Annotated in this window: 45 protein-coding genes, 1 other RNA gene and 2 pseudogenes (1 of these 48 running past the window's edge); 33 read left to right on the top strand and 15 right to left on the bottom strand. The window is 35.5% G+C overall.

Annotated elements, in window-relative coordinates; genetic code table 11:
* The 5 genes and pseudogenes from FFM71_RS13655 to FFM71_RS10240 all read left to right on the top strand — a co-directional run.
* Positions 1–151: pseudogene (locus FFM71_RS13655) on the top strand (IS630 family transposase); the annotation flags it as partial.
* 444 nt (positions 152–595) lie between these two features.
* Entirely contained in the window at positions 596–2,317 is a 1,722-nt protein-coding gene (locus tag FFM71_RS10225; protein WP_137612076.1) for an ABC transporter ATP-binding protein, read from the top strand.
* Positions 2,298–4,085, top strand: a complete 1,788-nt coding sequence (locus FFM71_RS10230; protein WP_171000540.1) for an ABC transporter ATP-binding protein — start codon at positions 2,298–2,300, stop codon at positions 4,083–4,085. The genes FFM71_RS10225 and FFM71_RS10230 overlap by 20 nt, the downstream gene beginning before the upstream one ends.
* A gap of 569 nt (positions 4,086–4,654) precedes the next feature.
* Positions 4,655–5,275, top strand: coding sequence for a hypothetical protein (locus tag FFM71_RS10235; protein WP_137612077.1), 621 nt, complete (start codon positions 4,655–4,657; stop codon positions 5,273–5,275).
* Between the two features lies 1 nt (position 5,276).
* Positions 5,277–5,921 carry a hypothetical protein gene (locus FFM71_RS10240; protein WP_137612078.1) on the top strand — a complete coding sequence of 215 codons (645 nt, stop codon included), beginning with the start codon at positions 5,277–5,279 and terminating at the stop codon, positions 5,919–5,921.
* A gap of 52 nt (positions 5,922–5,973) precedes the next feature.
* Here the strand turns inward: FFM71_RS10240 and FFM71_RS13445 are convergent, their stop codons facing one another.
* Positions 5,974–6,126 (bottom strand): hypothetical protein, encoded by a 153-nt coding sequence (locus FFM71_RS13445; protein ID WP_171000541.1) that lies wholly within the window; start codon positions 6,124–6,126, stop codon positions 5,974–5,976.
* Positions 6,127–6,618: 492 nt separating this feature from the next.
* Between FFM71_RS13445 and thmT the strand changes: the two genes are divergently transcribed.
* On the top strand, positions 6,619–6,804 hold the full coding sequence (thmT, locus tag FFM71_RS10245; protein ID WP_137612079.1) for a 2-hydroxymuconate tautomerase: 186 nt from the start codon (positions 6,619–6,621) through the stop codon (positions 6,802–6,804).
* Positions 6,805–6,853: 49 nt separating this feature from the next.
* Positions 6,854–8,050, top strand: coding sequence for a DUF2075 domain-containing protein (locus FFM71_RS10250; RefSeq protein WP_137612080.1), 1,197 nt, complete (start codon positions 6,854–6,856; stop codon positions 8,048–8,050).
* Between the two features lie 405 nt (positions 8,051–8,455).
* Here the strand turns inward: FFM71_RS10250 and FFM71_RS10255 are convergent, their stop codons facing one another.
* On the bottom strand, positions 8,456–8,641 hold the full coding sequence (locus FFM71_RS10255) for an LBP_cg2779 family protein (RefSeq protein WP_137612081.1): 186 nt from the start codon (positions 8,639–8,641) through the stop codon (positions 8,456–8,458).
* 36 nt (positions 8,642–8,677) lie between these two features.
* The gene (gene lepB / locus FFM71_RS10260) at positions 8,678–9,343 is read right to left on the bottom strand and encodes a signal peptidase I (RefSeq protein WP_137612082.1); all 666 of its coding nucleotides are present in this window, start codon (positions 9,341–9,343) and stop codon (positions 8,678–8,680) included.
* 535 nt (positions 9,344–9,878) lie between these two features.
* Between lepB and FFM71_RS10265 the strand changes: the two genes are divergently transcribed.
* From FFM71_RS10265 to FFM71_RS10275, 3 genes are all read left to right on the top strand, one after another.
* Positions 9,879–10,640 (top strand): hypothetical protein, encoded by a 762-nt coding sequence (locus tag FFM71_RS10265; RefSeq protein ID WP_137612083.1) that lies wholly within the window; start codon positions 9,879–9,881, stop codon positions 10,638–10,640.
* A 617-nt stretch (positions 10,641–11,257) separates the two neighbouring features.
* Entirely contained in the window at positions 11,258–12,232 is a 975-nt protein-coding gene (locus FFM71_RS10270) for a hypothetical protein (protein WP_137612084.1), read from the top strand.
* Between the two features lie 4 nt (positions 12,233–12,236).
* Entirely contained in the window at positions 12,237–13,589 is a 1,353-nt protein-coding gene (locus FFM71_RS10275; RefSeq protein WP_137612085.1) for an RsmF rRNA methyltransferase first C-terminal domain-containing protein, read from the top strand.
* Here the strand turns inward: FFM71_RS10275 and fni are convergent.
* The 4 genes from fni to mvk are packed head-to-tail and all read right to left on the bottom strand — an operon-like array spanning position 13,586 to position 17,637.
* Positions 13,586–14,632 carry a type 2 isopentenyl-diphosphate Delta-isomerase gene (fni, locus tag FFM71_RS10280; RefSeq protein ID WP_137612086.1) on the bottom strand — a complete coding sequence of 349 codons (1,047 nt, stop codon included), beginning with the start codon at positions 14,630–14,632 and terminating at the stop codon, positions 13,586–13,588. The two genes, FFM71_RS10275 and fni, sit on opposite strands and share 4 nt — an antisense overlap.
* Positions 14,625–15,704, bottom strand: coding sequence for a phosphomevalonate kinase (locus tag FFM71_RS10285; RefSeq protein WP_171000542.1), 1,080 nt, complete (start codon positions 15,702–15,704; stop codon positions 14,625–14,627). The genes fni and FFM71_RS10285 overlap by 8 nt, the downstream gene beginning before the upstream one ends.
* A gap of 24 nt (positions 15,705–15,728) precedes the next feature.
* Positions 15,729–16,694, bottom strand: a complete 966-nt coding sequence (gene mvaD, locus FFM71_RS10290) for a diphosphomevalonate decarboxylase (RefSeq protein ID WP_137612088.1) — start codon at positions 16,692–16,694, stop codon at positions 15,729–15,731.
* Complete coding sequence (gene mvk, locus FFM71_RS10295) at positions 16,687–17,637, bottom strand: mevalonate kinase (protein WP_137612089.1); 951 nt, start codon at positions 17,635–17,637, stop codon at positions 16,687–16,689. The genes mvaD and mvk overlap by 8 nt, the downstream gene beginning before the upstream one ends.
* 102 nt (positions 17,638–17,739) lie before the next feature.
* Here mvk and FFM71_RS10300 point away from each other — a divergent pair, with 102 nt between their 5' ends.
* The 6 genes from FFM71_RS10300 to FFM71_RS10325 all read left to right on the top strand — a co-directional run bounded on the left by FFM71_RS10300 (position 17,740) and on the right by FFM71_RS10325 (position 29,979).
* On the top strand, positions 17,740–21,237 hold the full coding sequence (locus tag FFM71_RS10300; protein WP_137612090.1) for a PD-(D/E)XK nuclease family protein: 3,498 nt from the start codon (positions 17,740–17,742) through the stop codon (positions 21,235–21,237).
* Positions 21,230–24,907 carry a helicase-exonuclease AddAB subunit AddA gene (addA, locus tag FFM71_RS10305; protein ID WP_137612091.1) on the top strand — a complete coding sequence of 1,226 codons (3,678 nt, stop codon included), beginning with the start codon at positions 21,230–21,232 and terminating at the stop codon, positions 24,905–24,907. The genes FFM71_RS10300 and addA overlap by 8 nt, the downstream gene beginning before the upstream one ends.
* Before the next feature lie 18 nt (positions 24,908–24,925).
* Positions 24,926–27,745: a helicase C-terminal domain-containing protein gene (locus FFM71_RS10310; RefSeq protein WP_223876525.1), complete on the top strand. Its 2,820-nt coding sequence runs from the start codon at positions 24,926–24,928 to the stop codon at positions 27,743–27,745.
* Positions 27,746–27,792: 47 nt separating this feature from the next.
* Entirely contained in the window at positions 27,793–28,272 is a 480-nt protein-coding gene (locus FFM71_RS10315) for a cell wall elongation regulator TseB-like domain-containing protein (RefSeq protein ID WP_137612093.1), read from the top strand.
* A 440-nt stretch (positions 28,273–28,712) separates the two neighbouring features.
* On the top strand, positions 28,713–29,336 hold the full coding sequence (locus tag FFM71_RS10320) for a DnaD domain protein (RefSeq protein WP_137612094.1): 624 nt from the start codon (positions 28,713–28,715) through the stop codon (positions 29,334–29,336).
* Position 29,337: 1 nt separating this feature from the next.
* Positions 29,338–29,979, top strand: a complete 642-nt coding sequence (locus FFM71_RS10325; RefSeq protein WP_137612095.1) for an endonuclease III domain-containing protein — start codon at positions 29,338–29,340, stop codon at positions 29,977–29,979.
* A 423-nt stretch (positions 29,980–30,402) separates the two neighbouring features.
* Here the strand turns inward: FFM71_RS10325 and FFM71_RS10330 are convergent, their stop codons facing one another.
* Both FFM71_RS10330 and recU read right to left on the bottom strand, forming a co-directional pair.
* Entirely contained in the window at positions 30,403–32,841 is a 2,439-nt protein-coding gene (locus FFM71_RS10330; protein ID WP_137612096.1) for a transglycosylase domain-containing protein, read from the bottom strand.
* Positions 32,834–33,472, bottom strand: coding sequence for a Holliday junction resolvase RecU (recU, locus tag FFM71_RS10335; RefSeq protein WP_137612097.1), 639 nt, complete (start codon positions 33,470–33,472; stop codon positions 32,834–32,836). Before recU ends, FFM71_RS10330 begins: the two co-directional genes overlap by 8 nt.
* Before the next feature lie 67 nt (positions 33,473–33,539).
* On the opposite strand from recU, the gene FFM71_RS10340 reads away from it, so the two are divergent.
* From FFM71_RS10340 to FFM71_RS10355, 4 genes and pseudogenes are all read left to right on the top strand, one after another.
* A complete protein-coding gene (locus tag FFM71_RS10340; protein WP_137612098.1) occupies positions 33,540–34,091 on the top strand; it encodes an SLOG family protein in 552 nt (183 codons plus the stop codon).
* A gap of 61 nt (positions 34,092–34,152) precedes the next feature.
* A pseudogene (gene gpsB / locus FFM71_RS13900) lies at positions 34,153–34,572 on the top strand (cell division regulator GpsB); the annotation flags it as partial.
* Positions 34,573–34,848: 276 nt separating this feature from the next.
* An RNA gene (gene rnpB / locus FFM71_RS10350) (RNase P RNA component class B) lies at positions 34,849–35,204 on the top strand.
* 107 nt (positions 35,205–35,311) lie between these two features.
* Positions 35,312–36,427, top strand: coding sequence for a THUMP domain-containing class I SAM-dependent RNA methyltransferase (locus FFM71_RS10355; RefSeq protein WP_137612099.1), 1,116 nt, complete (start codon positions 35,312–35,314; stop codon positions 36,425–36,427).
* On the opposite strand, the gene FFM71_RS10360 is transcribed toward FFM71_RS10355, so the two are convergent.
* The 3 genes from FFM71_RS10360 to FFM71_RS10370 form a co-directional block, all read right to left on the bottom strand.
* Positions 36,424–37,368: a magnesium transporter CorA family protein gene (locus FFM71_RS10360; protein WP_137612100.1), complete on the bottom strand. Its 945-nt coding sequence runs from the start codon at positions 37,366–37,368 to the stop codon at positions 36,424–36,426. The genes FFM71_RS10355 and FFM71_RS10360 overlap by 4 nt on opposite strands.
* 105 nt (positions 37,369–37,473) lie before the next feature.
* Complete coding sequence (gene lplA, locus FFM71_RS10365; protein ID WP_137612101.1) at positions 37,474–38,487, bottom strand: lipoate--protein ligase; 1,014 nt, start codon at positions 38,485–38,487, stop codon at positions 37,474–37,476.
* A gap of 65 nt (positions 38,488–38,552) precedes the next feature.
* Positions 38,553–38,957, bottom strand: coding sequence for a reverse transcriptase-like protein (locus FFM71_RS10370; protein WP_137612102.1), 405 nt, complete (start codon positions 38,955–38,957; stop codon positions 38,553–38,555).
* Between the two features lie 27 nt (positions 38,958–38,984).
* Between FFM71_RS10370 and FFM71_RS10375 the strand changes: the two genes are divergently transcribed.
* The 7 genes from FFM71_RS10375 (at position 38,985) to FFM71_RS10405 (ending at position 46,536) form a co-directional block, all read left to right on the top strand.
* Entirely contained in the window at positions 38,985–39,383 is a 399-nt protein-coding gene (locus FFM71_RS10375; RefSeq protein WP_137612103.1) for an EbsA family protein, read from the top strand.
* Complete coding sequence (locus FFM71_RS10380) at positions 39,367–41,049, top strand: formate--tetrahydrofolate ligase (protein WP_137612104.1); 1,683 nt, start codon at positions 39,367–39,369, stop codon at positions 41,047–41,049. The genes FFM71_RS10375 and FFM71_RS10380 overlap by 17 nt, the downstream gene beginning before the upstream one ends.
* Positions 41,049–41,510 carry a signal peptidase II gene (lspA, locus tag FFM71_RS10385; RefSeq protein ID WP_137612105.1) on the top strand — a complete coding sequence of 154 codons (462 nt, stop codon included), beginning with the start codon at positions 41,049–41,051 and terminating at the stop codon, positions 41,508–41,510. The genes FFM71_RS10380 and lspA overlap by 1 nt, the downstream gene beginning before the upstream one ends.
* Entirely contained in the window at positions 41,506–42,408 is a 903-nt protein-coding gene (locus FFM71_RS10390; protein ID WP_171000545.1) for an RluA family pseudouridine synthase, read from the top strand. Before lspA ends, FFM71_RS10390 begins: the two co-directional genes overlap by 5 nt.
* Positions 42,409–42,509: 101 nt before the next feature.
* Positions 42,510–43,031 carry a bifunctional pyr operon transcriptional regulator/uracil phosphoribosyltransferase PyrR gene (pyrR, locus tag FFM71_RS10395; protein WP_041501089.1) on the top strand — a complete coding sequence of 174 codons (522 nt, stop codon included), beginning with the start codon at positions 42,510–42,512 and terminating at the stop codon, positions 43,029–43,031.
* 23 nt (positions 43,032–43,054) lie between these two features.
* Positions 43,055–44,143, top strand: a complete 1,089-nt coding sequence (locus FFM71_RS10400) for a carbamoyl phosphate synthase small subunit (RefSeq protein WP_137612107.1) — start codon at positions 43,055–43,057, stop codon at positions 44,141–44,143.
* Complete coding sequence (locus FFM71_RS10405) at positions 44,134–46,536, top strand: ATP-binding protein (RefSeq protein WP_137612108.1); 2,403 nt, start codon at positions 44,134–44,136, stop codon at positions 46,534–46,536. Before FFM71_RS10400 ends, FFM71_RS10405 begins: the two co-directional genes overlap by 10 nt.
* Before the next feature lie 135 nt (positions 46,537–46,671).
* Here the strand turns inward: FFM71_RS10405 and FFM71_RS10410 are convergent, their stop codons facing one another.
* Positions 46,672–48,333, bottom strand: coding sequence for an Rqc2 family fibronectin-binding protein (locus tag FFM71_RS10410; protein WP_137612109.1), 1,662 nt, complete (start codon positions 48,331–48,333; stop codon positions 46,672–46,674).
* Between the two features lie 138 nt (positions 48,334–48,471).
* On the opposite strand from FFM71_RS10410, the gene fakB reads away from it, so the two are divergent.
* Positions 48,472–49,338: a DegV family protein gene (gene fakB, locus FFM71_RS10415; protein ID WP_137612110.1), complete on the top strand. Its 867-nt coding sequence runs from the start codon at positions 48,472–48,474 to the stop codon at positions 49,336–49,338.
* Between the two features lie 367 nt (positions 49,339–49,705).
* Positions 49,706–50,947, top strand: coding sequence for a CAP domain-containing protein (locus FFM71_RS10420; protein ID WP_137612111.1), 1,242 nt, complete (start codon positions 49,706–49,708; stop codon positions 50,945–50,947).
* A 248-nt stretch (positions 50,948–51,195) separates the two neighbouring features.
* On the opposite strand, the gene FFM71_RS10425 is transcribed toward FFM71_RS10420, so the two are convergent.
* Complete coding sequence (locus FFM71_RS10425; protein WP_137612112.1) at positions 51,196–51,783, bottom strand: site-specific integrase; 588 nt, start codon at positions 51,781–51,783, stop codon at positions 51,196–51,198.
* A gap of 164 nt (positions 51,784–51,947) precedes the next feature.
* On the opposite strand from FFM71_RS10425, the gene FFM71_RS13450 reads away from it, so the two are divergent.
* Positions 51,948–52,112 carry a hypothetical protein gene (locus FFM71_RS13450; protein WP_223876527.1) on the top strand — a complete coding sequence of 55 codons (165 nt, stop codon included), beginning with the start codon at positions 51,948–51,950 and terminating at the stop codon, positions 52,110–52,112.
* A gap of 153 nt (positions 52,113–52,265) precedes the next feature.
* On the opposite strand, the gene FFM71_RS10430 is transcribed toward FFM71_RS13450, so the two are convergent.
* Positions 52,266–53,075, bottom strand: coding sequence for a hypothetical protein (locus tag FFM71_RS10430; protein WP_137612113.1), 810 nt, complete (start codon positions 53,073–53,075; stop codon positions 52,266–52,268).
* A 543-nt stretch (positions 53,076–53,618) separates the two neighbouring features.
* Between FFM71_RS10430 and FFM71_RS10435 the strand changes: the two genes are divergently transcribed.
* The 3 genes from FFM71_RS10435 to FFM71_RS10445 all read left to right on the top strand — a co-directional run.
* Positions 53,619–55,709, top strand: a complete 2,091-nt coding sequence (locus FFM71_RS10435) for an LTA synthase family protein (protein ID WP_137612114.1) — start codon at positions 53,619–53,621, stop codon at positions 55,707–55,709.
* 76 nt (positions 55,710–55,785) lie between these two features.
* Positions 55,786–56,052 carry a type II toxin-antitoxin system Phd/YefM family antitoxin gene (locus tag FFM71_RS13455; RefSeq protein ID WP_171000544.1) on the top strand — a complete coding sequence of 89 codons (267 nt, stop codon included), beginning with the start codon at positions 55,786–55,788 and terminating at the stop codon, positions 56,050–56,052.
* 240 nt (positions 56,053–56,292) lie between these two features.
* Positions 56,293–57,671, top strand: partial view of a cation-translocating P-type ATPase gene (locus FFM71_RS10445; RefSeq protein ID WP_137612116.1) — the 5' portion only. Its footprint extends 1,309 nt past the window's final position; the window shows 1,379 of its 2,688 coding nt (coding positions 1–1,379); its start codon is at positions 56,293–56,295; the stop codon falls past the right edge of the window.

Below are 57,671 nucleotides of genomic sequence, written 5' to 3' on the forward strand. Positions count from 1 at the left end.
CAGGCGAATTCCAGAAATGGAACAATTAAAACAAGAAGTAGCAGCATGGTGTAGTGAACGTAATGCTAAAAATTTATCAATAGATTGGCAATTCACAACTGCAGATGCACGTATAAAATTACATTCACTTTATCCAAAACTTGAAGGTTGATTAAATATAAATATGAGAGCTACTCCCCACTAGTTTAATTTTTTGTGGTAGGAACTGTAAAATTAAAAATTTAAATTAAGACTTCTGATTTATTTAAATAAATTAACTCCAGATTTATAATCCCAATAGTTATATTAATTTTTGTCTTCCAATCTTTAGTTTGTTAATTTTATTATTTAACGATTGACATAAAAACTCTAAAAATATTTACTTAGATACTTTTATAATCAATTTAAGGAAGAGATTCTATTTGCGATTATTCGTTTCTTTTGTATTTTGAAGTTGATGATATTTTGACGTTCTGTCTCCAGTATTTCGGTTGAATAAACTTGTATCAAAAATAATCTTGTACTAAGATAAATCATATAGTTTTACCAGTGTCACGGAATCCTTAGTCCTTACTAGGTCATGGAATTCGTGACATTTTTTTTAGGAGGTGATTTTTTGTTTCGAATCGTAATGCAACATATCCATGGTAAAGCCCGATTATTCTTTTTTCTTGCGCCATTAATTATGCTGGGTGAGGTCTTCAGTGACTTGCAACAGCCAACTTTAATGTCACAAATAATTGATCAAGGCTTAGCAAAAGGTGATTCATCATTTGTAATTCATCATGCATTGTTGATGTTAATGTTTGCAGTTATTGGGGTAACTTTTGGTAGTAGCTGTGGTTTTCTTGGAAGTTATGCTTCTTTAAAAATGGGTGAATCTTTGCGGAGTCATATGTTGGAGATTGCGCTTAAAAACCGTCAGGCTAATGGACTGGCACCGGCCACACTAATTACAAGAATCACTAATGATGTAATACAGATGCAAAATTTAGTCATGATAGTTACTAGAAGCATGGTTAGAGCCCCAATGTTACTTTTGGGAGGAATAGTCATGTCAATCATCGTTTGTCCTGATTTAGCTCCCATCTTGCTTGTTATTATGCCATTTCTAGTTATCTTTATTTTACTTATCGTGCGACGCAGTATTCCGAAGTATACAAAGATGCAACAGTCAGTAGACCAGGTCAATCAAGTAATGCGTGAGAATTTACAAGGGGCTAAAACGGTTAAAGCCTATGTTTTGGAAAATCATCAATTAGAGCAATTCAGCAGACAAAATCAAGAACTTCAAAATAATTCGCAATCTGCCGCAATGGCGACTGTTATTCTGTCACCTATAATTCAGTTGATGTTAAATCTTGGAGTCGTAGTTGCCTTGGCATATGGTGGAGATTTAGCAATCAGCAAGACTATCAGTGATGGTCAAATTATTGCTTTCGTCAATTATATGATTCAGATTACAAGTGCCATGATTATGACGGTTAATATTATCACATCCTTTTCACGGGCAATTACTAGTTCTGCCAGAGTTCAGGATGTTTTGGATGAATCAGAGTCCGAGGAACTTCCAGTTGTAAATGATGAAAAGCCAGCTGACGATAGTATTAGTTTTAAAGATGTTTCATTTGGATATTCAACCAGTAAACCAATTTTAGATAAGGTCAACTTTCAAATTAAATCTGGTCAGTGGCTTGGAATAATCGGAGCAACTGGGTCAGGAAAGAGTTCATTGATCAACTTGTTAACGAGGCAATTTGACGACTATTCCGGTCAGATTAAAATAGGTGGCGTCAACATTCAGGACATGAGCTTGGACAGTGTTCATCAAGAAGTTGCGGTAGCCTTACAAGATTCATTATTGTTCTCTGGAACGGTGAAAAGTAATCTTATTTACGGAGGTGCTGCTAGTGATACAGTCCTTAAACGAGCCACACAAGTATCACAGGCGTTCGATTTTATTCAAAACCTACCTAAAAAATATTTGGCACCAGTCGAACAGGCCGGAAAGAACTTTTCTGGTGGTCAGAGACAGCGTTTAAACTTGTCCCGTGCCATTGTTCCTAATAGTAAAATCTTAGTCTTAGATGATGCGACAAGTGCTGTTGATCAATCTACAAATGCTCAGATCAAACATAACTTAAAGCAATTACGGACCAATAAGACAACGTTAATTATTTCTCAGCGAGTTACTAATGTTATGGATTGTGATGAAATTATTGTTTTAGAGGATGGAAAATTAACGGCCAGTGGAACTCACAAAGAATTGTTAAAAAAGTCGAGTTTTTATCGTAGTTTAATTCAAACACAGTTAGGGGATGTCGACTTTGATGCGTAGAAGAGTACCTCGTAATATTCACCGTGAAAAAGTTTCCCTAACCGATTGGAAAAAGACTGTTGCTCGAATAGGTGGATATTTAAATGTTTATCGGTTTAAATTATCTCTAGTTTTTGGATTTACAGTTGTTACAACATTAACGACCGTAATTGGTAATCGAGTTAACGGGATTGTTATTGATAAGTTTATTAGTAAGAATAGATTGCATGATTTGTTAGTTATTTGTGCCATGTTGGCGGTAATGTATTTGATTTCGAGCGTGTTTACTTATTTTCAGAATTCAGTAACTATTAAAGTAGCTCAAGCAGTCAGCACCAAAATTCGCCAAGACGTCTTTGGGAATTTACAGCGTTTGCCGATGAAATATTTTGATACCCATGATAACGGTGATGTTATGAGTCGATTAACCAACGATGTTGACAATATCAACACAGCTTTAATGCAGACATTTGTGCAATTATTTACCGGAATCATCAGTGTTTTGGGAATGGGTTTGGCAATGATTATTTTGTCACCAATACTTACGGGTATTACATTGTTGAGTACCGTTGCAACATATTTATTTTCCAAAGCAATTGCTAAACTCACTCAAAAAGCATTTATGAATCAACAAACTAGTCTGGGTGAGTTGAACACCCAAATTGAAGAGTCTGTCAGTGGTAAACAATTAGTACAACTATTTAATCACACCGATTCGACTATGAGTAAGTTCAATGATGTAAATCGTCAATATACCAAAGCAGCTTATAAGGCCCAGGCATTGTCTTCAATTATTGGACCATTCAATAATATGACGAACAATATTGCTTACTTATTGATAACAGCCGTTGGAGCTATTTCCATTGTCGGCGGTTATGGCAACATCACAGTTGGTGTCATCTTTACTTTTCTAATATATCTACGTAATTTTACCGGACCGATTAATAATGTTCTCGATTTAATTAATACGCTGCAATTATCATTGGCCAGTGCTGAGCGTGTCTTTGAATTGATTGATGAGACACGTGAGAATGATGATCCAGAAGCAGTTGGTTTGGAGAAAGTTACCGGACACATTACTTTTGATCATGTGTCATTCGCATACGATCAACGGTTAATACTTGATGATGTCAATTTGACCGCTGACCCCGGTGAAGTAGTAGCGTTAGTTGGCCCCACTGGAGCCGGTAAAACTACAATCATGAATTTGTTAACAAACCTTTATCCCTTGAAAAAAGGTCGAGTGTTGTTAGATGGTCAAGATGTTACCAAAATCCGTCGCTTTGATTTGCGAAAAAATGTAGCAATAGTTCAACAAGAGTCATTTCTTTTTACAATGAGTATTAGAGAAAATATTCGTTTGGGTCGACCTGAAGCAACAGATAAGGAAGTTGAGATTGCTGCTGAGGAGGCTAATGCTGATACCTTTATTCGTCAGCTACCATTGGGTTATGACACTATGTTGAGTGAAAATGCCTCACAGTTGTCACAAGGGCAAAGGCAATTATTAAGTATTGCGCGTGCCTTTATTACCAAGGCTCCGGTATTGATTTTGGATGAAGCGACTGCCTCAATTGATAGTCAAACTGAAGCTGATGTCCAAACGGCCATGTCTAAATTGATGAAGAACAAAACCAGTTTTGTGATAGCACACCGTTTATCGACAATTAAGAACGCTGATCAAATTCTTGTTATTAAAGATGGCAGAGTAATTGAACAAGGTAACCATCAGAGTTTGCTAGAAAAAAATGGTTTTTATGCAAAGTTGTACAATAGTCAGTTTAGTTAAAATACTTTATTGGAGTCCAATGTTTGAATGTTAGAGTTGTTCAAGATTATTTTGATAAGCCTTTCAAGAATAAGAAGTTCACTAAGCACTTAAATTGTGAGATAATTTAAGTACTTTTTCTTTGTGTTTTTTTAAAGATGGACATGACGATTATCGACTGATTATTTCAAAAAGTAGTACGAAAATTGTACGAAACATGATGAAAAAATGTGAAGTAAAAAATAAAGCTAGTTTTACTTAATTGCAACAATCGTTGCTGTAGAGCTTGCCTATAATAAAAATTGTGTCTAAAATAATCACGAATAAAGGAGAATTATTATGCCATTAGTACATATTGAACCTACTGGTTCAAGGTGAGGTCTCCGACAAACATTGATAAATCAACGTTTGTAACATGAAAATATTGTATGAAAATAGTACGGCTATCCTCTCAAAAAGGATAGCCGTTTTTAGGTAATATATGTTTTATATCGCTCAAGATTTTGTCGATAGGTATTCTTAATTTATAATTCACTGATGATATAATATTAATAATATTGAAGTTACAATAATTAAAGGAGGTTAGAAATTTGAATACTAATGGTTATTCATTAATTGATTCCATTGAAAAAATTGGAGAAAAAACATTCTATACTATTCCACTTAATGCAATGAAGGAAACATCTGTAACAGATAATATTTTGTCTGAAATACTTCTACCTAGTAATGCAAAAGCTGATTTGATTTACTATGATGATTCCTATAAGGAAACGGGCAAAAAGGGACCGTCTACGAATAATAAGACCCGTACTTGTGCGGATTATGTTTTATATATAAAGGACAAGAATAAGAAAATTCATAAATATGCATTTCAGGCAAAAAATGGTAAAGAATATGACGGTAAAGGAAATGTTTATACTGAAATAAATCATAAGATCGGTAATAATGGAGATTATCAGATTGATGGATATGATGAATTTTTGAAAAATAATCCATATATTTCTGGTTATTATATTTTTTATAATGGCAATTATAAAAATGTAAATAATACAAACTCAATTAAATCGTTGAATGGTCAAAGCTTTTGGATTATCGGAGAAGAAAGAGTGAAGGGACTAATGGGAACGGATTATAATGTTATATCTATAGATAATATTATTGGAGAAAATAGTCACGTCAATTTCATTAGTTTTTTGAGAGGACTTGTTTAGAATGACAGACTATTTAAGCCTAGATGGTGTAAAAAAAGTTGTGAGTGATAAAGAAACAAGATTTAATTCTGTTATAAATCAGCTTACAAAGGCAGTGAAAAGCGTTCATAGAATTGATGAAATAACAAATTTATTGGATTATAAAGCAAATCTGAAGGATAATTCAAATGCAGAATTTGATAGAATAAAGTTTTTACACGAAATTCAATATGAATCTTTGAACAAAAGGTATGAACCAATCACGCAAAGAAGTGGTAGAATGTCAGTTTTCTTTGAAAATAAAGAGGATGTTGTTAGTAGGTTTAGGGCGGCAGGTATTGAAAAATATAGAACTACAACTGTTGAAGTTGTTCAAAGTCCTGGTGAAGAAAGAAAACCTGAAATATGGAGGGAGATTTCTAAATCTTGGAGTAAGAAAATGCTCGAATGGCTTGATAATCAAGAAGGAAATTTATCACATGATGAAAATGCGATTAAAAACCTTGATTTTAAAATTTTAAATGATAATCCCTCTAGTTTTACCAAAGAGGTTTTAAAATCATTAAATGAAGATGATGATTTTAAGGTAATACGGTATCATAATGGTCAGGTTGATGAAGCTGTTCAAAATATAATAACTATAGATTTATCTGAAGAAACAAATTGATTTACTTTACTTTAAAACCATTTAACTGAAAAAGGTAGTATACCAAATCTATTCATGAATAGATTTGGTATACTTTGTCTAATCGAAGTTTAGGCATAAATTCATTGATAGCAATTAGACCGGCATCTCCATTCAAGCCGCTACTTTTGTTATTTACTTTGATTTTTTTATTGTTAAATATTATTTTTTCATGTACAGTTGTCATTGGGAACTCCTTCTTTGTAACGTTTTGTTGTGGTGACTTCACGTTAACATAGTGGAGTTTTTTTTTCACCCAAAGGGTGAAAAAAATAAATGAGCCAATACCGCACCGTCTAACGACGTCAATGGTATTGGCCTATTTATGTGAATATATTGGGTTTTACAGTCACAGTTTTACAGTCACAGAAGAAGAAGTTAAGAATAAATTGAATACTATAAATAGGAGATATAAAGAATAAGCAGTTTGAAAAGCATCTAGATTATGAGATAATTTAGGTGTTTCTTGTTTACAAAGTTTACTGAATGGACAGGACGACTTTTTGATGAATTCTCGAAAAATAGAGGACGAAAAGAGGACGATACTAAGTCTTCAGGTTTGAAGCGATGTGAAGCAAAAAAATTAGGACAGTTCTACATAATAGATTCAAGCATTGATGTAGAGCAATTTAACACTAAAATAAGCGTTGTAAACGCTGATGAATAAAGGAGAATTATTATGCCACTAGTACATATCGATTTGATTGCCGGACGTTCCGAATCTCAGTTAAGAGGAATGGTCAAAGATGTTACCGATGCTATTGTTAAAAACACCGGTGCACCTGCAGAACATGTTCATGTTGTCTTAAACGAAATGGAAAAAGAACACTACGCTGTTGGCGGAGTATTAAAGAGTGACGAATAGTTGACTTTGGCACACCTTGAGGGTGTGCTATTTTTGTTAGGAGATAAATATGCTAGATTCTGTTTTACCTGATAAACATCTGACCGCGGAACAACAAGATGTTTTTAATGAAATATTTGATTTTTGCCAAGATAATTTACATAACCGAGAAAAGGGCCTATTTCAATTAAATGGGGATGCCGGTACCGGGAAAAGTGTCATTTTAACGCAATTATTTCTTCGTCTGGAGCAAATTGCTAAAGAGAACAAAACAGACAATTACTTTTTAGTTAATCATCCCGAGTTATTAAAGGTCTACCAAGCGAACGCAGGGAGTTATCCAGAATTACGTAAGAATCGATTTTTACGCCCAACTACGTTTATCAATCGAATGAATAAGGATGATAAAACGCCGGACATAGTGGTGATTGATGAAGCTCATTTGTTATTAAGTGAAGCCGATCGTTACAATAATTTTGAACAAAATAATCAATTAGAAGAAATAATTAAATTGAGTAAAGTTGTCGTAATAGTCTATGATGAACGACAAGTCTTAAAATTAAAGAGCTTTTGGTCACAAAGGGTTATTGATAACTTAGTTAAAAGATTCCAATTAAATTATCAAGAAACAACATTACACGTTCAAATGCGTATGCAAGCACCTAAAAAAATCGTTCAGTGGATTGACAATTTAACAAATAATTTACAGCTCGAGTCCGTAGAATATAATAATTCTGAGTTCTTGGGTGGTAATCATAATGGCTATGATTTTAGAATTTATTCTGATGCTGAAAAAATGTATCAACAACTGCGAAAGGATAATACAATTTATCAGAAATCGCGTATCGTCGCAACGGCTGATTATCCATCAACCCTTGATGGTAAGAAACACTTTGTTAATGAAGGTGAATTTCATTTACCGTGGGATCAATATAATTATTCCAATGTTACTTGGGCCCAAAAAGATTCAACAATTGACGAAATAGGTTCGATTTATACAGTACAGGGCTTTGACCTCAATTATGTAGCAGTTATTATCGGCCCGTCAGTTGTTTATAATGGTAATGGTGGCATAAGAATTGATATTACAAAGTATGAAGATCAAGAGGCTTTTAAGAAACGTCATCAGGCAGATTTGAATGATGTGGATTCCGCTAAAATAAAAATCATTCTTAATTCAATTAATGTTTTACTAAAACGTGGAGTTAAGGGTGTTTATATTTATTTTCATGATTCACGTATTTATGATTATTTAACTGAAGGTTGAAAGGTGAAAAATCAATCTAACAATTGTTATTACCGGTCTTTTAGCTAATCTATTTAAGTAACTCAAAAGTCTTCATTTTATTGTTCCTACTATTAAAAAATAAATTAGTTGGAAGAGCTGAGAGTATTCATTTGCAGCGAAAGTGGCGTTATTGCTTCAGCAATTACACCACCGAGGTTCGAGACCACACCTTGGCTCGGGCCGTTCCGCACAGCAATTGAATACTCTCAGCTCTGGAAACGGCATACTTAAATAAACTTTCAACCTTTAGTTATTTAAAAGAAAATCAATATAGAAGTATCAACAATATTTACAAACTAAATATTGTTGATACTTCTTTTTTAGCACACAAAAATAGCGATAACCAAACGGTCATCGCTATCATGGTAAACTACAAATATTGTCTTATTGATGTAGCTTAATGTATTCCAAAATTGACTTTATTTCAGCTGCTGTAGGTTCATAGTCGCCTGATTTTAGATTATGAACACGTTCTACCGAAATGTGACTTTCAAAAGCAAATTGTGTATCTGTCATATCTTTATCTTTTTCGTACTGAATAATCATTTCAGCAATATTTGGTTTATCCATGAAAATACCTCCAATAAGTTATCTATTAACTTCGATTTAAAAGATTGCCCATCTATTCAATGGCCAGTAACGCCACTTGACCTCACCAATAACACTCTTCTTATTGATGAAACCAATGATTCGACTGTCTTTGGAAACGGTTCTGTGATCTCCCATTACAAAGTAGGTACCAGCAGGAACTTTATTAGTCTGTTCGATTTTCTTTAGGTAAGAGCTACTGTAACGTTGTTGCCATTCAGGAGAATTCTTAGCTAAAGTACTTAAAGTGAAATTATACGTATAGCTGTATGGCTTACCCGCATAGAGACTAGTGTCAGGTTCCTTAACTTTTTTACCCGCATTGAGGAAGTCCTCTTTATATAGTTTACCATTAACATAAATTTTGTTGTTCTTAGAAACAACAGTATCGCCAGGTAAACCAATAACTCTCTTAATATAAAATGATCCTGGTTCATCAGGAGCCTTCAAAACGATAACATCACCACGACTGATACTAGAATGTCTCGTCGCAATTACTTTATCATTATTTTCAAAGGTCGGCTGCATGGAAGGTCCAGAAACTTTATCGTTCGAAAGAATGAACTTGAATCCAAGGAAGAATACAGCATAGATTGCAATAGTTAAAGCAATGGTTTGCAACCAAAATTGCCAACCGCTTTCTTCTTTCTTTGGAGCCTGTCGCCGTTTATTATTTTCTGACATATTTCACCTCGTACATGTACTAACTAAGATATTACACTTTTTCGTTATTATTGGAAATAATTGTGATATTTTCAGCATTAAAATTTAATTGAATATTAATAAGTAGGTAGTCTCCAGGGCTGAGAGTATTCATTTTTTCATCCTTCAATCTAAAGGTTGAAAGTTTAGGTAAGTATGCCGTTTCCAGAGCTGAGAGTATTCAATTGCTGCGCGGAACGGTCCGAGCCAGAGGGCGGTCTCGGACCTCGGTTGCAAATGAATACTCTCAGCTCTTCCAACTAATTTATTTTTTTAATGACAGGAATAAAATGCAGATTTCTGATTATTTCAATAAATTAACTCTAAGCCTGTGATAGCAATGGCTGGATTGATTTTTTACCTTTCAACCTTCAGAGATTCAATTAATAACTTTTAACTAGTCGGAAGATCCGGGATATTTAACGTCATAGTTAATCCTTTAAGTATTGGCAAAATTCTAGTAAGATAATTGTCGATGTATGCCTGAATTATCGATAAATTTTTCTGGAGGGATCAAATGAATTATATTGATGGATTACGTGAAGACACTGTTGTTTTACCGAACGGAATGATGTTTAATGCGCGAATTAAATTTATGGAACGAATTTGTTTAGCTTTGAATAACAATGAGCTTCCCAAATATCACTTCCCACAATTTGAATTAACTGAAAAAGAAATAACGTCTTACATGGAAAATAACGTCACTTTGGATGAGGTCGAATTTCAGACAATGTCGGCACATTTAGAAAAATTTGATCACGATTTGGGCGAATTTAGAACATACTTACAAACTCGCTTTGGTTACTGGGCGTCAGTCACTCAGGATTTTACTGCTGAAATCAAGAAACAATTTCCGAATGAAAGCTTCTTAGAGTTGATGGCGGGTAATGGCTATTTGTCGAAAGGTCTCCGTGATATTGATGTCGAAACATATTGTACTGACGACTTGAGTTGGTCAAAATATAATCAAACGGGGAATTTGCAGATGACTGAGATCGAATCATTGGATGCTTTAGCTGCTTTGGATAAATATGGAACTAAAGTTGACAATGTGATTGTCGCCTGGAGTCCTGATCGTGAAAATATTGATTTTCAAGTTTTACAAAAGATTCGTCAATTGGATGTTAACTTCTTAGTTATTGGTGAAAAGTATGGGGCGACTGACAGTAAAGAATTTTGGGATGATGCTAAAATAATTGAGGATCCAAGAATTGATTCAGTCAATCAAGTATATTCACATTATGACCTGGTTCAAGATCAGTTGTATTTAATCAAATAAAATAATCAAGGCTGGGACAATATAAATTATGTTTCAGCCTTGTGTGTTGTTATAGTTTAAAGATTGAAAATTTATGCCGTTTCCAGAGCTGAGAGTATTTTTTAATAGCGGAACAGTAAAATAAAGACTTCTGCTTATTTAAATATATTAACTCTAAGCCTGTAATAACACTGGTTATATTAATTTTTCACCTTTTAACCTTCAGTTATAGTGTAAAATAGATTATCAGTAGAGCAATGTTGTAGTTGAATATTACGTCTCCAGATTTTAGAGTATTTTAATGGTCGGAATAATAAAATGAAGACTGATGATTACATCAATTTTTACCTTTTAATCTTCAGCTACTTATTAATTTATTTTTAAAAGTGCTTTTTATTTAATAAATTTCTAGGCATAAAATAAAAATGTAATTAATTGTCGTTTTAAATTGATTCCATAAGTTATTACTAAAGAACCATTAGTCGGAAGAGCTGAAAAATATTTGTGGACAAACCGAGGTTCGAGACCGTTTCTCAGGCTCGTACCGGTCCACACAGCCAGTGAATATTTCTCGGCTCTGGAGATGGCATATATTCAATAAACATTAACAGCAAGACAAACTTATAGGTGAGATTTTTATGAAAAAAATAATTTCGAGTATTATTATTTTCCTGTCAATTCTTTTGGCTGGAGTCGCTATCTCCAAAAGTGATTCCATCAAGTATAATAATACGATGAATCGTTTGGGTATGAGTGAAGATGCAGTAGTTTTACATACTAATTCTAAAAAGAATTTAGTTACAGCTATACAGGAATTAAATCAAAAAAAGAAGGTTTCAAGCTATCAATTGATCTTCTTTGAAAAGAGTAATAGTGATATTGGCTATATTTATGGTCACAACAAGGTCAATAAATTACCAATAACATCAGGTCGTTACTTCTCGATGGATGATTTTACTTCACAGATTCCATTTGCGGTTCAAGGTAAGTCGTCGGAAATTGAAGCATATAAACCTCAAAGCCAGTCATATATCAAGGTTGATAATCGATATATTTCTGTCATTGGAAATGTTGGTTTTGATGGTGCCGATATTTTGAATTTACAGACGTTGGTATCACTTTCTCCTAATCAACCGAAGTCGAACTATCATCTTAATCAGGTAACGACGGTTTTGGATGGTCGGGCATTGTCTAATAAAGAGAGTCTTAATAAAATCAAAAAGGTTCTCCATGTCAAATCAATGCACAAATATGTTCCTCAGACGGATGATTTTACCAATGCCGAAACAAGCAATAATGGTGAATTATATCTTGTTGGAATCGTATTGTTATTGTCATTGATCATTGCAATTGATTTTTACATCTTAGTGCCATTGAAATTTGATTTATCGAGGTCAAATTTAACTGGTGACTTGAAGAATAATTATCGTAATGGATTATTGATCCGTTATCTAATTTATACTTTGTTGCCATTTGCAGCAGGTTTCGCAAGTGTAAACTGGAAAATTGTTATTATCAGCCACGGTACCTTCAATTTGTTCATGACGGTCGCAATTTTAATTACCATTTTAGTTGGAGTGTCGCAAATATTCTTTGTAAAACGGAGTGAATAGTTTAATGAAAGTCGATTTAAGTGATGACTTTAAAGAAAAATATCGTAATTTAATGGGAGATCGTGCCGAAAAACTTTTTACCGCTATCCAAACAGATAGTCAAGAAGCCTTTCGACTAAATCCGCTCAAGGCTAATTATCAGAACGTGTCGTATCCCTTAGATAAACCACTGGAATATAGCAATATTGGTTATTTTGGTGAAATCAATGGAAATTCGATCGATCATTTATCAGGGTATGTTTACAGTCAAGAGCCAAGTGCAATGTATGTTACCGAAATTGTTGATCCACAAGTTAATGAGAAAATTTTAGATCTCTGTGCTGCTCCAGGAAGTAAAACTACGTATATTGCCTCAAAAATGGCCTCTCAAGGACTTTTAGTCAGTAACGAGATAAATGCTAAGCGTGCTAAAGTCTTGTCGTCTAATATCGAAAGAATGGGTATTACTAATACAGTTGTAACAAACAATTCTCCCAAAGACTTCGAAAAGAAATTTGATGATTTTTTTGACAAAATTTTAGTTGACGCACCGTGTTCCGGTGAAGGAATGTTTCGGAAGGATCCAGAATCTGTTAAATATTGGTCACTGGATTACGTTGAACAATGTGCCAATCGTCAGCAACATATTTTAGACTCAGCATATAAATTATTGAATCAGGGTGGGGCGCTAATTTACTCGACATGTACTTTTTCCCCTGAAGAAAATGAACAAAATGTAGCCTGGTTTTTAGACAAATATCCAGATATGCATTTGGTTGAAGTTAAGAAATATGCTGGTATGGAAGATGGCCGTCCAGAATGGGCCAACGGTAATCCTGAATTGAAAAAGACTTTACGTATGTTCCCAGATCAATTTAATGGTGAGGGACACTTTATGTGTAAACTGGTTAAAGATGGTGAGGCTGTTGAACCTAAAGAACGCCAGATCAATGATGGTCTCAAGAAAGATGATTTCAAATTTATACAACAATTTGCTAAGACCAATCTTAATTCTTTGAATCAAACTAACTGGCTAAAAATCAGTGATTTCTTATATCAGGCCGCAAGTTTAGACAATCGTTTCAAAGGATTACATATTTTGAGAAATGGCTTAAAGTTGGGCGAATTCAAAAAAAATAGGTTTGAGCCTGATATCGCAATGATATTGGCACTCAAACCTAATGATTTAAAGACAGTTTATGAATTGAGTCAGGATCAATTTGAAAAATATTTGCATGGTGAGTCAGTAATTCTAGATGTTAAACCTGATTTTGACAACAAATGGATCGGTTTATCGTATCAGGGTAAATTATTCAGTTGGGGCCGGTACAGTAATCAGCAAATAAAAAACGTCTATCCCAAAGGGCTTAGACGTTAAAATTTAATATTTCTTTGATTCATATAATTGATTAAGTCTTCATCGAATACGATGGGGGCTTTTTTTATTTCGGCTATTGATTTTGCACCAATTGCAGCCATGATCAATCGTAACTGTTTAGTAAATTCATTGAAGAAAGCTTCTGTTTCACTGAGAGAAGATTTTTGTAAGTGATGGAGCACTAAACCAGACATTCCTACCGCACTGGCCCCCAACCGAATGGCCTTGATTACATCCATGGGTGTTATGATTCCCCCGGAAGCGAAGATGGTCATTTTATTTTGAAAGGGAAGTGATTCCAACAATGATTCAACGGTTGATAGTGAGAATTGATTTAGGTAGGTCAAATCTAATTCTTGATTTCTGGCACTTTCAATTTGAGCAAAGTCAGTACCACCAGAGCCAGAGACATCAACGTTTCTAACTCCTGCCTTATATAGTTGAGTCAAGTTCTTTTGTGAGATTCCAAATCCAACTTCTTTAACAATTACTGGAACAGAAACATTACTGACAATATTTTTTATATTATCTAACCACAAAAAGGCCTGATCACCCTCGGGCATAGCTAATTCTTGGATAGCATTGAGATGGATCTGCAAAGCATTTGCTTGCAATAAATCAATCGCTTCTTGAGCTTGAGCAGCATTGGCTTTTGCAGAAACATTTGCAATGACAAAGCCATCTGGATTATTCTCTCGTAAAGTCGTAAACGAGGTTTTAGTTTCAGCCGGTAGACGTAAATAAACGCCCATTGAGCCACTAGAAACAGGAATCGACAACGTATGTGCCAATTGCGAAAGCTCTTTATTAAAGTGAGCCGATTGATTAGAACCACCAGTTATCGCATTGAAATAAATTGGCAGAGCCATTTTACTGCCCAAGAAATTCGTCGAAAGATCAATATCTTGTAAACGTAATTCTGGTAAGGCATCATGCAAAAGTCTAACGCCATCGAAATCAGCAAATGATTCGTCAGTAAAAAACTTTTCGGCTAGGAAAAGATGTTCAACCTTACGTTGCATTTGTGCATCCTGTTTAGGCATGAGCAATTGTGTCTCCAATTTTTAAAGTTAATGGGGTAATTCCAACTTCTTGCCATTCTTTTATCAATTCCGCTACATCGAGATTCTTATCACTCAAAACAATTCCGCAGTCACCGCCACCAGCACCAGAAGTTTTAGCTGATCCACCGAGATTCTCGGCAATATCACAAAGTTTTGTTAATAATTCAGTCTCGATATGAACATCACTAAACTCAGCTAAATCTTTTAAGAGTTCGCGATACTTACTGAACATTTCCTTAATTAAAGTTGAATTGTCAGTCTTAAAGCCATTGATTAAATTCTCAACGCTCTGACGGCTTGATTTTAAGAAATGTTGATACTTTTCGACCTTTTGAGCTTTGGTCAAAGCAATCCGGTCAACTAAAATTGAAGTTGATGCCGGAGAACCAGTCCATCCAACTGTTAGTTCCAAGTCGTTTGGCAATTCCAGACTACTGATTTGTAATTGAGGCCAATCAAGTGCCAAAATTGCGGTAATACTGTGATTTCTAATCATATTGAAGATCCAGTTACGGTCAGGAGAATAATAGGCTACGATACCTCCAAAGGCACTTGCAGCAATATCACCGAGACTTCCGTTACCTTGAACTGATAGGTGAGAGATGGCCGATATTTTATAAATATCCATTGCTGTTAAACCTAAGTTATAGAAATCACCTAGTGTCTTGACTACGGCAACTGTTACGGCGGCTGAAGAGCCTAAACCATATTTTTTACCATCTTCAGAATCAAGTTCGCTTGTTACAAGTAAGTCGTAATAACTTAATTTTCGGTCACTTTCAAGTGCGTATTTTTCAACGAACTTGATTGCCGCCAATATATATTGTAATTGACTTTCCGAATCATCGAAAACTAATTCTGTTCCTTGACGATTCCAATGAATCAACTCTTTATTTAAATTTTTCGATTGGATCGTACCGCCATTTTGAGACTCGTTCACTGTCACTGTAACGTATTTATTCACTGAAGTTAGGACAGCAGGGAAGCCCGTTTCAACAACGGCGTACTCTCCAGCCAAATATAATTTTCCAGGTGCTTTTCCTGTAGACAAAAATATCATACCTTTCAATTTGTATCAGATGTATTGAATACCGGGGCCAATATTGGCCACAACAGTAGTAACATCCGATAATTGTTGTTCGATGTATGTCTGAACCTTAGGGAGCGATTCTTTCGTACAAATAATCTTAACATTTGGACCGGCATCAATTGTAGCATAAGCAAACAAACCTTTTCGACGTAATTCCTGAATTAATTGAATTATTCGAATAGTTTCCGGTGCAAAATATGTGAACGAAGGATCGGCTGAAAGAGTCAGAGCATGCATACTCATCGCATTGTGTTCCGAAATTTCACCAATTTTTTGAAGATCTTTTTGAGCAATTGCTTGCTTAATTTCTTTTATCTCTGAAGACACCAGTGTAACCCAATTTGGATAAAAAGGGGAGCTTTTTACGCTATTTTCCATTCCAACTGTTGAAGAAATCTTTTTACTATGTTGATTTATTACTACTGAAAGCAACGACAAATCAATATCTGGCGTTTCGTCAATCGGTACAGCAAATGACGACGCATTATCATGGCCTGCTTGCCATTCAACGAAGCCACCATAAATTGAGCGACTTGCGGAACCTGAGCCATTTCGAGCCAGAATCGACATTTCACGACGACTTAAATTAAGCTTTTTTGTTTCATTAATTGCTGCAGCTAAGGCTGCAAAGCCTGAAGCCGATGAAGCAAATCCAGCTGAAGTTGGAACATGATTGACTGAATCAATTTGAAAATGGTCAGAAAATGAGTAAAAATTTCGAATTGTTTCTAAATAATTTAAGATGCGTTTATTTTGCGTATTATCGAGTAATTTGTCGTTCAAATAAACAATATCTTTATCAGCGTTGATAATTGTTGCCTTAGTATCGGTATAAAACCGATCAAGTGTTAAAGAGAGGCTATTCGTATAGGGTAATTTTAATTGTTGATTTTTTTTACCCCAATATTTGATCAAAGCAATATTTGTATAAGCTCGAGCTGTTCTAGTCAATGTCTGAGTCCTCCGCATAAATTGATAAGGGTTGAATCCAAGTTTGTTCGGCTCCAGCTTTAATTAATGCCTTTTGGATCATTTGCGCGTTTTTTAGGTTTCTGGCTAAACAGATGATACAGCCACCACGGCCACCACCGGTGATTTTACTACCTAATGACCCAGCGTTGTTAGCTGCTTCAATCAACTTATCAGTTTTGGGAATCGATAAATTCAATTTGGTTAAAATTTCGTTAGCTAGTGAAAACACTAAGCCTAATTGTTTGAGATGGCCAGTTGTTAAATAATTACTAGCTGATGTAGCATAGTCACCCAATTGCTGTAAGTAAGAACCAACTTTAATTTTATCTTGGTCATACATTTTTCTAACATCGGCAACAGTTTCTTTAGTCTTACCTTTAACACCAGAGTCGGCAATTACGATAAAGCCGTCAGAATTAAAATTAAAATGTTTTGGGGCAACGTCTTTTCCAAATTTTATTGGATCTTCCGAACTAACCGTTAGGGCATCTAAGCCACTAGCTTTACCATGAGTGATGGTTTCCGATTTGTTGACGTAATCTAATAATAGCTGGTGATCAAGTGGCTGATTGAAACAATCGAAGAAAGCTCTGGTAATTGCAGCTGCGATGGCAGCCGACGAGCCCATACCACGTTCAATCGGCAAGCCACTGTCAATACTGATCGTATAGTTAATATGGTCATGATTTAACCGTTGATCCAACTGATCAATTAAATATTTGACACCTGATAATGAATCAGGGATATGGTCGATTTTTCCAGCAAAGTACTTTGAAGTTAACGAACTTGCTTGACTTTGTTTAATTTTAACGATCACGGGAGTACTCAAAAGGGGAATGGCGAAGGCAGGGTAGCCATAAACTACCGCATGTTCTCCCATAATAATTGTTTTTCCGTGACTTTTACCTATTCCTTTAAGCACATGCTCACCTCATATTCTCTAAGTCTTTATTTTATACATCTATTCCAATGATTTCCACTTTCTTACAATTAACTATGATAAAATTTTTGCGGGTGATTAAAAATGACATTAAATTTTGTACTTGGTAAAAATCAATATGACCACCATCAAAAGATGATGGAATTATTTCGAGAAGATTTTCAAAAAGATCCTCAGGGGCAATTTTTCTTCCTTGTTCCCAACCATATTAAATTTGAATCGGAAATAAATATTCTCAAATCATTTGATCAAGGGGACGGGAAGATTGTGGCAACTAATAATGTTCAAACATTCTCCTTCTCACGTTTGGCTTGGTATTTTTTGCGTGACAGCAGTGATTATAATTTAGAAACCTTAACGCAAACTAAATCTGCGATGTTATTAAAAGAAATCGTTCAATCTCATCAAAAAGATTTGAAGATTTTTAAACACATGATTAATAAACCTGGGTTCATTGACCAGATGATTTCTCAATTTGATGAATTTTTGAATGGACAAGTCCAACCAGAAGATATTGGTGATGTCTTGGCAGCGAATCAAACAGATGTCTTCGCTGATAAAATTGCTGAACTAAATCTAATTTACAGTGCATATTTACAAAAAATTCAAGGTTATAAAACTAACGATTTTCAACTCAGTGCCTTAGCCGATTTTTTAAATCAGAGACTTGATACTTCACACTATCATTTTTATATTGAAGGTTTTTCGACCTTTACAGCAGCTGAACTCGATTTAGTCAAGGCGATGGCTATTAATAGTCACAATTTGAATGTTTCATTAGTTTTGACCAGTGAAGTATTGGATATAACTGATGATTCCGAGTTTTTCTTTCGACCAGTCCACACGTATCAGCAGCTACGTGAATTTGCTATTGCTCAGAAAATGGCAACACACAACTACTTTGCTACTGACTTACGTATCAATCAGGATTTGGCAAAACTAGAAGATTATTGGATTGAATCCAGCGGTGTCGGATCAATTAAGGCTAGTGTTCTCGATAATAAGAACTCAATTCAAATATGGAAGGCAACTGATAAACAGACAGAAGTCTCAGCTATTAGTTCATATATCAGACGATTAGTGGCCCGCCAAGATTATCGATATAAAGATTTCTTGATTGTGACTCGTAATTTGTCCGAATATGGTTCCTTTATTGAATCATTCATGGAGAATAATGAGGTGCCATACTTTATTGATCTGCAGAAGAAAATGGCCAATCATCCCTTCAAACGCCTCTTGGATCTCTTGTTTGCAATTCATGATCATGGGATGCAAGAGGATGATGTTATCAGTCTTTTAAGAACAGAACTCTTGATTCCTGAAGAGTTTGCCAATGATATTGAAGGATTTAGACAAGCAGTCGATTTAACTGAAAACTATGCTTTGACTAGCGGAATCACTAAACGTTATTGGTTGGGTGATGCCTTTAGTCCAACTGTTAAATTGGATGCAAAGACTGATTCAGTTCGTTTGAATGAATTTAAGCAAATTAACGTTATCAAAGTGTTTATAAAAAATATTTTCCAGCAGTTGACGATGTTTTTAGATGATCCAGCTGACTCAACAACTAGTGCGGCAGCACTTTATGAATTTTTAAATAAAAATGGTGTCTTTACAGTGCTTCTACAGTGGCAACAACAAGCAACAGAAGCTAAAAATCTCACGTTAGCTGACCAACCAGTTCAAATTGTGAGTTTATTCAATCAGATTCTTGATGAATACGTCTCGGTTTTTGGTGAACAGATATTTGACTCAAAAGATTTCATCAGTATTTTGGATTCTGCATTTGAAAGTGCTACATATTCTCAAGTTCCATCAACTTTGGATGCGGTTAGTATTTCCGAAATTGGGATGATTCAGCCAGATAATCGGAAAGTTACTTTCATACTGGGGAGTACTACTAACAATATGCCCGGGGCAACCGTTTCTAATAATCTGGTAACTGACGATGAGCGCGGATTTCTAAATCAGAATTTAACAGATGGAAAATTCTTGAAGGATTCAGATGAAGTCGTCAATAATTCAGAACCATTTTTACACGACATTACTTTTTCTACCAGTTCAACCCGGTTGATTTTCACGTATCCAAATTTATCCGAAGATAGTAAACAACAAGACTTATCAAGCTATGTCAAACGTATTCAACAACATTTTGATTTGACGATTGAGGACAAATTAGCCAATCCCGAAATTATAGAGCCAGACTATAATCACGTCCTGGAATACATTGGATCAAAAGCGGCGACATTGAATTACTTGATTCGAGTTTCACGGGCGGCCTTGGATAAGCGGGTTGACGTCCCAAACGCCTGGAGTTATGTTAGAAATCAATTAATAAAACGCGAACCAGAAGCGGCTGATTTTGCTTTAAGCTCTTTAACATACAAAAATGAGCCAATGAATTTGAATCCCGAAACTGTCAATGCCTTATATGGTGACAAGATTCAAGTTTCTATTTCACAGTTGGAAACATTCTATATGAACGAGTACGAATATTTCTTGAAGTATGGTTTGCGTTTATATCCACGCCAATTATTTGAAATTACTCCGGCCCAAACCGGATCAATTTTCCATGCCGTCTTAGATGCTCTGGTTAAATATTTGAACAAGACTGGCAAGAACCTCGTTGATTTTGAAGATACAGAAATCACTGCGTTAGTTGGTGATTTATTTGCCGAGCAAGTTGAATTGCCAGAGAATAAAATCTTTAAGTCGTCTGATCGAATGCTCTATATTTCTGACAAACTGCAGAGTACCTTGGTACAACTGGTCAAAAATATGAAATTACAGTATAAACGCAATAAATTTGTTCCTAAGCGTTCTGAAGTTACCTTTGGCCGCTTGAACAATGAAGAAGATTTACCATATATGGTTTATAACTTGCCTGATGGACATGAAATTTATGTTCGTGGAAAAATTGATCGAATTGATGAGATGGAACTCGATGACCGTTCATATTTAGCCATTATTGACTACAAATCTAGTGAACGTAAATTTGACTATTCACAATTTTTAGATGGAATTACGATGCAGATGCCAACGTATATTCAAAGTGTCAGTGAAAATTTGAATCGTTTTAGGGATGGTCAAAAAGATATTAAGATTGGTGGTGCTTTGTACGAGCACATTGTCAATCCATTTATTCCGTTGAAAAAAACTAGTACGCCACTGCAACAACAAATTTTAAGTAACTTCAAATTACAAGGAATTTTGATTAATGACAATGAGTTATTAGATAATTTTGATCTGGAAGCAAGAAATAAGAATACTAAGAGGTCCGACAAATCGCCAGTTGTCAGTTTTGGTAAGAAAGATGTTATTACCGATGAGGATTTATTTAAGATTCTTAACTACAACCGTCATTTGATCAAAAATGCGGGTGAAAAAATCTATTCTGGAAAATTACAACTAAATCCATATCGTTATGCTAAAAAGACGGCTTTACAATACAGTGATTATCGACCAATTTTTGAATTTGATGCGATGTTACCAGAAAATGATTATCACGACATTATTAACTACAATAAAGAGGACGTTTTAGATAAAATCGCTGAAGTTTTGGAGGAGGAAGACAATGCCTAAATGGACTGATGATCAAAAAGATGCAATCGAACATCGTGGACATGATATTTTAGTTTCTGCCGCAGCTGGGTCTGGTAAAACAACGATTCTAATTGAACGTATTTTGCGGGAATTAATCGGCGATGAAAAGCATCAACCAGAGGATATTGAACATCTACTTGTTGTGACCTTTACTGAGGCTGCTGCACAAGAGATGAAGGAAAAACTTCTACGGGCTTTGAAAAAAGAAGTTAATAAGACTGAAGATGTCACGGTGAAACATCATTTACAAAAACAAATTTATCACGTACCAATGGCAAATATCAGTACGATCCACGCCTTTTGTTTGAGTGTTATCAAGAAGTTTTACTATGTGATTGACTTGGATCCCAACTTTCGACTTTTGAGTGATGACACTGAAAAGTCAATCATTCAAGAACAAGCTTATGACTTAGTTCGAGACGAATACTACAGTAAAAATGACGCTGATTACATTGACTTGACTAATAATTTTACGAATGACCGTTCTGATGATGGTCTAAAAGATGTTGTCTTTAAAACATACGATTTTGCGATTACTAACCGCGATACCGATACTTGGTTGGATAATTTAGTTACACCTTATCAATTCGAAGATAGCTTTGTTAACACAGAATTCTACAAAAAGGAATTTTTGCCACAAATCAAACAAAGACTCGAAGATTTAAGGCAGTTTAATCGTGAGACAGTTGATTTCATTGGCAATGATGAATTGGCTAACTCCTATATGCCAGTTTTAAGGGCTCGTGATGAAAAAATCGGTCAATTAGAAGAGTCAATGCCACAAATGTCTTATCAAGACTTTCGTGAAGAGTTGATGACTTTCAAGGTTGACGCAAAAAAGGACACAATTAAAAAAGCTGATAAAGAGGGCAAAGATGATACCTTGATGAAAGCTACTGCTAAAAGGGCATCTGATTTTACCACTCGTCGTAATAAATTAGTTGAAGATTATTTCATGCAATCTGAGGAAGAAATCAATCAATCTTTACGTGATGCTGAGAAGCTAATAGACAAATTAGTAGAGGTTGAACGTCGTTTCATCAAAAGATTTGATGATTTGAAAACTAATAGTCATGTACTTGACTTCAATGATTTAGAGCATAAAGCTGTAGACATCCTCAATGGGAATGTTGACGGTCGCAAGATTGCCCAAGAATTTTATCAAAATAAATTTAATGAATTAATGATTGATGAATATCAAGATGTTAATGAAATGCAAGATCGAATTGTTGATCTTTTGTCTTGCGATAGTAATCATCGTTTCATGGTTGGTGATATCAAACAATCAATTTACGGTTTTCGTCAGGCGGCCCCAAGATTATTCACAGAAAAGTATGACCGTTTTCAAAGAGACGATAATAATGCTGAACTAGTTCAACTGTCTAAGAATTTCCGTTCCTCAAAGGCAGTCGACGATTTCGTTAATCAAATCTTTACAAGAATTTTTGATAAGCAAATCGGTGATATCGATTATGATGAAAAAGCTGAATTAGTTACTGGTACTAGTTTTCCAGATACGGTCGATACTATAAATGAATTCAATGTTTATTTAGCACCAGATGATGCAGATGACGAGCAGCCAACTGATGAGCTCAATGAAGAAAGTCTCAATAATCAAGCAGAAATCAGTAAACGGCAAACGTTGATCAGTGCCGCAGCCACTAAGATCCAATCTTTAGTAGGTAATGGATTTGAAATATATGACAGTAAGATGGACAAAGATACTGAAGCTGAAAAAATTCGTCCTTTGAAGTATTCCGATATTGCAATTTTGGCTCGAACTCGGGATAACAATACCGATATTGTTTCTTACTTTTCGAAAGTCAATGTGCCCGTGATGGTCACGGATGCCCAAAACTATTTCCAAACGACGGAACTTCAAATCATGATGGCAATGCTTAATATCGTTGACAATCCTTATCAAGACATCCCACTAGTCGCTGTTTTACGTTCCCCAATCGTTGGTCTAAACGAAGAAGAATTAGCTGAAATCCGTTTGGCTGATAAACGTAATATGTATTACACCGCAATTCAGAAGTATTTGAATCAGGATAACATCAATGAACATATTCAAAATAAATTAAAATCATTTTTGCTACAATTGGAAAATTATCGTGACTTTGCCAACAAGAATAGTATTGCACGTCTAATTTGGAAAATTTATCAAGAAACTGGCCTCTTGGAATATGTCTCAGGGATGCCTGGTGGGAAACAACGTGCAGCCAATTTACATGCCTTGTATCAACGAGCTAACGCTTATGAGGAAAATAATTTCAAAGGGTTACATCAATTTATTAGCTTTATTCAACGAATGCAGGATCTCGACAAGGATTTGGCACAACCAAACAGTATTGAAGCTAATGACGATACAGTCAAAGTTATGACAGTCCACGGTTCTAAAGGCTTGGAATTTCCAATCATTATGTATTTGGATATGGATAAGAATTTCAATATGATGGATGTCAATTCTAATACCGTTTTTGACGCACAAAAAGGCATTGGTATCACTCTAGCCGATAATGAGACACGGTTGCAATATCGTACTATGCAGCGTGGTGTTATTAGCAATCAAAAGAAGATTTCGACGGTTTCAGAAGAAATGCGTCTCTTATATGTTGCATTAACACGAGCTAAACAAAAATTGATTATGTTTGGTTTTGCAAAGGACGAATCTAAATTATTTCAGGCGTTTGACAAACCATCAACTGGTAAACTACTTAACGCTTCAGCAAGACTTGGTGCAGGAAGTTTCCAAAATTTAGTTGGTATGAGTACCTTAAACGGTGTTGATACAGATGAATATTACGACGAATCAATTAAATTACGTTTCAATGTGATTCCAGTTCTTGCTACAACAAACCAGGCTTCTGAAATCATCATTCCTAAAGCTGTACCAGAACCAATCAACGATACCTTCAAGAAGTCAGTTTCAGGAATTTTGGACTTTCAATATCCATACCAAGAATCAGTTGAGACGACCGCGTATCAGTCTGTTTCTGAAATAAAAGGCTTGTTTGCTGATCCTGATGATGAAAATATGGCTGAAGATTTGCTTGATAATCGATCACGCTACAATCTAGGTTCTTTTGATAAACCACAATTTTTGACTCAATCTAAAAAGGTAACTAATGCTGAACTGGGTAGTGCCACTCATTTAGTTTTGCAGAAGATTTCAATAGAGAAAACTCCAACGATTGCGGATTTTAACGAATTGATTCAAGATTTGGTCAATCAAAAATTATTAACGACTGAACTGGCTGGAAAAATTGACCAACAAAGTTTAGTTGACTTTTATCAAAGCAAATTAGGGCAGCTAATTGTCCAAAATCATGAACACGTTAATCGTGAATTTCCTTGTTCAATCTTGATGCCAGCCGAAAAATTGTTCAAAAGTGACGCTAAAGACTATTCCACTAACGATAAAATATTAGTTCATGGTATTATTGATGGTGTGATTGAATTGGACAGTGGAATAACGATTTTTGACTACAAGACAGATCATGTCACGGAAAAAAATCATTCGGAATTAATTTCGAAATATTCTGGACAAGTCAATTTATATGCAGAAGCAATCTCTGCAATTAAAAATCAACCCGTAGAGGGTAAATATCTTTATTTCTTGAAGACTAACGAAGCTGTCAGCCTATAAAGAACAAAAAGATGAGAGGTGAATGATTTGAAAAATTCTTACGCTGTTGTTGATTTAGAGACGACCAATTCTAATTGGCACGACAACGGGCGTATAATTCAATTCGGCTGTGCCCTTATCGAAGATGGTGAAATTACACATATCTATGATCAAAAGATCAATCCCAAGGTACCAATTCCTGGTCGTATCACAGCTTTAACTGGCTTGAGTGATGACGATGTTAAGGATTCACCAACATTTGAAGAAGTTGCACCTGATATTTTTAAACTTTTAAAAAATCGAGTTTTTATTGCACATAACGTGAATTTTGATTTGACCTTTTTAAATCGTGAACTTAAACGTATCGGAATGAATCAACTGAATATCAAAGCTATCGATACTGTTGAATTAGCGCAAATTCTCTTTCCAACAATCAGTAGTTATAAATTACAAGATTTAACACATTATTTAAGCATTGAACATAAGAATCCCCATAGTGCTAATAGTGATGCCCACGTAACTGCCGAATTATTTTTAATCATTTTGAAACGGGTTCAACAATTACCGTTGGAAACGTTACGAATGTTAACTAAGTTTGGAAAGAATACTATCCGTGAAACTAATTTAGTATTTAAAACTATCTTGGAAGAACGGGAACAGACGGCTCGGACCGAAGTTTTACCAGCCTATCTGTTCGAAAAAAATGGTTTGGTTTTGCGGAAGAAGGATTATCATGTCAGTGAGCAAATTGATCACACGACTAAATATCCTCAAACCCGTGAAGAAAAAAAAGCATTATTGGATGGCGTTCTAGACTATCGAGTCAATCAATCAAAATTGATGGACAATATTTACAAGACCAGCCAACATCGTGACAAAACCAAAAAGTGGAATTTGATTGAAGCCCCAACTGGAGCCGGTAAGACGCTAGGTTACTTATTACCACTGTCTTATTTGGTCAATAATGATCAAAAGCTAGTTGTTGCAACGACCACGAAGGTTTTGCAGCAACAAATTCTTGAGCAGTCCATTCCACTGTTGAATCAAGTGACAAATAACAATTATCATGCTGAGATTGTCAAAAGTAGTTATAACTTTATCGATTTAGACCGTTTCTATGAGGCACTAGATAATTATCGACTGCACAGTCATACAGCAATTTTAAAGATGAAAATAATCGTTTGGCTAACAATGACTACGACAGGGGATTTGAGTGAGCTACATTTGACCAACTACAATAGTCCACTGTTCAGCATTATTCGACATCGTGGCGAACCTAAGGAAAACACGACATTTAGTAATGATGATTTCTGGATGTATCAACAAAATCGTTATTTTGAATCGAAGGTTTTAATCACTAATCAAGCGTTCTTATCACGTCATTTAGACAGTCCGTTTTGGGGTGGAAATTCCTATCTAGTCATTGATGAAGCTAATCACTTTGCCAGTGGCTTGCGGGATGCCAGTTCACCAACAATTGATTTTCTACAGATGAACGAATACGTTAAAAAAATCAGTGACATTTTGTACCAGAATCGAGTTACGTTACGGTATGCCTTTACTGAAGTGACAACTCAATTGTGGAATTATCAAGATCTTCAAAATATGGAAACTCATTTCCAAGCTGTTGATGAATTGATGGAACGCTTGGAATATAATATTTTCGGTAATTACATTCGCAATAAGGTTCGTTTTAAAGATCGTGAGAACTTTGTTTCGATTCTCGACAGTAGTAATGAGTTTGGCAAAGATAATGACGAGATGATCGAATTGTTGTCTGATTTGATTGTTGAATTATCGTTGATTTCTAATCGTGTGGAAATACTCTTTGATCAGTACAACTTCCAAAAGAACTTTATTTCTGTTGAATTGTCTAAAGTCATTTCCAATTTGACGATTGAAAACAGTAAATTAGAGACAGTTTTGAAGAATTTGGATGAGTTGCTGCAGGCTCTTCAAGGCGATGACAATAAATTTGGTGTCCAGCTTGATATGCGCGACTATTACGATCCTAAAACGTTAAAAATAAGTTGGCGACAGTATGATATCCACGACTTAATTAACGCAACAACTGATCGATTCAGCCAAATTTTTGCGATTGGTGCAGCGATTACGATTCAAAAGGATTTTTCACACTTTATTCTGGATACACAACTAAATCAAAATCAAATCAATCAAATGGTTATTTTACCGGATACTAATAGTATTTCTAAAAATAGTAAAATTTATTTACCAGCTGATTTACCAGATATTCAGTCGCTTTCAAGCGAAGCATACTTTGATATGGTGACCGGATATATTGTTGATGTGCTAGATAATCTCGATCACCAGACGATGATTCTGTTTAATTCGTTAAACACTTTGAGTAGAGTTTATGAGCGTCTGATGGGTACCGATGTCAAAGAAAAGTGGGAAATTTTGGCGCAAGGCGTGACCGGTTCAAACGAAAAAATCAAAAAACGTTTTGCTATTGGTCAACGCTCAGTCTTGCTTGGAGCCAATTCTTTCTGGGAAGGCGTTGATTTTCCCAAGAAAGTTCTTGAAATTCTAATCGTAACGAGAATTCCTTTTGAATCTCCTGAACAACCAGATGTGAAAATTAAACAAGATATTTTAAAACAACAAGATATGAACGTTTTTAAAGTCGATTCCTTACCAAATGCAATTTTGCAACTACGTCAAGGCTTAGGACGTTTGATTAGAACTCCGACGGATCGTGGTGTCATTCTATTATTGGACAATCGAATTTTGACCAAGAGTTACGGTAAAATGATTTTAGATTCATTGCCAAAAGGTTTACCAGTAATCAATGAGGATATGGATTTAATAAAAAAAGATATAAATGAGTTTTTGAATTAGGTAAAATATTGCTATACTATTTTTGTTAGTTAAAAAAAGGACGTATTATGAATAGAAGTACAAAAATCTTATTGACTATATCTCTGATTGCATTAGCAGTGGTTTCAGCGTTAACTTATTTGAATCTTTCTTTTGCACCATATTCGAGTGCCAAGTCGCAAGCCAACGATATTGCTAAAGAAAAGGCGGGTATCGTGCAACCGGATTATTTCGGTAACTATACTCGAGAAAAGCAATATTATTCCGTAGGTGGCTTAACTAAAGGTCAAAAGTATCGCTATATCATCATCAATGCTAAGAGTGGTAAAACAGAAATTTTCAACAAAAATAACGCTCCTGTTCGTCAAACAATTGTCGATACAGTAGCCTCAAAATATAACGCAAAAAAAATTCTTCACATTAATCTAGGTTTATATAACAATAAACCAACGTGGGAAGTAGCATTCCAGAAGAAGAATGGCAGCGTGGGTTATAATCTGATTGATTTTCGAACCGGAAAGAGTTTACAGATTATAAATAATATTTAGGTTGTGTAACTAAATGGTTATATTACTTACGTATGCTGCAAGTTAAATATCCCGTCTACAGAGCTGGAAAATATTCACTAGCTGTGCGGAACGGTCCGAGCCAAAGAGCGGGGTTTGAAGCCTTGACATAGTTCGTCAAGGCTCCAAACACGCCCGGTGTTGTAATGGCTAAAGCCATAACAACACTTCCACGGCACATAAATATTTCCCAGCTCTTCCGACTAAATAATCGTTATTAATTGAATGTAAAAATAGTAAATTGTTTTATATCCAACCTATTTCAAATTCTAAAATGCAATTGATGGGAATATTTGTAATTAATTACAGACTAGCACCACGCGTATTACTTTTATGCTTTTAGCTGTACAATAAAAATTTTCTTAAAAAAAGTCGAGATTAATTGTGTTCTCGGGCTTTTTTTATTCACTGGAGTAAATAATATGAACGATGAATTATTTAATAGTTTTGTGGACAGTGGCAGCACTAACATCAACAATTTAATTTTAAAAAACTACCACAAATTGGGCATGACTGAAAAGGACTTGGTAGTTTATTTGGCCCTGTCCATGTATGCTCAACAAGGAATTACTTTCCCAATGGCAAAAGATTTGGCTAACGATACTGGGATGGACGAAACTAGTATTTATGCAGTTATCCAAGGTATGATCAAATTAGGTATCATTGAACTGAAGACAGTCATGGATCATCATCAACAACGTGATATTTACTCGTTGACTCCGATTTTTCACAGGATTAAAAATTTGTTGAGCCAAGAAAGACAATCTAATCAAAAAGACAAATTGATGTCTGATACTGAGGAATTATTTAAAAAAATTGAAGTCGAATTTGGCAGGCCGCTGTCTCCGATTGAGCAAGAACAGATTCATCAGTGGATCGATGATGACCACTATAGTATTGACCTGATTGACTTGTCATTGCGTGAGGCGGTCTTGAATCAAGCATATTCATTGAAATATATGGATCGGATTCTTATTAGTTGGGAAAAGAGTAATATTAAATCAGCCGAACAGTTACAAGAACGTCGAAAGAAGCTGGGATATTAATATGTTAAAAGATGATCAAATTGTTTGGGCGATTCGCCAAATGGAAAAAGATATTGGACCAGTTGGACCATCACTTGATTCAAGAACACCTTTTCAATATTTGGTGTCAGTTATTTTGAGTGCGCAGGCAACCGATGTTTCGGTCAACAAAGTAACACCGATCTTGTTTGAAAAGTATCCAGAGCCAAAGGACTTGATGAATGCTGATATTTCGGACGTTGAACAAATTATAAAGAGCGTCGGTCTATTTCATAATAAAGCCAAAAATATCGTTGAGACGGCTCGAATTGTCCACGAAGAATTGAATGATGTCGTGCCCGAAAATCGTACTGGAATTATGAAGTTACCCGGAGCAGGGCGCAAAACAGCAAACGTGGTTTTAAGTGATGTTTTCAATCAGGCCACTTTCGCAGTTGATACACATGTATCAGCTATTTCGAAACGACTCCATTTCGTCGATGCCAAGGCCAATCCTTTACAAGTCGAAAGGAAAATTGTCAGCGTTATGCCCCCTGAAGAACTGCACCAGGCACACCACACAATGATTGAATATGGTCGAAAGTATTCAATGAAAACTGATCCTGCCAAAGAAACGAATCAATTGATTTTGGATTGTGATTGTTTAAATCGAGCATCAGAATAATTTCTTATGAATTTAAATTTTTAATTATGTATGCCGTTTCCAGAGCTGAGAGTATTCAATTGCTGCGCGGAACGGCCCGAGCCTGGGAAGCGGTCTCGGACCTCGGTTGAAGCCTCGCAAAACCCGCGAGTTTTCAACACGCCCGGTGGTGTAATTGCTAAAGCAATAACGCCACTTTCGCTGCAAATGAATACTCTCAGCTCTTCCAACTAATTTGTTTTTCATGGCATGAACAAATAAAATTAAAATTAAAACTTCTAATTATTTAAATAAATTACCAATAGGTCTGTGACAACAATTGTAATATTAATTCTTCACCTTTAGTTATATAAAAAAAGAGATGTATCACACTTAATTATTCTTTTAAGCGTGATACATCTCTTTTTTGATTACAGTACTTATTTGGGTTAAGCAGATATTTTGCTATTCAGTGGTTGAAGAACCATTCGTACTTGCACCACTGTTGGTTGTACTACCAGTGTTACCAGTTCCGCCGGTTGATGTTCCACCGCCATTAGAGTCACCAGTAGTTGTACCACCACCGGTATTGCTGTTATTGCCTGTCGAAGTACCGCCATTATTATTGTTTGAAGTAGTTCCACCATTGCTATCGGTTGAACCAGTATTGCTGTTATTGTTAGTTGTTGAATTATTATCAGTTGTCGTGGAATTACTGTTTGTTGAATTATCATTATTCGATCCAGTACCAGTAGTAGTATTGCTATCCGATGTCGTGTCATTTTGCTGATCATTAGATTCGGAACTGCTACTTGATGGGCGACTAGTTGTCACTTGGTTAGTACTTGAACTAGAGGCACTACTTGTACTGTAATCGGAATCTTTATAAGGATTATATGGAGCGTGACCCTTAACAAATAATTCTCTCGTGTACGACGATGAACTAGAACTAGGAGAAGCTACAACTGGTGTAGTTGTGCTTGAAGTTTTAATCATCGCTGATACAACTGAACTAGGTTTCTTCCAATTAGGGTTGCTGTTGGTTTGATTTGCCAAATAGCTCATTTCGGCTTTGTAAATCTTACCAGCAATTGATTGGTAGGTGGATGAAATGCCGCTTTCGTTTGGTGAATCATAACCTGTCCAAACACTCATTGAGTAATTCTTAGTATAACCGTTATACCATGAATCCATTGCTGTACCGCTTAAAGCTGCGTTTGTGGCAATAGCTTCACTAGAGTAATTAGTTGTACCAGTTTTACCAGCTTGATGTAATCCAGAGATATTGGCATAGGTAGCATATGATGAAGGGACACCTTTGAGCATATCAGTGATCATATAGGCTGTTGAATCTTTCATAGCTTCGGTACCAGACTTGCTATAGTTATGAACTAAGCCATCCGCTGTCTCAATTTTTGAAACATAGTATGGTTTGTAGTAGGTTCCACCATTAGAGAAGGCCGCATAAGCTGATGCTCCTTGAAGTGATGAAACTTTACTACCGATACCGGCTGATAATCCTTCGTCACTGCCAATGGTAATGCCAAGTTTCTTAGCAAACGTCTTGGCCTGAGTAAAGCCAACCGCTGCCAAAGTTCTGATGGCTGGAACGTTACGAGAGTTAACAAGAGCTTTTCTCATACTCATTTCACCCTCATATTGCTCATCCCAGTCTTTCAATTGAATATCAGTACCAGGATAGGTGTACTCAGAATCATCAACCTGATGGAAGGTTGACCAGTTAAGATATTCAATTGCTGGAGCGTAATCCAAGATAGGTTTCATTGTTGAACCATTGCTACGTCCAGTTTGAACAGCTCGGTTCAAACCAAATTGAATGTCGCCTAGGTTACGGCCACCAACCATTGCGACGACCTTACCATTATTTGGATTAACAATTGAAGCTCCGACTTGCATCTTAGAATCAGGGAACTGAACATAATTAGAAGAGTTAACGATGTTATAAAGCTTCTTTTGTGCATCATAATCCATATTGACAGTAATTTTTAAATTATCGCGATATGGATCAAAGCCCTTCTTTTTAACTTCAGTAATTGCTTCCTTGATGTAAGGGTCAGAAATAATTCGTTTGTTATTGTTACTATTGCTTACTTTCTTATAGGGTTGTAAGCCCGTACTGATTGGCGTATTGATTGCTTCTTCAGCTTGAGCCTTAGTAATCTTATTGTTATCGTACATTGATCTAATAACCAGATCACGACGCTGCTTAGATTCGGTAGGGTGGGTATACGGGTCGTAATTACTTGGTGCATTTGGAAGACCGGCCAAGAGTGCCATTTCTGGCAAGGTTAATTGTTTCAAGGTCTTACCATAGTAATACTTAGCACCGGTTTCCATCCCGTAGATCCCGTTGTTTAGATAAACTTTATTGATGTAAAATTCCAAGATTTGTTGCTTAGAGAATTTTTGACTGACACGCATGGCCAGCCAAGCTTCTTGCATTTTACGTTTAAAAGTCTGATCCTTTGTATCAGTCGAGAAGACTGTCAGCTTAATTAGTTGCTGTGTTAAGGTACTACCACCTTGTAGAGTCCCTCGAGTAACATTGTTGAAAGCTGATTTAGCAATTCGGATTGGATCAACTCCGAGTGGTTCATTATAGAAATTTTTATCTTCAATAGAAACTACAGCATCTTGCATTGTTTGTGGAATTTTGTCGATTGTTGCGTAATTTCTCTTATTGTCTCCTAATGAGGCAATTGTCTTACCAGATGAATCGACAATGGTTGAGGAACCGCCACTTTGAAGATTTTCCTGACTGACAGCTGGAGCGCTGAATGCATAGTATACGAAGATGAACAAAAATATCCCAATTAAAACTGCTAGAATTGACGCAATCCATTTAAAAATATTTTTGAAGGTGAATATACTTTTATTATTCATGTTTCTCCTTCCCACTTTCTATTAATTGTTGTACCGCATCAATATAGGGTAGAGTAGGGTCATAATTAGCTTTGATTTCAATCGAACAGTCGATGATATCTTGCAATTGAATCGATTTGGCACCCTCATGTTTTTGCGCATCCCAGTGTTTGAAGAGGTCATCCGCCGGCATTACAAAATAGCGTTTTATTGTTACATATTTTATAATAACAAAACAGATACCACCTTGCTTTTGACACATCCGAAGATGATCAATTTGGTGCTGGTGGAAATTCTTCAATGGAAAGGTATTCTTATTCTTAGTTTCCTTAGCTTCAAAGTCAACGTAGTAACCATTATAAACACCATTGTAATCAGTAGTTGAAGCTTGTCTGAAATAGGCTTCTTTAATGACAGCCCGACTTCTTTTCGGATAGTCAACTTTAACAATTTGAAGTGGCGTTGGTTTTTTATAAATTACGGCAACTTCGTGACTACGATAATACTTGTTACTTTCATTAATTTCTTCTTCCAAGGTCATCCCACGATCGCCAAAAATCATTTTCTTTTTAGCGGTCGTTTCGGTGGTAATCTTTGAAGAAGGTTTTGACGGACTATTAAAAATTCGTCCATCGGGGTAGTTTATTTTCAAAATATCAACTCCTACTGTGCAAATTATACCATGATGGCCAAGATATTAATTATTGGGGGGATTGTTTATGATTAAAAATTTATGGATCACGGGGTACCGCTCTTTTGAGTTAGGTATTTTTAAAGATAATGACCCAAAAGCAAAAGTAATTCAAGACTTTTTTGAACAGAGAATTACTAATTACGTTGAAGATGGAACTGAATGGATTCTTACCGGTGCACAATTAGGTACGGAACAAATTGTTGGAAAAGCGGTTCAAGAAATCAAGAAAAAAGACTATAATATTAAACATGCAGTGATGTTGCCTTTTGCTGAGTTTGGCAGTCAATGGAATGAGACTAACCAGGCATTGTTAAATGTTTTTTTAAGAAATGCAGACTATGTTAATAAAGTTAGCAATATGAGTTATCATAATCCTAGGCAATTGAAGCTTTGGCAGGAATTTATGCTGGAACATACTGATGGTGCACTGGTTTTTTATGATCCCGATAGTGGAGGAAAGCCAAAGTACGACTATGAAGCTATCAAAGACTATCAAAATCGTGGGAATGACTATCAGTTGGAATTAATTGATTTTGATTCTATGCAAGACTTTGCTAATATGTTATATGATAGTTAAGATATAAGATAAATCGACAATAATTAACACTGGGGTGTTTAAAATGAACAACATGAATGGAATGAATCAACAAAATGGTAATGGTAATGATCTTTCTCTAAATTATCAACCAAATGATATTTTACAAAAGGAATTTAAAACTAAGATGCGTGGCTATGATCCAACTGAAGTTGATCAATTTTTAGATGGAATTATCAAAGATTATGAATCCTTCTCAAACGAAATCGGTCAATTAAAGTCAGAAAACGACCGTTTAATGCAAGCTCACGATGCTGGTGCTGGCAATACAAGTAATCCTGTTCAAGGTCAAAATTTTCAACAACCAAGACAAGGTTCTAATAATCGAATGAGACCTCAACAAAAGCCTGCTATGAGTGCAGCTGCTGAATCATCAACTAATTACGACATTATGAAACGTGTTTCAAATCTTGAAAAACGTGTCTTTGGCCGTGACTTTGCTAATGGAATTCCTGATGATCATGAATCTAAGCAATTTGCTTCTGCTGTTGTGCCTAATCCTGGCAATATGAATAATCATGCTGGAGTTGAAAGTGGTCATACTGAGATCAATCCACGTATGAATCAACAACAACCTCAACAACCAATGAATAATAATGGATTTAATAATCCTAACAACAATTTCCAACAAAATCGTCCTATGAACAACGGTTCAAACCAAGCTCAAAATAATTTTAATGGAAATTTTAATAATTCCAACAATATGAATCAATTTTAGTGTATACTATTCAAGTCGGTAAATTACGAGTAATCGCGGTCTAGTTATCTAGGCTGAGGAAAGTCCACGCCCGCGCGAGCTGAGATGCTTGCAGTGTTTGTGCTTGGCCCAATAAGCCAAGGTACCTTCGGGTAACGGCAGCGAAAGCACTAAGGCTTTAGCTATGTGTGAATAGCTTGAAAGTGCCACAGAGACGTATTATTGTGAGAAATCGCAATGGTGGAACGAGGTAAACCCCGCAAGCGGGCAACCCAAACTTTGGTAGGGGCGCTTCACAACGAGAATTGAATCTACTGTGAAGGCTTAATTGTAGATAGATGATTACTTATGGTAATAGGTCGCCAACCTACTACTTGGACAAAACGTGGCTTATAGGAGTTTATCGAGGCAGAGGGACGACTTGTTCGTCCTTTTTTTATACAAAAAATTAAATCGATAACCAAAATTTAAAAAAATACAAAAATAGAAAATAATAGAGGGCAATATGAAATTAATTGCAACGATGTCAAGCGGTTTTGAATCTATAACTGCAAAAGAACTTCAAAAATTAGGATATGAAACTAAGACCGAAAACGGTAAGGTTTATTTTGACGGTGAGTATGAAGATATTGCGAAGGCCAATTTATGGTTGCGTAGTGCTGACCGAATCAAAATTTTGATTGGCACTTTTAAGGCAACAACTTTCGAAGAATTGTTTGACAAGGTTTACGCAATTCAATGGGATCAATGGTTGCCACTAAATGCCGCTTTCCCAATCAAGGCTAGAACAGTTAAGTCACAGTTGCATTCTGAACGTGATATTCAGGCCATTACAAAAAAAGCCATCGTTAATAAGATGGCTGATGTCTTTATGCGTCGTGGTCGCTTGCCTGAAACTGGTGCAACTTTCCAAATTGAAACTAGAATTCACAAGGATGCCGTTGAAGTAACCCTTGATACAACTGGTGAATCACTTTACAAACGTGGTTACCGTATCGAACACGGTGCTGCACCTTTGAAGGAAAACTTTGCAGCAGCTATGATTCTATTGACTGTTTGGCATCCTGAAGAAGATCCATTCATGGACCCAACAACTGGTTCAGGAACAATTGCAATTGAAGCTGCTCGTTTGGCTAAAAATATTGCTCCCGGAATTCAACGACACTTCATGTTTGAAGATTTTGACTGGTTTGATAACAAAATCCTCGATAACCTAAAAGAAGAAGCAAAGGCTGGCGTTAAGGATATCGATTTGGATATTTTTGCCAGTGATATTGATGGTTCAATGATTGATATTGCTAAATTGAATGCTCATGATGCTGGAGTTTTGCATGATATTCAATTTAAACAAGTTGCCATCAAAGATTTGAAGATCGAAGGGGATTATGGAACAATCATTACTAATCCACCTTATGGGCAACGTATGAGTGACATGGAAAATGTTCGTAAATTGTATAAAGAAATGGGGGAAGTCTTTGCGACCGCTCCCTCATGGAATAAATATATTCTAACTAGTGATACTGAATTTGAACAATACTATGGTCACCAAGCTACTAAGAAACGAAAGCTTTACAATGGTTCAATAAGAACGGACCTTTATCAATATTGGGCAAGACACTAGAGACTATCGCGTCTGTGTAAATCCCAAAGAATTACTAAAATAATAACAACCGTGATGATCAATGAAAAAATCCATGACCAACCTTGGTCGGCAATTGGCAATTTCATATTCATCCCGTAAAATCCGGATACGATCGTGGGAATACTGAGAACAATTGTGTAAACTGTCAGTACTTTCATGGTCGTATTTGTTCTATTATTCAAAATATTATTATACGTATTGGAAATTCGATCGATAATATCAGAGCTCAAATCAACTTGATTCTTGATCTGCTCAATTTCAATCAAAGAATCGTGTAGATGTTCCCGAGAAGTCTTATTCAGATGCAGATCTTGAACGTTGCCACTCGAAATCAGCTCTAATTGTTTAACGACGGTAAGATTACCGTTAATGGCAGTGTTGAGATAAGTAGTTAGATCTTCCAGTTCAGCCAAATCGAGTATCTGTTTTTCTGAAGAATGGTGTTTCTTAATCAAATTCTGAATCCGATTGCGACGAACGTCAGCCTCACTGATTTGATCACTATAGTCACTCGATATTTGATCCAGTGCATTGAAGATAAACTCCCAGATTTCATGTTGATCAGTCTCTTTAAGGTGATTTTTGGCTGCTAACAAATAATCTTTGACATAATGTGTTGCATCATTAGTGAAAAGAAACAGTTCTTGTTCTCTGATAGCAAAGGAAATGGGCAAAACTCGTTCCGAAACATCAGGTGTTTGTTCATTTTCATTTTGCACGTTATAGACGATCAAATAGGTATTACTGATCTCGTCATATTCAAAACGGGCACGCTCGTTTTCATCATCAGCGTAATCTAAAATTTCGTTAGTCAAATTGTATTTTTCAATTAGGGTGGAGCGGTCATCATCATTCAAGGAATCAGTGGAATGGACATCAACCAACTGAACCCCGTGATTTAAAATTATTTCATTAATCATTTTTTTCTCCTCAATAAAGATAATCATACCAAAAATAAAAAATGGGTCGAGAATAAATTTTCTCGACTCATTTTTTGGTCTCAAGTTAGTATCAAAAAATTTATGTTAGGGTGTGAATAATTTGCCCAAGTCTTCTTGAGGTATTCCCTTGAAGTAATCGTCTAAATTAAATTGATTGAGAACTTTTAAAATTTCATCACGATCAAATTTAATATTTAGTAATTTTTCTTTAATATCATTAACATCTTTCATACCGAAAAAGTCACCGTATATTTCAACATTAGCAACCTTACCACTAGAAATATTGTAACGAACATCGACAGTTCCCATATCAAAGTGTTGACGTTGTTTAGCTGTGAATGCTGGTGACTTGCCATAGACCCAATCCCAGTTGTAATAATATTGTTCTTTAATTTTATCAATTTCTTTTTGTTGATCTGCAGAAACAACATATTCGCGGTCTTTGATCTCATCCAAAGAGTTTGCGTGGAATAATTCAAGCAACAAACGGTCGCGGAATTGTTCAGTAGTTAAATTTTGATACTCAGGAGCCAAGTATGGACGTAAGTTAGTTACACGACTACGAATTGATTTAATGCCCTTAGAAGCAATCTTATCCTTTGAAACGTGCAAAGCTTTAGTTAGCACATCAAGATCAACATCGAGTGACAATGTTCCGTGTGAGAATGTTTTACCATTTCTTGAGTACATAGCATTTCCAGAGAACTTCTTGCCATCAACTAGTAGATCATTCCGACCTGATACTTCGGCAGTGGTAGCACCTATTTGGTGTAGGGCATCAATGATAGGTTGGGTAAAGGATTTGAAATCACCGAAGTTATTGTCGTCAGAATCAACAACGAAACTAAAACATAAATTACCAAGGTCTTGGTAAACCGCACCACCACCGGAAATTCGGCGAGTAACGGTAATATTATTGTCCTTGATATAATCACTATTTATTTCTTCGATCGTATTTTGATTCCGGCCGACGATAATACATGGCTTTTCAATATAAAAGAGAACCAAAGGCTCATCAAATTTCACATTATTCATCAAATATTGTTCAGTGGCCAAGTTATCACGGATATCGCGATCTTTCATAACAACATAGTACATAAGGAAAACCCCCTCATTTGAATTGAAAACGTTTTTATAGTAGCACAGTTTGTGAAATACAGAAACTATTTATCACCGTGTGTTCTAATATTTAACATTTTTTGATGAACTAGGGCGTGGGCTGCACCATTATCTTTGTCCGCAATGTGTTTAGCAAAGTATGTTGGAAATTGTTTTAACTGCAATAAAATATCATCAAGTATCGATTGGTAATGTTTTGAATAATTTTTATCGAGACTGTCAATGACAATTTGACTATCTGAATGTATTAAAACTATCTCATTATTCCAGTGTTCGTTTATAATCTTCTGTAGAGCAAGTTTTAATGCCAAAAATTCTAAATAGTGGTTATCAGTGTTGTCTTGGTGTATGGCTTCTTTATAAGTTTTTTCATCACGCTTTATTACGAACGCTACAACACCAAGATTTAGATTAGTATTTAAACCTGCGTCGGTGTACAATTTAATCATATTCTTTAGAACCTTTCAGGAGATATTATGTCAAAGAAACATTTTGTTCAACCAACTGGCTCATGGGGAATCATTATGTGGTCAATTGCATTGAGTCTCGCATGTTTGGGAATCATTTTGCAATTGGAACTCATGACGCTCAGCTTTATTCCTTTTCTGATTTGGATCGTTGATGGAATCTATGTTTTCTATATTATAACTAACTCTTGGGTTAGCATAACAGCGAATCAGGTGATCATCAAAGAACCTTATTACAAGACACGGACGTTTGATCATACCGATGTCAACATAAAGGCGAATAATAAATGGACTATGGAATTCGATTTCAATAATCGTGATTTCTTCCCATTTAGAATCACTTCCACAAAGGGAATTTTAAATATAATAAAAAAAGAAGCAGGTGAAAGCAATGTCATTTCCAAGTGATATCGAAATCGCTCAAATCAATGAGCATGACAAGATGAAAAACATTAACGAAATTGCCAACAAGATTGGTTTAACAGCAGATGAAATCGAACCTTATGGTCATTACAAGGCTAAGTTCTCAGGACGTAGCATTGTTAAAAGTATGGAGAAGGATGATGGTAAGTTAATTTTAGTTACTTCGATCAATCCCACTCCAGCCGGTGAAGGTAAATCAACCGTAGCTATCGGTTTAGCAGATTCTTTGCAATCTCTTGGTAAGAAAACAGTTCTAGCACTTCGTGAACCATCACTAGGACCTGTTATGGGAATGAAAGGTGGAGCCACTGGTGGTGGTTACGCTCAAGTTGTTCCTATGGAAGATATCAATCTTCATTTTACAGGCGATATGCATGCCTTAACAAGTGCTGTTAATACTCTAGCAGCTTTGATTGACAATCATGTTCACCAAGGCAATGCCTTAAATATCGATCCTCGTCGCATTACTTGGAAGAGAGCTCTAGATATCAATGACCGATCATTGAGAAATATCGTCATTGGATTAGGTGGACCATTCAATTCTGTACCTCGTGAAGATCACTTTGAAATTACTGTTGCAAGTGAATTGATGGCCGTATTATGTTTAGCTCAAGACATCGATGATCTGAAAGAACGTATTTCTAGCATCTTGATTGCTTATACATTTGACAAGAAACCAATTTTCGTTAGAGATTTGCGTGTTGAAGGCGCAATTACAGTTCTCTTGAAGGACGCTTTGAAGCCTAACCTAGTTCAGACACTCGAAAACACACCAGCTATTATCCACGGTGGTCCATTTGCTAATATTGCACACGGTTGTAACAGTATTCTAGCTACTAAATTGGCTATGAAATTAGGGGACTATGCTGTTACTGAAGCTGGATTTGGTGCTGACCTTGGTGGTGAGAAGTTCTTGGATATCGTCACTCCAAAGCTTAATCATGCTCCAAACGCCATTGTCGTTGTTGCAACTGTTCGTGCTTTGAAGTACAACGGTGGTCAAAAACTTGCTGATATTAAAAATGAAGATTTAAATGCTTTAAATCTTGGATTTAAGAATTTGAAACGTCACATTCACAATATGCGTTACTATCACATCCCAGTTGTTGTTGCTATCAACAAGTTTGATACTGATACTGATAATGAAATCAAACTTTTGACAACGCTATGTGATGAAGTTGGTGTTGATGTTGAATTAGCTGAAATCCATCACAATGGTAGTAAAGGTGGACAAGCTTTGGCGAAGGCTGTTATTAAAGCAACTGAAAAAGAAGCCAACTATACACGTCTTTATGAAGATGAAGAAACAACCGAATCTAAGATTGCAACAATTGCTTCTGAAATCTATGGTGCTAATAACGTTGAGTACAGTACTAAAGCTCGTAAACAATTACAAATTTTGAAAGATCAAGCTTGGGATGACTTACCAGTCTGTATTGCTAAGACCCAATATTCCTTGAGTGATGATCCTAAACGCCTTGGTTCACCTCGTGACTTTACCCTACATGTAACAGATATCGTACCAAAGCTTGGTGCCGGTTTTGTTGTTGTATTGACAGGCAATGTTATGACTATGCCTGGACTTCCAAAGAAGCCTGCTGCTTTAGGTATGGATGTCGACAATGAGGGAACAATCGGAGGATTGTTCTAGTGCAGTTGATTTATTGGCTGCTCTTTGTTGTTTTAGTTGCTGGTGATCAGGGTCTCAAATATTATGTAACTAACCATATCGTTCCAATGACGGTTCACGACTTTATTCCCGGTTTATTGTCTATTACGCACATCACTAATACTGGTGCAGCGTGGAGTATGTTAGAAGGGAAAATGTTTTTCTTCTATTTAGTTACAATTATTGCGGTAGTCGTGTTAGTATATTTATTTGTTAAAGCTGATAAAAAAGATTATCTTTATCGATTTTCTTTGATATTCTTATTAGCGGGAACAATTGGTAATGGTATCGATCGTTTTACAAGGCGTTTTGTAGTCGATATGTTCAATTTAGATTTTATCAATTTCCCAATCTTTAATTTGGCAGACACTTATATCACCATTGGTGTGATTTTGATTGTCGTGTCATTGATTATCCAAGTAGCAGGTGAGAAAAATAATTAGTAAGTCCTTTAACTTAAAATACGATGAGCCTAAAAAGGTTCGTTTAGATGCTTTTTTGAATGAGCAGATTGAAGATTTGACTCGTTCACAGCTTCAAAAATTTATCAAAGACGGTAACGTCTTAGTTAATGAAGAACCAGTTAGTAAAACTGGGGTTAAGTTAACTAAGGGTGATGAAATCTTAGTCAATGTTCCAGAAGAGGAACCAATCAAGGCGATTCCGCAAAATATTCCAATTGACGTGGTATATGAAGACAGGGATGTTCTTGTAGTTAACAAACCGCAAGGGATGGTCGTTCATCCAGCAGCCGGACATCCGGATAAAACTTTGGTCAATGCTATTTTGTATCATTGCCAAATCAATGACGATGACGTGATTCGTCCCGGAATCGTCCACCGTATCGATAAGGATACTTCCGGATTGTTGATGATTGCTAAGAACAATTTAGCTAAACAGTCTTTGATGCAACAATTGAAGGAAAAAAGCAATCTTCGGGAATATTTGGCCATTGTGCATGGTAATTTCAAAGAAAAAACTGGTAAGATTAATGCTCCACTCGGACGTTCAAAATTTGACCGTAAGAAACAAGCTGTGGTTGAAGGTGGCCGTCATGCCGTGACGCATTTTACCGTACTAGAACAATTTGAAAATTATTCACTCTTAAAATTAAAATTAGAAACTGGTCGAACACATCAGATTAGGGTCCATATGCAATATATCGGGCATCCCGTTGCGGGAGATCCATTATATGGTCCTAAAAACACCTTACCTGGTAAGGGACAATTCTTACACGCCAAGACGTTAGGCTTCGTTCATCCGCGAACTAACGAGTGGATGGAGTTTTCCGTTGAGCCACCAAAGGTATTCTTAGATACGCTTGATAAATTACGACATTGACAGCCGTAATCTCATGCTATAATCTAAAAATAGAATTGTGTGCGATTATAAAAAAAGAAAAGCACTCACTTTGTGAGTGCTTTTTTGAAAGTAGGAAAATTATGGCTAAAGAAATTATTGACGGTCAAACAATGACTCGTGCATTGACCCGAATTACTTATGAAATTATTGAAAGAAATAAAGGTATTGATGATCTTGTATTAGTGGGGATTAAAACTAGAGGAGTTTTTGTAGCTCACCGAATCGAATCACGTCTCAAACAATTGGAAAACATCAGTATTCCCGTTGCTGAGTTAGATATTACGCCATATCGTGATGATCACGAGGCCACTGATTTGACCACTGTAAAAGCGGAACCATTAGATATTGATATAAATAATAAACATGTAATTTTAACTGATGATGTTCTCTACACTGGTAGAACGATTCGTGCTGCCATGGATGCTTTAATGAGTGTTGGTCGTCCTAAGAAGATTTCTTTAGCTGTTTTGGTTGACCGTGGACACCGTGAATTACCAATTAGAGCTGACTTTGTCGGTAAAAATATTCCCACTTCTCAAAAAGAAAAAATTAAGGTGTCGATGAAAGAAATCGATGGCGAAGATAAAATCGAAATCGAATAAATTATTTTGAGGAGTTGCAAGAGATGAAACGTTATTTAATTTTAGAAGACGGGACCGTGTTTCCTGGTGAAGGTTTCGGATCTTCTATCATTACCACGGGACAGTTGGTAATATCAAATAATCGTACCGGAATTGAGCAATCCGTCACTGACCCTGATACTGAGGGCCAGATTTTGGCGTTCACGATTCCTTCTGTTGGTAACTCAGGAATTAATCGCGACTTTTATGAATCAATCAATTCCCAGTGTAAGGGTGTAGTAATTGGTTCATCAAGTTTATCAACTGTTGATGGCTCAGTCTCATTTGAGAACTGGATCACCGGACTTAAAATACCAGGGATTAAAAATGTCGATGTTCGAGCATTAGCAAAACATATTGCAGAACATGGCGAGATGAAAGCAAGTATCATGGACACTCATGACGAGCATGCTATGGACCAGATCAAGGCTTTAGTTTTGCCACCAGATTTGGTTAAGCGTGTTTCAACTAGACAGTCGTATCCAAATCCCAATATGGGTTTGAAAATTGTCATCGTCGATTTGGGTCTAAAATATTCGATTTTACGCCAATTATCATACCGTGATTGCAATTCAATTATCGTTAACTATAATTCTACAGCTGAGGAAATTGAGAGTTTGCATCCGGACGGCATCATTTATTCAAATGGCCCTGGTAATCCAGAAGATTTGCCTAGAACTATTAAAACGATTCAGGTTTTACAAAAGAATTATCCAATATTAGGTATTGGTTTAGGTAATTTATTGATTGCTCTAGCTAACGATTGTCAGATAATCCGTTTGAAGGAACCTCATCATGAATCATCTTTGGCTGTTAAGGAAGTTGCCAGTGGCAAAATTGATTTCGTTAACCACAACCATTCATATACTTTAGATGAAAAATATATCGGTGGTTCAGATTTTATTGTTACGAATGTCTGCGTTGCTGATGGAACAATCGAAGGTATCCGTCACGAATATTTACCAATTATGTGTGTCTTATTTGAACCTGAGGCAGCACCTGGACCTACTGACGGTTATTATGTCTTCGATGAGTTTATCGATTTAGTTGAATCAGTTAAGAAACAAGAGGGAGCTAGAAATCAATGGAATTAGATGATGTACATACGATTTTAATTATCGGTCCTACTAGTAGTGACAAAAACGTTGATCTTTCTACTGCTCTATATGATACAGTCGATATTTTGCACCAGTTAGGATACAAGACGTCTATTATTGTTGAGGATCCAACTTCACTATTATCATCAGGGGTCTTTTATGATAAAACAATCGTGGAAAAGGTAACCGGTGACAATGTTTTAAAGTTTGTTCAAAAGTATCATCCTGATGCTATTTTACCGACCGTCGGCGATCGTAATGCGTTAGGGATTATTTCTAGTTTAAATGGAAAAATTGGTAGCACCAAGGTACTAGGGGCTAGTTTCTCGGCTTCGTTGGCAACATTTAAGCGTGAACTGTTCATCAAAAAATTGACCAAGGCTAATCTGCCAGTAATCAAATTCATTTCATCAGATGATGAAAAAGAAATCTATAGCTTCATTCGTTCAATCGGTTTTCCAATTATTGCCAGAAGACGTTATTCAAATCGACACTCCAGTGGCTGGACTAATATTAATAATTTGTTTGAATTGGATAATTTCATGGCTATGGAAGATGTTTCCGATACTAGAATTGAAATTGAACGTAGTATCAGAGGCTTCAGTGAATATTCCTTTACTATCTTGCGAGATCGTTATGACAACTCATCATTAGTTGGAACGATTGAAGATATTGAACCAATTGGTATCCATCATTTGGATTCCAACTTGATATCACCAGCAATTTCATTAAACGATTCAAAGTTGCAACGTTTGCGTAATTATTCCATCAAATTGGCTCGAGCTTTTAATATTGTCGGTATTTGTACGGTTCATTTTGCCTATAATCATACGACCAAGGAATCATATATAACCGAATTCATCCCTCGTTTGAGTGAGGAGACTAAGTTTTTGGAATATGCTACAAGTTATCCTATCGCCACAGCTGTGGCTGAGCTTTGTTTAGGCTATCATCTAGACAAGTTACAGTTAGATGCTGGAAACTACTTTAACGGGGCAACTGAGCCTTTTGTGGACCATTTAACATCGCGCTTCCCTCAATGGAAGACTCCTGGTCAAAAATATTTGGGACCAAGCAAGACATCTGACTCCAGTATCGTGGTCAATGGGTTTAGTTTGGAAGAAGTATTAAATAAGGGTGCATTAAACGACAAGCTGAATAATAATTTTGATCGTTATAATGAATTGCGTAAATTAGATGATGATGAATTATTTGAAAAAATCATTCACCCAACTAATTGGCTACTTGACGTCTTGTCTGAAGCTTTACGTCGAAAATTTGAAATGCCTGTTCTGTCTGAGATCACTGGTGTCAATGTGCCATATTTAAATGCGTTGCAAAATATCATCAATAACAGTTTGATTATTCGTGAAGGCGAAATTGATGGTAAGAATGTTGAACGTATGGTTGAGATGGGTGTCAAAGGTGTCGGTCATAGCAAATTGTTACTTGATAGTCCAGACATTGTTACTAAAACAGTGGTTAAAAATAAGCGTGCTGTATCAGTTGGTAACAATACGTATATTAATCATAATTACTTCGTTACTAGTGGTATCAGCAATGAATTGGAATTGAGCGATAGAAAAAAAATTATCGTTAGAACGCCAATCATTACTTCAAAAACAGATATTATGATTCGTCAGTTTGTTTTATTTCAACTGGCTAAGTCAATTGATCAAAATGGACTCGAACCAATCATTATAGGTCGTGAACCATGGAATGCGCCATTATCAATGCGTCGAAAAGTCGTTGAAATAGATGATCCCCACATGGAAATGAAAAGTCTCGGTTTGATCAAGCAGGACAGCGTTTTGAATATCATTGATCTTTCAAAAAATTTGGTTGATACAGAAGATGAGCGTGTCTTTCAATTCAGTGCTCAAGAGATTAAGAACATCGAATTAAAAGGTGATACGAGTGTTCGGGTCATGGTTGTTACAGATGGCAATAATTTCTTAGCACCATCAGTTATTTACCGTGGTAAACGCGATAATCATTTATACGAGATAAGTTCCGTTAATAATTTCATGACTGTTGAAGATCGAGTGGAAATTTCCAAATTGATCAAGCAGGAACTTGAAGATGACAACAAAGTCGATATCTTTAATTTTGAAATGGTTAAGAGCAATGGGCACTGGCTAGTGACTAAGAAGTACCGGGGGATGACGAATGATATTATCCGCCACGAACTTGCTAGTTCAGTTCATGTGATTGATACCTTGGTTAAATTGCTACTGGGAAATAAGATTGACGATGGTTTATCTTTGGAAAAAGTTTTTGATAATTTTGATGAGAAATATCTATTAACAATCGACGATAAACGTTATAAGTTACTTGATAAAGAAGAGATCCAAGAGAAACTCAAGGAATTACGGTTGAAGGAAAAATAATAACTTTCATAGTCATGACTTTTTTAGCTATGGGATAAAACATTGATTTTGTATCGTTGTATATAAAAGGAGCTTAATATTATCAAAATCCAATTTGACAATATTAAGCTCCTTTTTTATATATTAATAATCTTTTTAGTCCTCTTTCAAATCAGTAACTAGTTTACGATCAGGATCAACTAAAATTGTCTTCTGTCCTTCAAAAATCACAAAACCAGGTTTAGCACCATTTGGTTTTCTAATATGTTTGATTTGGACATAGTCAACAGGAACTTTACTTGAATCACGTGCTTTAGAATAATAGGCAGCAATTGTAGCAGCTTCAGTAATTGATTGTTCATCAGGATCACTAGTTTTTAGAATGACGTGTGAACCAGGAATATCTTTAACATGGAACCAATAATGATTTTTTTGCGCTAATTTCATCGTTAACTGGTCATTTTCCAAGTTATTCTTACCAACGGTAATTTCGACACCATTAGTTGTCTTGAAATCTTCGCCAATTCTCTTTTTACGTTTCTTAGGAGCATTCTTACGTTTCTTCTTGATATAGCCAGATTCGATCAATTCTTCAACGATTCCGTCCACATCCTCGATATCAACGTATTCAAGGGAAGCAAGAACGGACTCTAGATAATTGACCTCGTTTGTCGTAATTTCTAATTGTTCCTTAATATGTGGAATCGAGTTCTGCAACTTACGGTATTTCTTGTAATAACTTTGAGCATTGAGTGAAGCCGAATACTCGGGATTTAGCTTGATGGTTACTTCTTCGTTATTATAATAGTTAGTTAAAGTAATTGAACTTGAGCCATGTTCGATTTTTGACATGTATGTCGTTAACAATTCACCGTAGAGATTGTACTTAGCCATCACATCGGTAGCAGACAACTGCTGATTGAGTTTTTTAACCTTAGACTTATCCTTTTTCAAGATAATGCTTAAACGGTGTGTAACACTCTTAGTTTGCTGCTCAATGCGGTCAAGACGTGCCTTATCAAGATAATAATTATCCAACAGTTCACTAAGGGATGGATAGTCATTGACCTCAGTAGTAGTGTTATTAAAGCTAATTGGGGAAAATCCTAATTTATGTTTATTGTTATTGGCAGTATTTGGATGTAGGTTTTCCTGATAATCCTTTAGAAAGTTATCAAAGCTATTGCCTTGAGCAATAAACTGTTCTAACTCAGCAGATGTATCTAAACCAATACCTTCATATTTTTGACGAATATCAGTAGCTGACATGCCACTTAAATCATCATTTTTTGTAGAAAATGGATTGATTTTATTTTGTGCAGGAGGTAATTTATAATCATCACCTGGTAACAGACCACGAAAACTGTTATTTTCTGGTGAAACTCGTTTAATTAAATCAATAATCTTACCAGTTTCCTTATTGATCAAGAAGATATTACTGTGACGTGCCATGATCTCGGTAACCAGCGTATAACTGTGAAGGTCTCCAAGCTCATTTTTTGCTGAAAGGTCGATTGAAACGACACGGTCATTATTTAATTGTCTAAAATCCTCAACAATTGCACTCGTAATATACTTACGTAAAGACATTACAAACGTCGATGGTTTAGCCGGGTTAGCAAATGGTTGTTGCGTTATTTGAACTCTGGCATATGAGGGATGTGCTGACAACAAAAGTTGACGATTCTTACGATTACTTCTCACTGTAAGAATCAATTCATTAGCGAATGGTTGTTGAATTTTACTAATACGACCACCGCGGAGGTTCTGATTTAATTCGTTTACCATAGAGTGCGTAAACATTCCATCAAAAGACATATTTTGCTTCCTTTCCTAAAACTAAGCGATAATTTCTGAAAATTTTTAATATGTAACAAATATAAGTTTGCGTGAATATGATATAATTTAATGGTTGTCCAATCATTTAACGTAACCAAACAAGGAATTGATAAATTTATGAAAATAGCCATTGTTACAGATAGTACATCTTATTTGCCACAAGAAACAGTCGATAAATATAATATAACAGTTGTGCCAATAGAGGTAGTATTTAATACTAAAACATATCGTGAAGATATTGATATCACTACATCCGAATTCTATGATTTGCTACAGGAATCACCAGAATTACCTTCAACAGCTCAACCTTCAATGGGCGAGATGTTAAAGATATACGATAAACTGGCTAAAGAAGGCTATGATACCGTAATTTCAATTCATTTAGCAAGTACAATTTCAGGATTTGTCAATAATCTAAAAAGTGCTGCTCAAGCAATCAAAAACATCAACGTAGTTGTTTATGATTCACACATTACCGTTCGCTTAATGGGCTATTTAGCTCAGGAAGCTGCCAAAATGGCACAAGAGAACAAACCAGTGGATGAAATAATTGATCGTCTAGATGCTCTACGTTCATCAATCGGTGAAACTTTTGTAGTTGATGATTTGAAGAATTTAGTTAAAGGCGGCAGATTATCAAATACTTCAGCCGTAATTGGTACTGTCTTAAATATTAAACCTTTATTGGAATTTGACAATGAATCCCATAAAATCGTAGCTTACGATAAAGTTCGTTCAATGAAGAAAGCCAAATTAAAGGCTGAAGAAAAATTGAATGCAGCGGTTGATGCCAGTCCTTATCCATTAAGACTATTAGTTTTGGATGCGGACGATCCTGAGGCGGGAGACCGTTGGGCTGATGAAGTTCATGAGAGGTATCCTGATGCCACATTAGAGCGCTCATACTTTGGACCAGTTATCGGAGTTCATTTAGGAAAAGGTGCGCTTGCATTAGCCTGGATGCGTGACTTCGACAAATCATAATATAATTTTTTGATACCTGACGGGTTATATTCGTGAGGTGTTTTTTATTTTATACATCCAGCTAAATATGGATATCATGGCGGGCGATAGCATTTCAGTGTTTTCATAATATGGTATAGAACCTACAGACATCAACTCAATTTGGCCTTCATCACTGCCATATTTTCGACCAAATTTGGCGGAATTCCCAAACAAAAAATATATATTCCAAACCTTTTCAAAGAAAGTTATACTTAAAGTAGCGGAAAAGTTCCTTTATTTACCGGAATAATATAAAATGATTATTATAAATAGTACTTTATTAATACATCCATTGAGTTAAAATAAACATAACCATTATTTTCACATTGAAAAGGGGAGTAGTATCATGTTTTCTAAAACGAAGAGAGCAGCTATTTTAGTAGCTGCAAGTGCACTTCTTGCTACAAGTTTGGGAGGGAATATTGCATATGCTGATACAACTGCAAATGCTAACAATACTTCTACAGTTACAACAACTAGCACCAATTCTAATAGTGATGCCAATGTAGCCACTGCAACTAATGATAGTGTCGATCCTAATAAGACGGTTACTACCACTTCAACAAATGACACTACAAATTCTTCAACGACCGCAAATACTCAAGCAAGTTATAATAATATTGATATTGCTTCAGTTAAAGTAGCAATGTTAACCGAATTGAATCGTTTACGAGCTCAAAATGGATTGTCAGCTTTAACGGCTGTAGGGGTTTTGAATAATTATGCTCAAGTTAGAACTGATTCGTTCACAAGTACCGGTGGTGTTGATAATCACGCTGGCTGGAATTCTGCTAACATGTATCCTTATAATTTAACAGCTGAGGAAAATATTGCACAGATGCCTTTCTCAATGATTGGCACAACAGACCCTACTGCAATTGCACAAAAAATTACACATGAGTTTTATAGTGAAATGTATGATTCAGAACCAAACTATGGTCACAGAAAGAATATGCTGAATCCTTATATTAACTATGTTGGAGTTGGTGTAAGTGTTGCTCGCAACGGTATGGTTTACTTCTCGCAAGAAATGGGAAATGATCAGGCTTCATACAGCAAGTATAATGCTAGTGACGTTTATTCATACTTTCTAACAAACAATAACGATTACGCTAATGTTTCTAAATATGACATAGCTGACGCCGACAAGACAAGTGCTGACTATACTAGCCGTGAAAATTACGTTACTGCCGACCTTCGTGGAGGAGTATCAACTAAGAATGCGGTCACACCACTTTACGATCGTTATGGTAACAAGCGAACTGATTTGGAATTATCACCAAATACTGACTGGATTTCTGATATGATTGCTGTTATCAATGGTAGTACTTTCTATCATGTAAGTACTAATGGCTTCGTATCAGCAAATGACGCATTACCGTGGGCAACTTTCTTATCAGGAGCTAGTGTTACCGCTACAACTAATGCAAAAATTTATGATAATAATGGTAGAGATACTGGTGGTACAGTCAATACTAACAGCAAATGGATTGTTGACAGACGTGCAGTAAATCCATTAACTGGCGTTAAAATGTATCGTATAAGCACTAATGCCTGGATTCAACAAAATCAATTAGTTCAAAATTAATATGAAACCAACAGACTAGTTTAGTTTGTTGGTTTTTTTATAATCAAAAATGGAAAGTTGGACTATATATTCCATCTCTTTCGTATAATTTATTCTTCGTTTGAAAATTGATTCAATGAATATTCTAAATACACTAACGTATATAGTGCTAGTTGATATCCACTTCACTAACTAATGACGAAAAAAAGTTGTTTTTCATTCAGGCTTGAATTTAAGTTCTCAAACCTAAAGTGAAAAACAACTTTTTTCTATCCAAAATCAACTTGATCCAACATTTGTTCACGTGACTCTTGATCCAATCCTAAATAGGCAAGAGTCATTTGTTGGCTACTGTGATTCAACAAGCGCATCACCAATGCAATATTATAATTCGATTGAATATAAACTCGATAAGCTCCAGTTTTTCGCATCGTATGTGTTCCTAAATAATTAATATTCAACAAGTCGCCGGTTTTTGCCATTATCTTATAAAACTGCTTTTCTGAGACATGACGGTCTGGATGTTCCATTGAAGGAAAGAGCCATTCTGATTGCACATGATTTTCTAAACGCCATTCTTGATATAATAATAAATCACGTTTTATTGGTCGCAAATATAATGTATTGGGTTTTCCGGTTTTTTTATCGTGAATATAGGCATTCTTTCTGAGATCATCATAGTCATCAAAAACGTCACGATATTTTAACGACATCACATCAGAGACTCGCAAGAGGGTAGCTTTTCCCGTTTGAAAAATAGTGTAATTTCTTCGGCCATATTTAAAGTTTCTTAAAAGTGTATTTTTTACTTCATTTAGCACATTGGTGTCTTTTATAGGCAAAACTAGTTGTTTCATAGGCTCTCCATATTAGGGGCTGTTATTCAGCTTTTTAATTAAATAGACCCTTTAAATATATTGTAGTTTTTCTAGGCTGATACGTCAATGTTTTACAGGGGCTATTTCTTACAAATAGCCCCTGTAATTCAATGAAATCATTCATTTTGATGAATGTTAATTCTATGGTCAAGTTCATTTATGTAATTGGTGAATGTACGTCAAATGATCGTAAAATTAATATCTCAGCATTTGATGATTATGTCGCAAAAATTATTGGTTTTGGAATTACCATAATTAATTTAAAAGTAGATACACAGATTACATCCGCCATATTATTAAAACGGTAAGATTTTTGATATTGATTTAGTTATTAAGCACAAAAAAAATGATCGTACGCCGGCAAAGTTCCGGAATATGATCATTTAAAAATTGCATTAGAATTTATATTATTTCAAAACTAAACTTGACAGGTACTGACACATTTGAAAATTTTGTTTTTGTTATTTACTATTAATCATTGCATTCATTCCATCATTCATTTTTTCATCGTCTTTCTTGTCCCAGTCATTTTCAGATTGACTACTTGATTCTCCATTTTTTTCAGAAGAACCACCAATAGAAGGTTTCTCTGGTATCCTTCGATATTTACCATCCTCGTCTTGGAAAAAGACAGACTTATTCGAAAAATTTATTAACCAAAACTCGCCAGGAATATTATTTGTTCCTGCCTGAGTTTTAGAAAGAATCAATGCAACTTTTTCTCCGGCCTTTGGCAAGCGATTGTTATCATACTCAACAGTAACTATTTCATCAGATGTGGCATCTTCTTTTGGTATATTCATAAATTCTTTATCATCCACGGGAGCAAGCATTTCTTTTTTTGTGATATTTCCTCCTAAAAACATTACTCGAATAATCTTGTTTTGTTGAGAATTATCCCCACGTAGAACACGTTTCACACCCACATCTGCAATTGTATAAGGATGGCTTTCAAAAACAAAGCTCTTCAATCCCGTTATTTCACCAGTTATAGTTAGCTGTCCAGAATCAACCAATTTAGAAAAGGTCGAAGGGTATCCTACAAAAGCCATCTCTGCACCTTGTTGGACCTTTTCGTGACTATAAAATGTATGATTAATCTGTTCAACTGTTTTTTTATCAATAAATTTCTTTGCCAATTTCTTTTTTGGTTTTGATATTGCTTGTTCATTAGCAATACTTTTGGATCCGACATTGCTTAAATAGTATGTCGTAAAACCTGCAAATAACATTGGTGCGGCAATACCACTTATTATTAAGCTCTTTTTCAATTTTATGCCCCTCCATTTTAATTACTTTTTTAGTTTACATGAAAGGGTAATTTTGAGAAACGATTCTTAGACTTTTCAGACATTGTTTCTCCGTATAATTCTTAATAATTTTTTATTTTAAATATCTAACTAACCAGTACATTTTAAAACGCACTTGTAATTTTACAATAATGGGAAGGGCATATAAGTGTGATATTACACGGCTAGTTCATCATTTAAGGACTAACCTTTTATATGCAATGTAGATATATCGTTATTCCAAAAATAAAGGTCAATATATTGTTAGATTCTATTAAATAGTTAAAATATTCACAAAAGCCATTGAAAGCAACATTTCTTCCTTGTATACTGAATATATTAGCAAGTAAGGTTTTACACGCACGGCCTGAGCTGCTTATATGGTTCATCAAGTAAGTGCTGACAAATCGCAATAGGTTTATTAAAATTTGAAATGCTATAAATTAAAAAATATTAGTTCTAAGAATGAAGCATTAGTAAAGATTACTTACTAGTGCTTTTTATAATCTAAAAGCAGGTAGTAAAATGACGAATAAGTACATGTTAAAGTTGAACCGGCAAAATATAATTCTGTTACTTTCCTTATTACTTTGGATTGAAACAATAATTGCCTATTTTGTTGACTTCAATTTGGGTATTGAAGGAGTACTACAAGTTATAATAGCTCTGTTCAATCCGTTTGGATTTATCCTTCTGATACTATGTATTGCTAATTTTTTCGTACGTGATAAGTTTTTCACAATTTCACTGGAAATTTTATTCTCTTTAGAAACGATAATCCTAATAGCTAACGTTATTTATTACAGAGAATTCTCAGATTTTATTTCCATTGATACTATGTTAAGTGCTCAAAAATTCAATGGTGCCATGGGAAAAAGTATTGCAACACTGATAATGCCACAAGATGCAATTTATCTAATTAATCTAATGTTAATAATATTTTTACCATTCGTAATAAAGAAATACCTCCAAGTCAAACCGATTAGACTTGTCAACAAAGTGGCACTTTTATTTGTCAGTATGCTACTAGTTATAACAAATCTAACTATTTCGGAAATGAATCGTCCTCAATTATTAGGCAGGACTTTTGATCAAACATATATTGTGAAATATTTAGGTCTGAACTTTTATACTATCTATAATTCAGCAAACAAAGTTAATGAAGATACTGAAAAAAATAATGTGACGACTGTGGATATTGATTCGCCTTTGGAAGAAACTGCTGATATTTATGCGAAACCAAACAAAAAATACTTTGGAATCGCTAAAAAAAAGAACGTTATAATAATTCACTTAGAAAGCTTCCAACAAGTTTTAATAAATATGAGGGTCAATAATCAAGAGGTAACACCATTTTTAAATAGTTTATATTCTGATAAGAATACGATAAGCTTCCCTAATTTCTTTCATGAGGTTGGTCAAGGGAAAACTAGTGACGCAGAAACAATGTTAGAAAGTGGACTATTTGGATTACCAACTGGTTCATTTTTCACAAAGCTTGGTCCAACCAATACGTTTCAAGGTGCACCTGCTATTTTGCAACAAAAGGAAGGGTACACGAGTGCAGTATTCCACGGAAATGTAGGTAGTTTCTACTCGAGAAACAAAGTATACAAAAATATGGGATATAATTATTTCTTTGATCAGGGTTACTTTGATCAAACCGAAAATTCTAATATTGGATTTGGCTTAAAAGATAAATTGATGTTCCAAGAAAGTGTTAAATATTTAGAAAAATTGCAGCAGCCTTTTTACGTGAAATACATAACACTGACTAATCATTATCCTTTTGACCTATCAGATGAAGACAATGATGGCTTTATTAAACCAGAGACTCAAAATAATATTGTAAATAATTATTTCGTTACCGCACATTATCTTGATGCTTCATTGCAGGAATTCTTCAAATATCTCAAGAAAAGTGGCTTGTATGACAAGTCTATGATTGTATTATATGGTGATCACTACGGTATTTCGGATGACAAAAATACTGCCTTGGCTACTTTGTTAAACAAGGACCCCAGTACTTGGAATAAATTCGACAATGCCCAATTACAAAGGGTTCCATTTATGATTAATATGAAGGGACTTTCAGGTCACGTCGACAACGAATATGGTGGAGAAATAGATGTTTTACCAACAATCTTATATTTATTAGGTGTTAATACTAAAGGTTATATTCAACTGGGTACAGATTTATTATCGAAGGACCATAATAGAAACGTGGTATTCAGAGACAACAATCTAATCAATAAAAATTACACTATTTTTAAAAATTCTAATGGTTCTTTTGACGTATACGATAATAAAGACGGAAAACTAATTGATTTGAACAATTATCCAGACTTAGAAAAGAACATTACTCAGATATATGACAAGAAACAGAAATTACTAAATACTTCGGATACTATTAACAATAAGAACCTTTTGAGATTTTACACTCCCATAGGCTTCAAACCTACCAATCCTCAAGATTATGATTACGATCAAGAAGATAATAAATTAAATGAAATAAATAATTCATTGGGTAATGCATCGACGAGCTTATATTCACAGAATAACGATAAAACAACGACTTCACTCTATGAGACCAATGCGCCAGAAGTTGGAAATTAGGATAAAACAATCGACATATATGATAACGCTCCATATAATATGTAGTATATTTAATAAAATAACTTACGAGGTTACCATGATGAAAATAATGACTAATCCATCTCAGGCCAGAAAAGACCTTTACGATATTATTAAATATGTTAATGAAAAATCCACTCCAATCGAAATAAATGGTTGTACTGAAGAGGATAGTGCCGTTATTATGAGTGCTAAAGATTATAAATCATTTCAAGAAACATTACATTTACTGAATGACGGAACTTTAGACAAAGTACACAAAGTTATGAAAGATGATTCTGGAGAAACAGATATCACCAATGGTATTGATTGGGATAAAATCTGATGTCTAATACAAACGTAGTTCATAGATACCTTGTACAAATAATCATTGAAATCGATTGCTTTATCTCAAAATATCATTTATACTGATTTCAACACAAGGGAGTAACTGGCAGAATTAAAGCTACCTGTGACAAAATCGTCAGCAAGACTTCGGTCTGGTTTTGTCTTAATTAGTGAGACTTGTACGCTATTTAGCGTGCAAGTCTTTTTTTATCCCTTAGCAAATACGAGGAGGATTATTTTGAAACAGCAAAACAGTACGACCCGTTATTATTCTTCAGATAAAACATCACTTTTCCAACAATTTCGCACTAATGAAGAGGGATTAAGTGAGCAAGAAGTTAAAAATCGTTTAGAAAAAGACGGTCCCAATGCTTTAGCTCAAGGAAAGAAACAGACAATTGTTCAGAAGTTCTTCAATCAATTTAAAGATTTTATGATTATTGTTTTACTAGTGGCCGCCTTTATCTCGGGTGTAGTTGCTCAAGAATGGGCCGATGCCGCCTTGATTTTAGCAGTTGTCATCATCAACGCTGTCTTTGGAGTTTTCCAAGAATCCAAGGCTGAAGAAGCAATTGACGCTTTAAAAGAAATGTCGACTCCTGAAGCACATGTTAAACGAGCTGGTAAATTTGCGACTGTTAGTAGTGAAAAATTAGTTGCTGGTGATATTGTTTTACTTGAAGCTGGTGACATTGTTCCGGCTGACATTCGGTTACTTGATTCGGCTTCGATGAAGATTGAGGAGTCGGCTTTGACTGGTGAATCAGTTCCCGTTATTAAGTCCATTGACACATTGCCTGATGAAGATATTCCTCTAGGTGATAGAAAAAATATGGCTTACATGAATAGTAATGTTACTTATGGACGTGGTTTAGGAGTTGTTGTCGCCACAGGTATGCAGACTGAAGTTGGTCACATTGCTGGTATGATCAATCAAGCTGAAGATAGTAGCACACCATTGCAAGAAAATTTGAATTCACTAGGAAAAACTTTAACATGGATGATTCTAGTAATTGCGGCAATTATCTTTGCCGTTGGTATCTTCAATAATCCTTCTGGATTGCCAATGAATGAACTTATTATTGATATGCTTCTAGTAGCGATTTCATTAGCCGTTGCCGCTATTCCTGAGGGACTCCCAGCCATTGTTACAATTATTTTAGCTCTAGGAACTACTAGAATGGCCAAGAGAAAGGCACTAGTTAGAAAGCTTCCAGCGGTTGAAACATTGGGAGGCACTGACATTGTTGCATCCGATAAAACTGGTACTTTGACACAAAATAAAATGACTGTCGAAAAAGTTTATCAATATGGTAAATTACATGATGCTTCAGAAAAGATTTCGGGAACTGACAAAGTATTACAGGTTATGACTTTCAGCAATGATACTAAGGTTCAAGAAGATGGCACACTTGTAGGTGATCCTACGGAAACAGCTTTAGTTCAATTTGGACTCGATCATGATTATCAAATTGAAGAAGAATTGAAAAAAGAGCCTCGAGTTGCCGAAGTTCCATTTGATTCAGAGCGTAAGTTGATGTCAACTATTCATCAATTGCATAATGGTAAATTTTTAGTAGCCGTTAAAGGCGCTCCTGACATGCTATTAGAACGTAT

Origin of the sequence: Companilactobacillus huachuanensis (genome assembly GCF_005404815.1) — a bacterium.
Classification (GTDB): domain Bacteria; phylum Bacillota; class Bacilli; order Lactobacillales; family Lactobacillaceae; genus Companilactobacillus; species Companilactobacillus huachuanensis.

Bases quoted from the DNA above. Each gene is read 5' to 3' on its own strand.
- FFM71_RS10230 (WP_171000540.1), top strand. From the start codon at position 2,298: ATGTCGACTTTGATGCGTAGAAGAGTACCTCGTAATATTCACCGTGAA.
- FFM71_RS10240 (WP_137612078.1), top strand. From the start codon at position 5,277: ATGACAGACTATTTAAGCCTAGATGGTGTAAAAAAAGTTGTGAGTGAT.
- FFM71_RS13445 (WP_171000541.1), bottom strand. From the start codon at position 6,126: ATGACAACTGTACATGAAAAAATAATATTTAACAATAAAAAAATCAAA.
- thmT (WP_137612079.1), top strand. From the start codon at position 6,619: ATGCCACTAGTACATATCGATTTGATTGCCGGACGTTCCGAATCTCAG.
- FFM71_RS10250 (WP_137612080.1), top strand. From the start codon at position 6,854: ATGCTAGATTCTGTTTTACCTGATAAACATCTGACCGCGGAACAACAA.
- FFM71_RS10255 (WP_137612081.1), bottom strand. From the start codon at position 8,641: ATGGATAAACCAAATATTGCTGAAATGATTATTCAGTACGAAAAAGAT.
- lepB (WP_137612082.1), bottom strand. From the start codon at position 9,343: ATGTCAGAAAATAATAAACGGCGACAGGCTCCAAAGAAAGAAGAAAGC.
- FFM71_RS10265 (WP_137612083.1), top strand. From the start codon at position 9,879: ATGAATTATATTGATGGATTACGTGAAGACACTGTTGTTTTACCGAAC.
- FFM71_RS10270 (WP_137612084.1), top strand. From the start codon at position 11,258: ATGAAAAAAATAATTTCGAGTATTATTATTTTCCTGTCAATTCTTTTG.
- FFM71_RS10275 (WP_137612085.1), top strand. From the start codon at position 12,237: ATGAAAGTCGATTTAAGTGATGACTTTAAAGAAAAATATCGTAATTTA.
- fni (WP_137612086.1), bottom strand. From the start codon at position 14,632: ATGCCTAAACAGGATGCACAAATGCAACGTAAGGTTGAACATCTTTTC.
- FFM71_RS10300 (WP_137612090.1), top strand. From the start codon at position 17,740: ATGACATTAAATTTTGTACTTGGTAAAAATCAATATGACCACCATCAA.
- addA (WP_137612091.1), top strand. From the start codon at position 21,230: ATGCCTAAATGGACTGATGATCAAAAAGATGCAATCGAACATCGTGGA.
- FFM71_RS10315 (WP_137612093.1), top strand. From the start codon at position 27,793: ATGAATAGAAGTACAAAAATCTTATTGACTATATCTCTGATTGCATTA.
- FFM71_RS10320 (WP_137612094.1), top strand. From the start codon at position 28,713: ATGAACGATGAATTATTTAATAGTTTTGTGGACAGTGGCAGCACTAAC.
- FFM71_RS10325 (WP_137612095.1), top strand. From the start codon at position 29,338: ATGTTAAAAGATGATCAAATTGTTTGGGCGATTCGCCAAATGGAAAAA.
- FFM71_RS10330 (WP_137612096.1), bottom strand. From the start codon at position 32,841: ATGAATAATAAAAGTATATTCACCTTCAAAAATATTTTTAAATGGATT.
- FFM71_RS10340 (WP_137612098.1), top strand. From the start codon at position 33,540: ATGATTAAAAATTTATGGATCACGGGGTACCGCTCTTTTGAGTTAGGT.
- FFM71_RS10355 (WP_137612099.1), top strand. From the start codon at position 35,312: ATGAAATTAATTGCAACGATGTCAAGCGGTTTTGAATCTATAACTGCA.
- FFM71_RS10360 (WP_137612100.1), bottom strand. From the start codon at position 37,368: ATGATTAATGAAATAATTTTAAATCACGGGGTTCAGTTGGTTGATGTC.
- lplA (WP_137612101.1), bottom strand. From the start codon at position 38,487: ATGTACTATGTTGTTATGAAAGATCGCGATATCCGTGATAACTTGGCC.
- FFM71_RS10370 (WP_137612102.1), bottom strand. From the start codon at position 38,957: ATGATTAAATTGTACACCGACGCAGGTTTAAATACTAATCTAAATCTT.
- FFM71_RS10375 (WP_137612103.1), top strand. From the start codon at position 38,985: ATGTCAAAGAAACATTTTGTTCAACCAACTGGCTCATGGGGAATCATT.
- FFM71_RS10380 (WP_137612104.1), top strand. From the start codon at position 39,367: ATGTCATTTCCAAGTGATATCGAAATCGCTCAAATCAATGAGCATGAC.
- pyrR (WP_041501089.1), top strand. From the start codon at position 42,510: ATGGCTAAAGAAATTATTGACGGTCAAACAATGACTCGTGCATTGACC.
- FFM71_RS10400 (WP_137612107.1), top strand. From the start codon at position 43,055: ATGAAACGTTATTTAATTTTAGAAGACGGGACCGTGTTTCCTGGTGAA.
- FFM71_RS10405 (WP_137612108.1), top strand. From the start codon at position 44,134: ATGGAATTAGATGATGTACATACGATTTTAATTATCGGTCCTACTAGT.
- FFM71_RS10410 (WP_137612109.1), bottom strand. From the start codon at position 48,333: ATGTCTTTTGATGGAATGTTTACGCACTCTATGGTAAACGAATTAAAT.
- fakB (WP_137612110.1), top strand. From the start codon at position 48,472: ATGAAAATAGCCATTGTTACAGATAGTACATCTTATTTGCCACAAGAA.
- FFM71_RS10420 (WP_137612111.1), top strand. From the start codon at position 49,706: ATGTTTTCTAAAACGAAGAGAGCAGCTATTTTAGTAGCTGCAAGTGCA.
- FFM71_RS10425 (WP_137612112.1), bottom strand. From the start codon at position 51,783: ATGAAACAACTAGTTTTGCCTATAAAAGACACCAATGTGCTAAATGAA.
- FFM71_RS13450 (WP_223876527.1), top strand. From the start codon at position 51,948: ATGGTCAAGTTCATTTATGTAATTGGTGAATGTACGTCAAATGATCGT.
- FFM71_RS10435 (WP_137612114.1), top strand. From the start codon at position 53,619: ATGACGAATAAGTACATGTTAAAGTTGAACCGGCAAAATATAATTCTG.
- FFM71_RS13455 (WP_171000544.1), top strand. From the start codon at position 55,786: ATGATGAAAATAATGACTAATCCATCTCAGGCCAGAAAAGACCTTTAC.